Source organism: Kitasatospora sp. NPDC059648, from assembly GCF_042734825.1.
In the GTDB taxonomy this organism is placed as follows: Bacteria; Actinomycetota; Actinomycetes; order Streptomycetales; family Streptomycetaceae; genus Kitasatospora.
Map to the genome: position 1 here is coordinate 1 of NZ_JBHWDU010000064.1, position 47,696 is coordinate 47,696.

Consider the following 47,696-nt stretch of genomic DNA (forward strand, 5'->3'; position numbering starts at 1 on the left):
CCACGCCTTCTTTTTGGGGGGGGGGTTTTTCTGCGGTTGGTTCTCTGACGGGGGCCCCCCCCCCACCGGGGCGGGCCGCCGTCGTTCCCGTCGGCGTCCGCGCGGATCAGAGGCCGAGGATCCGTACGGCCAGCTCCCGCATCTCGACCTTGCGGATCTTGCCGGTGACCGTCATCGGGAACTCCTCGACCACGTGCACGTAGCGCGGCACCTTGAAGCGGGCGAGCCGGCCCTCGCAGTAGGCGCGCACGGCGTCGGCGGTGAGCGGCTCGGCGCCCTCGCGCATCCGGACCCAGGCCATCAGCTCCTCGCCGTACTTCGGGTCGGGAACGCCGATCACCTGGACGTCGAGGACGTCCGGGTGGGTGTACAGGAACTCCTCGATCTCGCGCGGGTAGAGGTTCTCGCCGCCGCGGATCACCATGTCCTTGATCCGGCCGGTGATGGCGAGGTAGCCGTCCCCGTCCATCACCGCGAGGTCCCCGGTGTGCATCCAGCGGGCCGCGTCGACGACCTCGGCCGTGCGCTCGGGCTCGTCCCAGTAGCCGAGCATGACGGAGTAGCCGCGGGTGCACAGCTCGCCGGGCTCGCCGCGCGGGACGGTGCGGCCGGTGGCCGGGTCGACGACCTTGACCTCCAGGTGCGGGCCGACCCGGCCGACGGTGGAGACCCGGCGCTCGACCGGGTCGTCGGTGCGGGTCTGGGTGGAGACCGGCGAGGTCTCGGTCATGCCGTAGCAGATCGACACCTCCGCCATGCCCATCCGCTCGATGACCTCCTTCATCACCTCGGTCGGGCAGGGCGAGCCGGCCATGATGCCGGTGCGCAGGCTGCCGAGGTCGTGGCGGGCGAAGTCCGGGTCGGCGAGCTCGGCGATGAACATGGTCGGCACGCCGTACAGCGAGGTGCAGCGCTCGGCGGCGACGGCGGCCAGGGTGGCGCCGGGTTCGAAGGAGGGGGCCGGGATGACCATGCAGGCGCCGTGCGAGGTGGCGGCGAGGTTGCCCATCACCATGCCGAAGCAGTGGTAGAAGGGCACCGGGATGCAGATCCGGTCCTCCTCGGAGTAGTTCAGCAACTCCCCGACGAAGTAACCGTTGTTGAGGATGTTGTGGTGCGAGAGGGTGGCGCCCTTGGGGAAGCCGGTGGTGCCCGAGGTGTACTGGATGTTGATCGGGTCGTCCGGCGCCAACTCGCCCTGGCGTTGGGCGTAGTGGGCGAGCAGGGTGGGATCGGCCCTGCGGCCGGCCGTCAGCAGGGCGTCCCAGGCGGGGCCGCCGAGCAGCACCACGCGCTCCAACCCGGCGCAGCGCGGCCGGACTTCCTCGATCATCCCGGCGTAGTCCGAGGTCTTGAAGCTCTCCGCGGCGACCAGCAGCCGGATCCCGGCCTGGTTCAGCACGTACTCCAACTCGTGCGCCCGGTAGGCCGGGTTGACGGTGACCAGGATCGCGCCGAGCTTGGCGGTGGCGTACTGGGTGAGCGTCCACTCGGCACAGTTGGGGGCCCAGATGCCGACCCGGTCGCCCTTGGCGATGCCGAGTTCCAGCAGGCCGAGGGCCAGCGCGTCGACGTCGGCGGCGAGTTGGCCGTACGTCCAGCGGCGGGCGGTGGCGCGGTCGACCAGAGCGTCGCGGTCGGGGAAGACGCGCACCGCGCGGTCCAGGTTCTCCCCGATGGTGTCGCCGAGCAGCGGGACGTCCGAGGTGCCGGAGGCGTAGCTGCGCGGGGTCGGCGTGGTCGGCACGGGCTGGCTCCTGGGTGCGGAGGTGCGGGACGGGGACCATGGTCGCCGTCCCGGGCCCGCGGCGCCACCCCCGAACGGGGGTGCGGACACGGCGCCGGGGCCGCCCGTCGGGTTCGACGGACGGCCCCGGCGCTGCTGTCACCCGTTGATGCAGACGTTGCCCACCGTCGGGTTGAGGAACCCGGGCAGGCTGAACGTGTTGCCGCAGAAATTGGCCTCGAAGTTGATCGGGATCTGGATCTGGTTGCCGGAGAACACACCGGGCGAGTTGGCGGCGACACCGTTGGCGGTCGCGTCGCCCGCGGCGGCGGTGCCGGCACCGGCCAGGACGGCCACCGCGGCGAGCGCGGCAGCGGCGAAGGTGGTGCGAATACGCATTGCGTGACTCCTTGTGAGGGTGGCAAACGTCCGTGTGGCGATCACACTCGCACCGATCGAACGCGACAGCAGGCCGAGAGCGTCCGAATTGGTCATTCAGAGGGCGTGTCGCGCTTCGACGCCATCGGCACGGACCCCGACGCCGACCCCGCAGACCCGGACACGCTCAGTGATTCCAGCAGCTCCCGGGCCGGTTCCAGCTCCGGTTCCGCCGCCACCGCGCGGTGCAGCAGGCCGAGCGCCAACGCCCCGTCACCCGCTGCCAGCGCCTCCAGCGCGCGGTTGTAGTCGATCCGAGCGGAGTAACGCAGCCGGAACAGCACACTGAGGTCCTCCCGGCAGGACGGGCAGCCCAGCGACTCCCGGTCCGCCGGCACCCTGCAGAGCGGACACAGCACTTCCACAGACGTCGCGGCACTCATCGCGGACCGGCCTCCTCCGGACGGACCGGACCGAGCGACTCGGCGGCCGGCTCGCTGCCGAGTTCCCGCTGCGCCTGCGCGTACAGGGCCAGCAGGTTCGACATGTGGGTGTTGACCGCCTCCATGTTCGGCGCCTCCACCGCGTCGTCCAGGCCGCGCAGCTCCGCCATGATCCGCTGTGCCAGGGCCGGCGAGATCATGTTCTGGCTCACGTAGACGTTGCACATGGTGAGCATCCGGAAGGTGTGCCCGAGCGAGTCGCACAGCTCGTCCGCCTTCTGGGCCGCGCGCATGGCGCCCTCCCAGTCGGCCGCCTCCCGGCGCAGCCGCAGCTCGGCGGCCACCGAGCGCAGCCGGTCGAGGTCGCTCGGGTCCAGGTGCTTCTCGCAGTAGTGGATGAACAGGCTCAGGTACGCCTCCGAGCCGCGCACCCAGCGCTGGGCCTTGAGCTGGCGCTGCGCCCGCTCCAGCGCCTCGTCCACCGACTGGCCGCGGGTCTGCCCGGCGGCCAGGTCGTCCAGGGCGTCCATCAGCCGCTGGGCCTCGCGCATCTCGGCCTCGGTGAGCTCCCCGCCCCAGCGGTCGGTGAAGGTCTCGATCTGCCGCTGCTGCTCCTCGACCTGCACCTTCAGCTCCGGGTCGAGGGTGACCCGCTCCAGCTTGACGGTCTTCTCGGCACCGCCCTGGATCCGCACCGACAGGGTGATGGTGCGGTCGCGGTCGAGGCCGAAGGAGACCTCGACCGGGGTGCGGCCTCCGAGGCCCTCCGGCAGGCGCAGGGTGAGGTGCCCGATCAGCTCGTTCTGCTGGGCGATCTCGTGCTCGCCCTCGTACACCGCGATCTCCAGCCGCTGCCGGCCGCTGCCGGAGACCACGAACTCCCGGCTGACCGGCGAGCCGGTCGGGTAGCTGGTGTTCTTGGGGATGATGACGGCCAGCCGGCCGTCGTTGAGCTCGATGCCGAGGTTCTTCGGGGTGATGTCGAAGGGATTCGTGACCTGCATCAACTCACCGCAACCCGAACAGACCTCGCTTCCTGGCGGGTTGACCCTGGAGCAGGAGGCGCAGCGCAGACCGACGTCCTCGGCGGCGCTGGAGGCCACCTTGGTGTGCCCGGGGGCGGCCGAGTTGAGCGCCTCGCCGCACAGTTCGCAGGCGGTGACGCCGGGGGCGGCCGGGGTGCCGCAGCGCGGGCAGTTGTCGCCGCGCACCACGGTGGTGGCCTGGGACTGCTTCGGGATGACCGTCCCTGCTCCGGCCTCGGCCGAACCGGCCATGTCCTGGCCGCACTTGGGGCAGTCGGCGGCCTCGGCGTCCACCGGGACGTGGCAGGTCGGGCAGGAGACCCGGTCGCCGCCGAGCAGGGAGGTGGCGCAGTTGGCGCAGTTGGAGGCCGAGAGGTCCCCGGGGGCGCGGCACTCGGGGCACTCGACCTCGCCGACCAGGGCGGACTGCACGGCCGCGCCGAGGGCCACGCACTGCATCGGGTTGACGCCGCGCTTGATCCGGCGGGTGCCGAACACCTCGCCGAGCCGCCGCTCGACCAGCGGGATCGAGGTCGATCCGCCGACCAGCACCACCTCGTCGATGTCCCCGACGGTCAGGTTGGCCTGCATGATGGCCTTGTGGGTGAGCTCGATGGTCCGCTCGATCTGGGCCTCGATCAGCTCCTCGAAGCGGGCCCGCTCGAACTCCGTCTCCAGCACCAGCTGTCCGGCGCCCAGGCCGGGCAGGATCACCTCGGAGGACTGCTGGTTGGAGAGCTCGATCTTGACCGTCTCGGCGGTGGAGGCGATCTTCGGGCGGTCGCGCAGGTCGGGCTGGTAGTCGGAGCCGTACTCCTCGCGGATGTCCTCCAGCAGCGCGGTGGTGATCGCGCGGTCGAAGTCGTCGCCGCCCAGCAGGTTGTCGCCCTCGATGCCGAGCACCGAGACCGAACCGGGCACCAGCAGCAGGATGGAGATGTCGAAGGTGCCGCCGCCGAGGTCGTACACCAGGACGGTGCGGCCCTCGTCGCCGGCCTCGCTGGCCAGCCCGTACGCGAGGGCGGCGGCGGTCGGCTCGTTGATGATCCGCAGCACGTGCAGGCCGGCCATCCGGCCCGCCTCCTGGGTGGCGGCGACCTGCCGCTCGCCGAAGTAGGCGGGGACGGTGATGACGGCCCGGTGGAAGGGCTCGCCGAGGCGCTGTTCGGCGTCCTGCTTGAGCCGGTGCAGAATGATCGCGGAGATCTCGATCGGGGTGTAGGAGCGGCCGTTGAACCAGACGTTGACGTCGCCGTCGGTGCCCGCGGTGACCTTGTAGTCGACCTCCTTGAGGGCCGCCTGCACCTGCGGGTCCTTGAACTTGCGGCCCATGAAGCGCTTGACCGAGCGGATCACGTTGGCGCCGTCGATGGCGATCCGGCTGCGCGCGGTCGAGCCCACCAGCAGCTCGCCCTTGCGGCCGCTGCCGACCACGGAGGGCGTTGCCTCCTGGTTCTGCCGGTTGAAGATGATCTCCGGCTCGCCCCGGCGCAGGTGGGCCACCACCGAGTTGGTGGTGCCCAGGTCGATGCCGAGTGTGCGGTACATGTCGTTCCCCTCTTGCCCCTCGTGGTCCTGCTACGTCCTGGCTACTTCTTGCGCTTGGCCCGCTTGGCCGGCCGGCCCGGCGCCTTGGCCTGGCGGCGCGCCCTGGGCGGGACCGGCCTGGCCGGGGCCTCGACGGGCTCGGGATCGGGTTCGGGTTCGGTTGCGGACTCCGCTGCCGACTCGGTTGCGGGTTCGGTTGCGGGTACGGTCTCGGGCTGCGCCGCGGACTCGGCTGCGGCGGCTTCCGGTTCCTCGGGCTTCCCGGTCTCCTCGGCCTGCTCCGGTCCGATCAGCCGGCCCCTCGGGTCCTCGACCGGCGGCAGGGCCGACTCCGGTGCGGCGACGACCACCTGGGCCCGGCGCAACACCTCCTGCTCCCAGAAGAACCCGGTCACCACCGTCTGCACCACCGTCTCCGGCGCCACCCCCGGCCGCACCTCGGTGCCGACGATCTCGGTCAGCGCCGGATCCGCCGCCAGTCCCTCCAGCCGCATCGGCTTCACCCCCGCCTTGGCCAGCCGGCCGAGCAGCCGCCGACGGGTGGCCTCCAGCCCGGCGCCGCGACCGTGCGCGACCAGTTCGCGGTCCAGCCCGAGCGCGGCGAGCGCGTCGTCGACCTCGACGAGCACGCCCAGCAGTTCGCGCTGCGCGGCCCGTGCCTGCTGCTTCTGCTCGGTCAGTTTGTTCCCCAACAACGATGCGCGGAAGAGCAGTTGGGTGAACTTCGCCTCCAGGTCGACGGACTCGACCCCCGGCGGGACCTCCAGCGGCCGGTGGCCGTCGAGTACGGATGCGGTCGGCGCGTCGGTCATTCCGGAACCTCGATCTGTGGCAGCACGGACAGGTCGGCCGCGTAGCGGGCGGGCACGGGGGGTTCGGGGTCGGCACCGCCGGGGGCGGGCTCTGCGAAGTCGGCGGCCGCCTCGGCCCGGTGCAGGGCGAGCAGCGCCGGGGCCGGGGGCAGCCCGGGGCGCTCGATCACCAGCAGCGGCTCGGCGAGCGCGGGGGCCAGCAGGTCGGCGGCCTGGTCGACCGGTTCGGGCGGCAGCGGCTGCTGGAGGTCCACCTCCAGGCGCCGGTCCGGGTTGCGCAGCAGCGCGGCCGCGTCCTGGATCTGCTGGCGGCTGTACCGGCCCGCCTTCAGCGCCTTCCCGACGGAGAGGTTGATCTCGCGCACCCCGGCCGTGAGCGGGATGCCCAGGACCTCGTACGGCGAAGGTTCGTGCAGTGGCATGGCGGGCGGTCTCTCTCCTCACGGCTCGGGATTCGGGTGCGCGCTTCGTTCTGCCGGGTGCGACGGCACCGATCGTCGCGCGGTTGCGTTCAGTTGAGCTTCGCGATGCGCTGCTGCAGGGCGCGCAGTTCGCGGTCGCGCGGGTTGTGCGAGACAGCCCTTTCGATCGCCGCCTGAGCCAGGTGGTAGTCGCGGGCGTTGGCCTGGGCGACGGCCCAGGAGCTGTAGACCACGGCGAGTTCGCCGTGCAGCTTGGTGTTGTCCGCCGGGCTGGCGGCCAGGGCGAGCGCCTCCTCCAGCAGGCCGGCCGCGGCGGCGTAGCGGCGGGCCTCGAAGTGGGTGATCGCCTCGCCGCGCCAGACGCTGACCATCAGCCGGCGGATGTCGGTCGAGTCGTCGTAGGACATGGCCTTCTTGAGCATGTCGGCCTGGGCGGCGAACGGTTCGTCCCGCATCTCGTCGATGACGTGGTTGGCGAGCATCACCGAGATCCGCCGGTCGGCCTCCCTTCCGGCGTCGCCCTCCCACTCCGGGTCCCAGAGCAGTGCCTGGACCATCTTGCCGGTCGCGCGGGCCCGGTCGTCGGCGAAGGCGGCGGAGCGGGCGAGCTGGCGCAGCACGAAGGCCATGCCGTGCCGGTGCTCCGGGTCGTCGCTGAGGTCGATCAGCTGCTTCCACAGCCCGACGGCTTCGGTCAGTTCCTCGTCGGTGGCGTCGACGCGGCTGAGCTGGCCGGCCCGGTTGCCGAGGGCGGCCTGCAGGAAGTGCTTGGCGGTCGGGTCGCCGGGGGCGAGTTCGAGGCTCTTGGCGAGCAGTTCGAGGGCGCGCGGGTAGTCCTTCTCCTCGTTGTTGATCTTGCGGGCCCACTGGGCGTAGGTCGCACCGAGGTCGCCGCGCACCTCGGGGTCGTCCGGTGCCAGCGCGTAGGCCTTCTCCAGCAGTTCGGCGGCGCCCGCCTGGTCGTCCACGGTGCTCTTCAGCAGGGCGCGGGCCGCCCGTACGCCGGACTCGGCCGCGATCCGGGCCGTGTCGGCCGGCATCACGACGCCCGGTACGGTCCGGGCGCGGGTGAGGCAATCCAGCGCCTCGCGCCAGTCCTGGTTGCGGTGGTGCTCACGGGCCTGGCTGACCAGCGCGGCGCGGAGCAGCGCCTCCCAGGCCGCGTCGCGCTCGCCCTCGGCCACCGTGTCCAGCGCGGCCACGGCGGCGGCCTGGCGGCCCTGGAGGTGCAGGTACTGCTGCGGGCCGAGCGCGCCGAACAGGGCCAGGGCGCGGGTGAGCGCGGACGCGTCGGGGCCCGCGGGGCGCCGCCAGGCCCGTACCGCCTGTTCGAAGGCCTCGGCCCAGGCGGCGGTTCCGGACTCGCCGCGCAGCAGCCCGTCCAGCACGGGACCGACGACCAGTCGGCGCGGCGGGCGGCCGGGAAGGGTGATCCGGACGTCCCCCTGGGCGAAGGCGTCCGCGGCGTGGGCCTCCATGCCCAGGCGCAGCGTCCAGGCGGCGACCTCGTCGCCGCTGCGGCCCGCGGCCCGGTCGAGGGCGCGCAGGTCCTCGCGGAGGCGGTCGGAGAGCGCCGCACGGGCGGCGGCCATCCGCTGCGGTTCGGCCGGGCGGCCGGTGATCCGGGCGGTCTCCGCCCACAGCTCCTCGCGGTGCAGGGCGGCGACCAGGCAGCCGACCGTCCAGGCCCAGACCTGCTCGTCCGGCGCTTCGGCGGCCGCCGCGTACCGGTAGCCGGCCAGGCCGAGCGCGTGCAGCAGCCGGGGGTGGGCCGGGTCCCTGAGCAGCAGCTCGCGGTAGGCCCGGTACGCCTCGCCGTGGCGGCCCTCGGCGGCGTGCTGGTGGGCCTCGTGCTCACCCAGCAGCACCAGCGTCCCGGCGGCCTGCGGGTGGCCGGGCGCGAGGGTGAGCGCCCGGCGCAGGTCACCGGCCGCGCGGCCGGGCTGTCCGGCGGCGAGGGCGGCGCCGGCCCGGCGGACCAGGACGGCGGCCCGGGCGGCAGCGGCGTCGGCCGGCAGTCCGTCCAGGGCCTCGTCGAGGCGGCCGAGTTCGGCGCGCAGCAGCGCGAGGTCGAGCCGTACGGGCGCGGCGGCGGCACTGTCGCCGAGCGCCTCGGCCCAGGCCGCCAGGACGGGTTCGGCCTGCTCGGGGGTGCCGGCCCGGCGTGCGCAGTCCAGGACGGCGCGCAGGGCGGGGCCGGCGCAGCGTATGCAGCGCGGTGAGGCGGCCCCGGCCGGGGCGTGGAGGTGGTCGGCGCAGGCCTCGCGGCCGCAGCCGCCGCAGGCGCCGGTGGCGGGGCGGGTGCAGGCCGAGCAGACACCGGCGGGAGCGACGGCGGGAGCGGTGGCCGCGGGCGCGAGCACCGGCCCGGGCTGTGCGGGGATCCGGCCGACCACCTGGGTCGGCACGTCACCGGCGGGGTGTGCGGCGGCGGGCTGTACCGGGCCCGTCCCGATGGGCCGGCCGGGTTGCGCACCGGCAACCGGCGCGGCGGCCGTGCCGGCGGGCCCGGCGCCGCTCGCGCCGACGGCGCCCGCACCGTGGACGCCCGCACCGCCCGCCGCCGTACCGGCGTTCAGGAAGTACCGGTACCAGTCCAGCGCCGCGCCCCAGTTGCCCGCCCGCTCGGCGAGCAGGGCGCGCAGCCGGGCGAGCGCCGGGTCGCCGGCCGGGTCGGGGTCGAGCGGACCGAGCAGGGCGATGGTCTGGACCGGACGGCCCGCCAGCAGGGCGGCGGCGGCCAGGTGGTAGCGGTCGCGGAGTCCGCCGGCGGCGTCGAGCAGGGTGGTGACCTGGTCGGTGGAGCCCCCGGCCAGGGCGAGGGCAGCGCGCAGCCGGGCCTGCCGGTGGGTGAGCGCGCCGGGCAGGGTGTCGGCCAGGGCGAGCGCGGCGGCGGCCGCTTCGCGGGCCTCGGCGCGGTCGCGGCCGGTGATCAGCAGGTGGGCGGCCTCGCGCAGGGCGGCCTCGCGCAGGGCGAGGCGGTAGCCGGGGGCGGCGGGGTGTTCGGTGGCGGCCCGCTGCCAGAGTTCGCGGGCGGCGGCCGGGTCGGTGGTCAGCAGGGTGCGGGCGAGCCGGTCGCGGGCGAGGGCCTGACGGCCGTGCAGTTCGGGGTCGTCCAGCGGTTCCCAGCGGGCCAGGGCGCCGGCCGGGTCGTCGGTGCGGGCGAGGGCGAGACCGTGGTGGTAGGCGGCGATCCTGCTCCAGCGGGAGTCCGGCTGGTCGTCGGCCTCTGCGCGCAGGATCGGTTCGGCCTCGGCGGCCTGCCCGGCGGCGGTCAGGGCGGCACCGAGGCGGACCCTGGCGGGGCGCCAGTCGGGGGCCTGGCCCAGGCCGGCACGGTAGTCGGCGGCGGCCTCGGTGTGCCGTTGGGCCCGCTCGTGGACCAGGGCGAGGCCGAACCGGGCCGGGGCGAAGGAGGGTTGGACGGTCAGGGCGGCGGTGAACTGCTCCCGGGCCCGGTCGTCGGCGCCGAGCAGCAGGGCGAGGCGGCCGAGGGCGTAGCGGGGGCGCGGGTCGCCCGGGCTCTCCCCGGCCGCCGCGGCGAGGTCGGCCCACGCCGCGTCGGTGTCGCCGAGCCGCTGCCGGGCGAGGCCGCGGAAGAGCAGGCTGTCGGTGCGCAGCGCCGGTCCGCGGCCCCACGGGGAGGGCTCGCCGGGGCCGCGCCGCAGGGCCTCGTCGAAGGCGGCGACGGCGGGTTCGTCCTGGTGCAGGGTGAACAGCTGGGCTCCCCAGCGGAACCAGAGTTCGCCGCTCCCGGCGGGCGCGGCGGCGGCGAGCAGCGGTTCGGCCTCGGCGGCCCGGTCGGTGGCGCGCAGCAGGGCGGCGCGGGCGAGCACCGGCCAGTCCTGGCCGGGGAGGGCGGCCAGGGCCCGGGCGGTGGCGTGGTCGCGCTGCTGGGGGCCGGCGTCGCGGCAAAGCCGCTGCAGCCACTGCCGGGCGCGGGCGGCGGCCTCGGCCTCCTCGCCGGGTTCGGCCCCGCCGGCGGTGGCCTGGAGGAGGGCGAGGACGGGTTCGAGGTCGCCGTCCGGGGCCTGTGTCCGTTCCTCGGCGAGGCGGCGCAGGCTCCAGCGGGGCAGTTGGCGGGCCGGGTCGGTGAGCAGCGGGAAGGCCTCGCGGTGCAGGGCGAGGGTGGCCTGCTGGTCGCCGGTGGGGATGGTGGCCTCGGCCTGGCCGAGCAGGGCGAGGCCGCGCTGGGTGCGCAGTTCCTCGGGCCCGGTGGCGAGTTGGCGGGCCAGCCGGGCGTACCGGCGGCGGGCCTGCGGGGCCTTGCCGGCCGCGAGTTTCTCGGCGGCCGCGCCGAGCGCCTTGGCGACTCCGGCCGCGTCCAGGGTGGTTCGCCGGCGGGCGAGCACCACTGCGGCGGCCACACCGGCCAGTGCCACCACGATGATCAGCAGCACCGCGAGCTGCGCCATGCACCGTCCCCCTGCGCTTCGAGAGCGTCCCACTTCATGATCAACTTTCCCCGTACGATCATGAGTTGACGTTGTTTCGTGATGTTGCTCGGGCGCCCATCAGAATAGGCCCTCCCCCGGGCGGACGAACAGAAATGAGCACTATCCTGGGCGGGCGCAGGCTGCTGGACTGCTGCGCGTCCACAGCGGTGAGAAGCGTCGGGGGTCGTGTGTCCGAGTCTCGTTGGGTTCCCGGGCTCCGCTTCGGGCCGGAGTTCGACCCCGAACAGTACGAGCTGCTGGAGTTCCACCACCGGGGCGGCGAGGCCGAGGTGTGGCGGGCCGTGCGCACCGGGCACAACGGGATCAAGGAGCTCGTCGCCGCGAAGATCATGCTGGAGCGGGACCCGTCCGAGGTCCGGCGCTGGCTCGGCCGCTGGGACGACGTCTCGCACAACGCCCACCGGCTCGGCGTCACCGACCTGGTGGTGCCCAGCTTCCTGCTCGGCCCCTCCCCGCACCGGCCCGGCACGGCACCCTCCGGCGGGCTGCTCGGCTACCAGATCTCGCCGTGGGTCGAGGGCGTCCCGCTGCACACCTGGGCCCGTACCCAGCGCGGCGGGCCGGCAGCGGTGGCCGAAGTACTGGCCCGGCTCTGCCGGATCGTCGACGAGCTGCACCGCAAGCGCTGGGTGCACCGCGACATCTCCCCCGCCAACGTCCTGGTCGACGCCCAGGGCCTGGTCAAGCTGATCGACCTGACCTTCCTCGCGCCGCTCGACCACACCCTCACCGTCGCGGTGTTCACCCCCGGCCACGTCCCGCCAGAAGCCGAACAGGTCGGCGGCTTCCCGACCGCCGCCAAGGACCTGTTCGCGGTCGGCACCCTCGCCCGCACCCTGCTGCTGCCCGACCACGGCCGGCTCGACCACCGGCTCGCCGCCGAACAGGCCCGCGCCGAACTGCTGGCCGCCGGGTACGGCGAGGAACTCGCCCGCTGGGCCTGCGAACCGCTCGCCCGCGAACCCGAGCGCCGTCCCTTCCCGCTCGGCCCCTGGGCCGCCCGGGGCCGCGAACTCCTGCGCGCCCACCGCCCGGTGGCGCGCACCGCGGGCCTGGCCGTCCTGCCCGACCGGGCCGGACGGCCGCTGGTGGTCACCGGCGGCGCCGACGGCACCGCCCTCGCCGGGCCCGGACGCACCGACCACCGCCTGCCCGCCGGCCGGGGCCTCGGCGCCGTACGGGAGTTGGCGGCGGGCTGGGCCGGACGCCAGGGCGAACTGGTGGTCTGCGCCGAGGACCGCTCCGGCACCCTCTGGGTCGGCACCGCGGCCGGCTGGTGGGAGGCGGCCCGCGGGGTCAGCGGCCTGGCCGGGGCCGTCGGCGCGGCCGGAGAACTCACCGTGTGGACCGCCGCGGCGGGCGCCCTGCGCTCCTACCGCTGGGCCCCCGGCCTCACCCTCACCGGCCAGGAACACCCCGGCTGCCCCGCCGACCGGGTGCTCGCCGCGGAGGAGGAACGTCCCGGCGCCTGGCTGCTCCTGGTCGAGCACCGCGAACGGGTACTCAGCTGGCGGCCCGGCTCCGGCGAACCACCCGTTCCCCTCGGCCCGCCCGGCACCCTGCGCGCCGGGGCACTCGCCCGCGCCTCCGCCGGACCCCAGGCCGCCACCCTGCGCGCGGACGGCTCCGTCCAGCTCCACACCCTCGGCGCCCCCGGCACCGCCACGGAGATCGGCGACGGCGAACCCGCCCTCGGCATCGCCATGGTCGGCCACCGCGGCGGGCCCACCGTCGCCCTGGCCGGCGCGGGCGGTGTACGGCTGCGGCTCCCCGCCGGCGGCGCCTCCCGGCGCCCGCGCTGGTGGCGGCCCACCCTGCGTCCCGCCACCCGGGTCGCGCTCACCATGGGCGACGACTGGCGGCTGTGCCTGGCGGCGGTCGTGGAGGGCGAGCTGCAGGTGTGGCAGGAGGATGCGGCCTACCGCTGGCAGGCGGTGGACCTGCCGGAGGAGGCGTAGGCCCCCGGGCGGGCCGCGAAAACCTCTCGCCTCCGTACGTCCCGCCCGGTACGGTCGCTCGCGGCCGCACCCCCGACCGAGAGCAGGTTCCGTCCCATGGCATGTCGCATCAGCGAACTCGTCCTCGGCTGCCGCGAACCCGAGGTGCTGGCGCGGTTCTGGTGCGAGGTCCTGGACTTCGTGGTGCTCGGCCGCGAGGACGACGGCAGCATCGAGATCGGGCCGCGCGAGGGCTTCGGCGGCGCCCAGCCGACGCTCTTCCTCAGCCGCCGGGAAGCACCGGAGCCGGGCAAGCCCCGCCTGCACATCGACGTCAACGCCACCGACCGGGGCCAGGAGGCCGAACTCGAACGCCTGCTGGCCCTCGGCGCGCGCCCGGCCGACATCGGCCAGACCGGCGAGGAGTCCTGGCACGTGCTCGCCGACCCCGAGGGCAACGAGTTCTGCCTGCTCAAGGCCCGTCTCAACCCGCTCTGACGGAGTCCACAGCCATCGGGGCACCAGGCCCGTCAGCTGATGCACTCTGCCGCACCCTCGTCCGCCCTGTTCGGACGGACGGCCCGGGCACCAGGAGGAGGACGCGGGGGCTCCTGTCGGCCCCGGGGCGGGCGGGTACGACGCCGCGACCGGTAGCCGACGGGCCCCGCCGCCGTCACGCCAACGGTGCGGCCCGCTCAGGACTCCGGCAGCAGGTGCACCGGGCCGGTCGCGCTCACGTAGGTCTCGCTGCCGACCGGCCAGGGGCGGTCCGAGGAGGCGATCAGGACGTCGGGCAGTCCGGGGGCTTCCGGGCGGAGTTCGACGCGGTGGTCGTGGCCGCGGAAGTCGCTGCCGATGACCTTGGCCGGGGCCGCGCCGTCCACCGGGTCGGCGGTGAGGCGGAGTTGGCCGGGGCGGAGCAGGGCGAGCGCGGCCGTAGGAGTCGCGCCGGGGGTGACGAGTGGGAGTGGGCCGAAGGCGGTCAGGGCCTCAACTCCCTTGGCGTCGGCGGGAATCAGGTTGGCCTCGCCGAGGACGGTGGCGACGGCGGCGTCCGTCGGGCGGTGGTAGAGCTCGTGCGGGGTGCCGGCTTGGGCGATCCGGCCGTCCCGCAGGACGGCGATGGTGTCGGCGAAGGAGAGGGCCTCGTCCTGGTCGTGGGTGACGAGGACCGCCGTGGTGCCGGACTGCCGCAGCGTGGCGGCGACTTCGCGGCGCAGTTCGGCGCGGAGGGTGGCGTCCAGGGCGGCGAAGGGTTCGTCGAGCAGCAGGAGCCGGGGCCGGGGTGCCAAGGCCCGGGCGAGGGCGACGCGTTGCTGCTGGCCGCCGGAGAGCTGGTGCGGGCGGCGTTCGCCGAGGCCGGGCAGGCCGACGAGGTCGAGCAGTTCGCCGACGCGGGCGCGGCGCCGGGAGCGCGGCAGGCCGAAGCCGATGTTGGCGGCGACGCTCAGGTGGGGGAAGAGCGCGCCGTCCTGGGGGACGAGGCCGATGCCCCGGTGTTCGGGGGCGAGCCGGCTGCGCCCGTCGTCCAGGACGCGGCCGTGCAGCAGGACCTGTCCGGCGGCGGCCGGGTGGAAGCCGGCCAGTACCCGCAGCAGGGTGGACTTCCCGCAGCCGGACGGCCCGAGGACGCAGGCGAGGGCGCCGTCGGGCACGGTCAGGTCGATGCCGTGCAGGACCGGGCTGCGCCCGTGGGCGGCATGGAGGTCGACGACGGACAGTCCGGTCACTGGTTCTCCCCAGGACGGCCGAGGTTTCGGCGGGTCAGCAGCAGGACGGAGGGCACGGACAGCGCGACCATCAGCGCGGCGTAGGGCGCGGCCGCCCCGTAGGCGAGGCCACTGGTGTAGACCCAGAACTGGGTGGCCAGGGTCTGGGTGCCGGTGGGGCGCAGCAGCAGGGTGGCGGTGAGTTCGGTGGAGGCGGTGAGGCCCACCATGGCGACGGCCGCGCCCAGGCCGGGCAGCACCAGTGGGAGGGTGATCCGGCCGAGGACGGCGAGCGGGCGGGTGCCGAGCGAGCGGGCGGCCTCCTCGACGCCGGGCGGCACCTGGGCGAGGGCGGCGCGGACGGCGGTCAGCGCCAGCGGGAAGAACAGCAGGACGTACCCGAGGATGAGCATCGGCGGCTGCTGGTAGAGGGGTTGGGCCCAGCGGACGGCGAAGAAGACCACCGACAGGGCGACCGCGATGCCGGGCAGTGCCCGGGTGAGGTAGGCGACCCGTTCGGCGGCGCGGGCCGGCCGGGTGCCGTGCCGCCAGCCGTACAGGGCGACCGGGACGGCCGCGGCGGTGGCGACCAGCGCCGCGCCGAGCGCGTACCCGAGGGTGGCCAGGGTGGCGCCGAGGACGGAGGCGGAGGGCAGGGTGGTGGAGCTGCCCTTGATCAGCCAGTACGTGAGCGCGTACAGCGGCACCCCGAGCGAGACGACGACCAGCGAGGCGAGGGCGAGGAGTGCGGGCGCCGTCCAGCCGCCGAGCCGGGCGGGCGGTGCCGGGCGGGCGAGGGCGCCGTGCCGGGTGACGCGCGCCCGGCGGCCGGCCCAGGCCTCCAGGGCGACCAGCAGCAGGGCGAGCGCGACCAGCACCAGGGTGAGCAGGGAGGCGGAGGCCGCGTCGAAGCCGAGCTTGTACTGGGTGAACACGGCGGTGGCGAAGGTGGTGTAGCGCAGCATCGCGAAGGCGCCGTACTCGCCGAGGAGGTAGAGCGAGACGAGCAGCACGCCGCCGGCGAGTGCGGGCCGGGTGAGCGGGAGGGTGACCCGCCACAGGGTGGCCAGCCGGCCGCGGCCCAGGGAGCGGGAGACCTCCTCGGCGGCGGCGTCGCCGTGCCGCAGGGCGGCCGCGACCGGGAGGAACACGAGGGGGTAGAGCGAGCAGGTCATCACCAGCACCGCGCCCCAGTAGCCGTGGACGGAGCGGAACAGCGAGACCCAGGAGTAGCCGCGCACGAACTCCGGTACGGCCAGCGGCAGAGCGAGCGCGACGGTCCAGGCGCGGCGGCCTGGCAGGGTGGTGCGTTCGACCAGGTAGGCGGCGCCGAAGCCGAGGACGGCGGTGGCGAGGGTGACGGCGGCGGCCAGGCTCAGGGTGTGCCAGAGCAGGGTGGCGATCAGCGGGCGGCCGAGCAGCCGCCGCGTCTGGTCCCAACCGGCCTGCGCGGCCTGGGCGATGACGAAGCCGAGCGGTGAGGCGACCACCGCGACGACGGCGACGGCGACGGGGGCGAGCAGGCCGGTGGCCCGCCACCGGCGCCGCAGCCTCGGCCCGACGACCGGGGTCGTCCCCACGGAAGTCGTCTGCGCGGGGGTCGTCACTGGAGCAGGCCGGCGTCCTGGAGCAGGCCCAGGGCCTGCTTGCCGTCGCCCAGCTGTGCCGGGTCGGCGACGGTGCCGATGGTGTCCAGGGCGGGCAGTTCGGGCTTGCCCTGCACGCCGCTGACCAGCGGGTACTCGTAGCTGGCCGAGCCGGCGATGACGGTCTGGGCGGGGGCGGAGGCGAGGTAGCCGAGGAAGGCCTGGGCGGCGGCCTGGTGCTTGCCGTGCTTGAGGACGGCGGCGCCGGAGACGTCGACCAGCGAGCCCGGGTCGCCCTTGGGGAAGTAGTGCAGGGTCGCGTGGGTCTCGGCGGCGCCCTTCTCGTCGCGCATCCGGTAGAAGTAGTAGTGGTCGATGACGCCGCCCTCGACCTCGCCGCTGTTGACGGCGGCGGAGAGGGTCTCGTTGCTGTCGTAGATCTTGGCGTTGTCCTTGAGGCCCTTGAGCCACTGCTTGGTGGCGTCCTCGCCCTTGGCCTTGAGCACCTGGGTGACGACCGGGGCGAAGTCGGTCTCGCTGGGGGCGATGCCCAGGCGGCCCTTCCACTCGGGCTTGGCGAGGTCGAGCACGGAGGCGGGCGGCGCGGTGTCGGCGGCCTTACCGGTGGCCGCGAGGAAGGCGGAGGTCCGGGCGGAGACCCCGACCCAGTCACCGCGACCCGAACTGTCGTTGGCCGGTACGGACTTGAGGGTGTCGGGGGCGGCCTTGGCGAGCAGGCCCTTGTCGCCGAGGACGGTGAGCGCGGGCGGGTTCTCGGCGTAGAAGACGTCGGCCGGGGAGGCGTCGCCCTCCTGGAGGATCTGGTTGGCCAGTTCGGCCTCGTCCCCGGAGCGCAGCTCGACCTTGATGCCGGTGCGCTTGGTGAAGTCCTCGGTCAGCGCCTTGACGGTCTGTTCGTGCTGGCCGCTGTAGACGGTGATGGTCTGGCCGGCGAGCGCCGTACCGGAGGCCGCGGGGGCCGCGCTGTCCGTGCTGCCGCCCGAGCTGCCGCAGGCGGTGAGGGCGAGCGCGCAGGCGGCGAGGAGGGACAGGGCGGCGAGGGGCCGGGCGGTTCCGGGCATGCTGAGGGTCCTCCGAGGGTGGCGGGGGTCGGCCGTACGGGCCTGCCGGATGATCAGGGCACCGGCCCGACGGCACGAAAACCTAAGGCAGGGAAGCCTTGCCTAACAAGTTTCGGAGCGTCACATCTCGGTCCGGTCGCGAGAGGGTAGGACTTCGGTGAGTGCTACCCCAAGCACAGGCAAAGACGCCCGATTACGGGCGCAAGGGGAGGAAACAGCATGTTTCGGTCTAACTACGGCCGCTACTGTGCGTGACACTCACAGATTGAGCCGGGCGCACCGAGGCCCCGGAACCGGGCGGCGGTTCCGGGGCCTCGGGGCCGTCGGCAGCGAACGGTGGCGGTGGCGGCGGCGGTGGGCCGCTCAGCGGAAGCGGCGCAGCCGCAGGCTGTTACCGACCACGAAGACCGAGGAGAAGGCCATGGCCGCCCCCGCGATCATCGGGCTGAGCATCCCGGCCGCCGCCAGCGGCAGGGCGGCGACGTTGTAGCCGAACGCCCAGAACAGGTTGCTCTTGATGGTGCCGAGGGTGCGGCGGGAGAGCCGGATGGCGTCCGCCGCGGCCAGCAGGTCGCCGCGGACCAGGGTCAGGTCACCCGCCTCGATCGCGGCGTCGGTGCCGGTGCCCATCGCCAGGCCCAGGTCGGACTGGGCGAGCGCGGCCGCGTCGTTGACGCCGTCGCCGACCATCGCCACGACCTTGCCCTCGGCCTGCAACCGCTTGACGGTGTCGACCTTGTCCTGCGGCATGACCTCGGCGATCACGTGCTCCGGCTCGATGCCGACCTCGGCCGCGACCGCCTCGGCGACCAGCCTGTTGTCACCGGTGAGCAGCACCGGGGTCAGGCCCAGGGCGCGCAGCGCGGCGATGGCCTCGGCGCTGGTCGGTTTGACCGCGTCGGCGACCTCCAGGACGGCCCGCGCCTCGCCGTCCCAGCCGACCGCGATCGCGGTGCGGCCGGCCGACTCGGCCCTGCGCTTGGCCCCGGCCAGGGACTCCGGCAGGTACTGCGACCACTCGTTGAGCAGCGCCTCCCGCCCGGCCACCACCGCGTGGCCGTCGACCACGCCCTGGACGCCCAGGCCCGGGACGTTCTCGAAGCCCTCGACGGCGGGAAGTTCGCCGGCCTTGGCGGCGGCGGTGGCGATCGCCCGGGCGATCGGGTGCTCGGAGGCGTGCTCCAGGGCGCCGGCGAGCCGGAGCGCCTCGGCTTCGGTGACGCCCTCGACGGTGTGCACGCCGAGCAGGGTCATCTGTCCGGTGGTGACGGTGCCGGTCTTGTCCAGGACGATGGTGTCGACCTTGCGGGTGGACTCCAGCACCTCGGGGCCCTTGATCAGCACGCCCAGCTGGGCGCCGCGGCCGGTGCCGACCAGCAGGGCGGTCGGGGTGGCCAGGCCGAGGGCGCACGGGCAGGCGATGATCAGTACGGCGACGGCTGCCGTGAAGGCGGCGGTCCAGCCCTCGCCGGTGCCCAGCCAGTAGCCGAGGGTGGCGACGGCGAGGGTGATGACGATCGGCACGAAGACGGCGGAGATCCGGTCGGCGAGGCGCTGGGCGGCGGCCTTGCCGTTCTGCGCGTCCTCGACCAGCTTGGCCATCCGGGACAGCTGGGTGTCCGCGCCGACCCGGGTCGCCTCGACGACCAGCCGGCCGCCCGCGTTGACGGTGGCGCCGGTGACGCTGTCGCCGACCCCCACCTCGACCGGCACCGACTCGCCGGTCAGCATCGAGGCGTCGACGGCCGAGGCACCCTCGACCACGGTGCCGTCGGTGGCGATCTTCTCGCCCGGCCGCACCACGAAGCTGTCGCCCACGGCGAGTTCGGCGATCGGGATCCGCACCTCGGCTCCGCCGCGCAGCACCGTCACGTCCTTGGCGCCCAGTTCCAGCAGCGCCTTGAGAGCGGCTCCGGCGGTGCGCTTGGAGCGGGCCTCGAAGTAGCGCCCCGCCAGGATGAAGGCGGTGACGCCGGCCGCCGCCTCCAGGTAGATGTTGGAGGCGCCGTCGCTGCGGCCGATGGTGAACTCGAAACCGTGCCGCATGCCGGGCATCCCGGCGTCGCCGAAGAACAGCGCCCACAGGGACCACAGGAACGCGGCGCCCGTACCGAGCGAGACCAGGGTGTCCATCGTCGCGGCGCCGTGCCGGGCGTTGGTGAACGCGGCTCGGTGGAACGGCCAGGCGGCGTAGGTGACGACGGGGGCGGCGAGGGTCAGCGAGAGCCACTGCCAGTTGTCGAACTGCAGGGCCGGCACCATCGCCATCGCGATCACCGGGACGGCCAGGGCCAGCGCGGTGAACAGCCGCTGGCGCAGCGGGGCCAGCTCGTCGGCGGGCTCGCCCTGCCCGGCGTCCGGGACGCCGGCGGTGGCCGGGGGCTCGGGCGGGGCGGCGGTGTAACCGGTGGCCTCGACGGTGGCGATCAGGTCGGCGACCTCCACCTCGCCCTCGAAGGTGACCTTCGCCTTCTCGGTGGCGTAGTTGACGCTGGCCGAGACGCCGTCCATCCGGTTGAGCTTCTTCTCGATGCGGGCCGCGCACGAGGCGCACGTCATTCCGCCGATCGAGAGTTCCACCTCCGTGGAGGCGGGTGCCTGCGTGGTCATCGTTGCTCCTCGTGACAGTCGGTACTTCGAGGTCGTGCGAAGGTGCGTCCGCGGCCGGGCCCACTATACCCACTAGGGGTATATGAGCCATCGGATTCCTTTATACCCCCCGGGGGTACTGTCCGCAAGCTCCGCCCGCTACCGCTCCGTCCACACCGCCGCCTTCACCGTCACCGCCGACGGCGCCACTGCTCCAGCGACCGAGGACCAGCACTGATCACGCCCGTACGGAAGGTGCCGGGCGATCCCCAGCGGATCGCCCGGCACCTCGCTGCGCCCACCCGTCCGGTCAGCGGAACGCGGCGACGTTGCGCACGGCCCAGTCGGCGAACGGACGCGGAGCCCGGCCGAGGACCCGCTCGACGTCCGGGCTGGCGCGCAGCTCGGCCGGGCTCGGGGAACCGAGGATGTCCAGGGTGTCGTCCGCGAGTTCCACCGGCATGCTCCGGCTCATGGCGGCCCTGGCCTCGTCGCGGGCGAGTTCGTGGAAGCGCACCGGCGAGCCCAGCGCGGCGGCGAGGGCCTCCGTCTGCTGCCGCGGAGTGATCACCTCCGGACCGGTCAGCTCGTACGCGGCACCGGCGTACCGGTCGTCCAGCAGGCAGGCCGCCGCGACCTCGGCGATGTCCGCCGGGTCGATGACCGGCACGCCGACGTCCCCGAAGGGCGCGGCCACGAGCCGCTGGGCACGGACGGACTCGGCCCACCACAGGGCGTTGGAGGCGAAGCCGCCCGGCCGCAGGATCGCCCACTCCAGGCCGGAGTCCCGCAGCACGTCCTCCAGCCCGCGCATCGCGATCCGCGTCGCGCCGAAGGGCCTGGTCACCACCCCCTGGGTGGAGAGCAGCACCACCCGGCGGACCCCGGCCGCCACGGCTTCCCCGATGAGGTCGGCGGGGCGGGCCGCCTGAGCGTGCAGGTTCCCGGACAGCAGCAGGAACAGCGCCTCCGCGCCGGGCAGGACGGCCGCGAGTTCGCCCGGCCGGGCCAGATCGGCCACCACATGGCGCACGCCGTCCGGCACCGCCGCCGGATGCCGCGACACCGCCTCCACCTCCCGACCCGCCTCGGCCAGCGCCCGCGTCAACGGCCGGCCGATGTTCCCGGTCGCCCCGGTCACCACGATCATGATCAGCTCCTTGTCGGATGTCGTCCGTGGTCCCGACGCTAGGACTCGGGCTAACTTTTCGTAAGGACGTACCTTTACGTAAGCTCATGGCATGAAGGAAGGCATGCAGCACACGCAGGTCGAGCCGGGGCGCCGGTATGACGTGTTTCACACCGACTGCCCCGCCCGCGACATGGTCGACCACGTGACCAGCAGGTGGGGCATCTGGGTGCTGATCTCCCTGCGCGGCGGCGACCTCCGGTTCTACGAACTGCGCGAGAGCATCCAGGGCGTCAGCGAGAAGATGCTCTCCCAGACCCTGCGGACCCTCGTCCGGGACGGCCTGGTCCGGCGCGAGGTCGAGCCGACGACGCCACCCCAGGTCACCTACGGGCTCACCGAGTTCGGCCGGGACGTCGCCGAACCGCTGACGGACCTGTTCGACCGCATCACCCGGCGGCTCCCGCCACGCACGGCGGCAGCCACCGGGTGAGGCCGACGGTCACGGACGGAGAACCCGCGCCGCCGTGTCCCGGATGCTGTCGGCCAGGGCCCCGGGAGCGGTGATGTGGGCGGCGTGCCCCTGGCCGGCGAGCGTGACGACCCGCGCATCCGGCAGGACCGCCGCCAGATCGGCCAGGCGTTCGCGCAGATGGGCAGGACTGAGCTCGCCCTCGATCAGCGACGTCGGCGTCCCGAGCGTCGCGAAGCGGTCGATCCCGACGCCGAGCGCGTCGATCGCCTCGTCCTCCGCGATCTGCGCCGCCGCGTACGGGGACAGCGCCGCCCGCATCTGCGGGGCGGCGAACATGGCGTCGACCAGGCCCCCGGGCACGCGGACGATGTCCCGCATGTGGATCCGCATCGCCTCCATCGGATCGCCCCCGTCGAGCGCGGCACGGGCCCGGACGCCTGCCGCCCCCGCGATCAGCTCCCGGGTGGGCAGCGGAGGTTCGTAGAGCCACTCCTGGCGGACGCGACCGCGATGGAGGGCCCCGAGCACCCACTGCTGGCCGTCGGCCTCGCGGACGAACCCGGGCGAACGTTCAGGGTCCCGGCGCGGTGGTTTCCGGATGTGTCCGCCAACCTCAGCATCGCCAACATGGACTTCGCGGAGTTCGCCGACGCTGCTGACCGATCGGGCACCTTCCGTGGCTTCGACGGGGACTGACGCCTGGCTGAGGAGGGTCCGCAGCCTGCCGGGAAGCCCCGGTTTCCGAATCCGGTTGCCGCTCCGCGGCCGACTGCGCATCCTGCTGGGATGCGCTTCTCCGTCAACATCCCGAACTTCGGTGACTTCGCCGACCCCCGTAACGTCGCGACCGTTGCGGCTGCCGCCGAACAGGCGGGCTGGGACGGGCTTTTCGTCTGGGACCACGTACTGCACCGGCAGCACCAGGGGCGCCCGTTCGGAGACCCCTGGATGCTGCTGACCGCGGCCGCGCTGGCGACCTCCCGGATCCGACTGGGCACACTACTGACGCCGGTCCCCCGCTACCGTCCACAGCAACTGGCCCGCCAGGTGACCACTCTGGACCACCTCAGCGGCGGCCGGGTGATCTTCGCCGCCGGCCTGGGCGGTCCGGTCGAGGACGAATACCGCAGCTTCGGCGACGCCGCCGAACCACGACTTCTCGCCGAGCGGCTGGACGAGGGACTGGAGCTGTTGCGGCACTTCTGGTCCGGCGAGCCGGTGAACCACCACGGCGGGCACTACGAGGTCCGGGACGTGACGTTGCTGCCCGCCACCGTGCAACGACCCGGTCCGCCGGTGTGGATCGGGGGGTTCTGGCCGCGCCGTGCGCCGATGCGGCGGGCAGCGCGGTGGGACGGCGCGGTGCCGCTCTTCGAGACGGCCCGGCACGGGCACGTGCCGGACGTGGCGGAAGTACGCGAACTGGTCGGCTATGTGCGTAAGCACCGTACGGCCGACGCCGAGCGCCCCTTCGAGTTCGTGCTCGGCGGTGCCACACCCCCGGACGCGGCGAAGGCCAGGGACGTGATCGGTCCCCTGCACGACGCCGGCGCGACCTGGTGGGACGAGCGACAGATCCAGACCGGCCCCGACCTGGACCGCCTCCTCCCGGTACTGCGCCGCATCGAGGCGGGGCCGCCGGTGGTCTGATCGGCCGTTCGAGGTCGTGCCGGGCGTGCACGTCGCCCCTTGAGGAGAGGCCGGGCGATCCGCGTCGGATCGCCCGGCGTCTTGGCTCATCCGGACGGGTGGCGGGCCGCTTGCCGGAGCACGGCGCGGAGGAGGGCCTCGGCGTTGCCCGGGGTGGCCACCCAGAACTGCATCTCGGTGTGGGCGGATCGGCGTCGTGGGCTCAGGGCGCGGACCGGGCGGGAGAACTGGGCACTGAGGCACCACCACATCTCGATGCGGGCCCAGGTGAGACGCCCGCTCACTCGGGGTCCGTCACGCGCAGGTGGATCGGGTGGGCGGACTCGACGCCGATGTAGGCGATCGCGCGCACCGCACCGAACTCGACCAGCTGGTGGGCGATCCGGGTGGCGGAGGCGTCGCTGAACAAGTCGGCGAGGTAGGCGGCCTGGTCGGCATCCAGCGGGAGCCGGGCGAGGCTGGTGCGGACGGCGTCGAGGGCGTCGGTGAGCCTGGTGAAGGTGGCGGGCTCGGTGATGCCCTTGATCTCTACGTGGACGGGGAAAGGAAGTTCGGCGTTCACTGTGCGCTCCCGTCGATCAGCGCCCACACCGTCTTGCCGATGCCCCCGGTGCGCGGACAGCACCCCCAGCTCGCGGCCAGCTGGGAGACGAGCCAGAGGCCACGGCCGCACTCGGCGTCCTCGGGTGCGGGGTGCACGGCCGGCAGGCGCGGATCGGCGTCGTGCACCTCGATGCGAAGCGAGTCGGGGCGCAGCGAGAGCCGGATGAAGACGAGCCGCCCCGGCGGGGTCTTGGCGTGGAGGACGGAGTTGGCGACGAGTTCGCCGAGCACCAACTCCCCGGTGTCGCAGAACCGTTCGCCTCCCAATCGGGTGGCGAGGAAGGTTCGCAGCAGCCGCCGGGCGAAACCGGCGGACTTGTGGTGGCTGGGCAGCCACCACGAGAAGTCATGCGGAGGGACGGGCGGCTTCTCCAACATTCCGGGCATGGCAGGGCCTCCGGGGGGTGCGGTGGGAGAGGTGGCGATCCAGAGGGCGGCGAGAGGCATGGGAATGCCCGCGCGAAGATCCGCCGGGATCACGCTGTGTGGTGACCTTAACCACATTCCGTAGTGTGGCCCGGTACCATCACGTCTCGCAACATGAAGTCTGCAATTTGCATCTCGACGCCTCCGTGCTCGACGCTCCGTCACAATGCATGCTGTACAGGCGCAGAGAGGATCGAGCATGAGCGACGGACCAAGGCCGACAGTGCGCGGCCGTCGACTGGGCTCGGAGCTTCGACGGCTCCGAGAGTTCGCGGACAAGTCCACGGAGGAGGCCGCGGCGGCCCTCAAGTGCTCCCGAGCGAAGATCAGCCGGATAGAGACCGGCTCTGTGGGCATCCGGCGCTTGGATCTCGGGATTCTGATCGATCTCTACGGCATCACCGATCCGTCGGAGAGGGAAGCTCTCGAAACGCTCGCCCGGGAGAGCAAGAAGCGCGGCTGGTGGCACGACTACGGCGACACGATCCCAGCCCAGTATGCGGACTTCCTCTCCCTGGAAGGCGATGCCAGGTATATCCAAACCTGGCAACCTCTGGTTCTGCCTGGCCTCTTGCAGACCGAGGACTACGCCCGCGCCTTGCTCGCGGCGAATCCTGCCGCCGTCCGCCCCGAACGCATCGAGCAACTGGTCAAGGTGCGGATGGAACGCAAGGACGTCCTGGCCAAGTCAGATCCCGCACGCTTCTGGGCAATCATCTGGGAACCTGCTCTTCGGTGCCCGGTAGGCGGGCTCGACGTACAGCGCGAGCAGCTGAACTACCTGGTCGAGGCCGCGCAGCGCCCAAACGTCACATTGCAGGTTGTGCCGCTCAGCGTCGGCGCTCTCGCCGGAGCGTGCGGCGCGTTCGTGATGTTCGGATTCACAGATTCGCCGACCCCGGGGACAGTGTTCCTTGAGACCCTGACCAGCAGCCACTACCTGGAGCAGGAAGCGGAGCTCGACGGCTACGGACTCGTCTTCGACTACCTGCGATCATCGGCCCTGAATCCGGCCCAGTCGATCGATATGATCACCGCCATCGCATCGGAACCGTGAGTTCGAGATCAGACAAGAGGGTGAGCAGATGACCACGCCGGAGATCTCCGCTCGTGAGTGGTACAAGAGCAGCTACAGCGCCCAGGCAAACGACTGCATAGAGACCAGGCTCGTCGTCAGCAACGGGCATCTGGCCGTCCGGGACTCGAAGGACCCCCAGGGCCCCACTCTGGCCTTTGCGGCCAAGGCATGGACCGCCTTCGTCGCCGCCATCAAGACCGGCGAACTCCCGAACACCTGAACATGCCTGCGCGAGAAGTCGACCCGGCCGACTTCTCGCGCAACTACTCCCCGGGCAGCGAACGGCAGGTAGCGCTCGATGTACACGACTGATCCCACCGAAGCCCGCATCCACGATGCGGGCAACATCCTGGTTGCGCCTCCGATCCCGCCGCTCAGGGACTTCTTCGGGTCCGTGATCACGCCGGAGGACCTTGCCTCCTCCTCGCCCGACCTCACGCAGAAGACCGTCTACCTGTGCGGCGACATATCCCGGATCAACGCCCGCCAACTACACGCAGCCGACCGCGTGTTCGTCATCCGCGATCTGTCCCACAACCACGCCGGCGTCCCCTGGCCCCTCGTCGACCTCGGTCGAGTCCCCATCCGCGTCGCCGGCGCCGGCGTCTACTACCGCCGCTTCTTCGAACCCGACGCCGATCACTTCCACCGGATCCGCGCTGAGCACGCCTTCCAGTCCCTCACCGAGTCCACCAAACCCGGCTCGGCCCATCGCAGCGGGATCTACCTCACCCCCGTCACCCGCACCGGTGACGACGAACTGCACTTCCGCCTGCTGCGCTGCTCCACGAACCTCTCGGGCCCGACCGAGAACTTCGGCCCGACCGACACCCACATCGTCGACGCCCTGAACCGCGAGGCCGCCACCGTCTTCCGCGACCACGCACCCCTGAACCACGTCCTCGCCCAGACCTACCACAACACCCGTGCCACGCCTGAGCGCAAGCAGTCCAAGGCCAAGATCTCCTCCCACGCCGACAAGACCAAGGACATGCCCGCCAACGGCATCATGGCCTTCTGCACCTTCTACGACCGCCTCGATCACCTCCAGCCCCTGGACGAAGACGCCTTCGACTACGGGACGAAGAACTCCAGCGCGCTGACGAGGCTCCACTTCCGCCTCAAGGACTCGGCCGCGGAACTCCACGGGGACACGCTCCCCTCCCACTTCTCCCTGACCCTCTATCCCGGGTCCGTGTTCTTCGTGCCGCTGTCCACCAACCGCCTCTACACCCACGAGATCCGGCCCTCGGCCCTGGACGCCGAGCTGCTCCCGACCCGCCTCGGCTACGTCGTGCGCTGCTCGAACACCGAAGCCGTCCACAAGGACGGCCGGACGTTCCTCGAATCGGCCGGGGACCTCGTCGAGCTGGAGCCCCCCACCCAGGCCGGCATGGACGCGCTGCGCGGGCTGTACGCCGAGGAGAACCGAAGCCCGTCCTTCGTCGACTACGGCAACCGGTTCCTCTTCAGCATGAACACGGGAGACTACCTTGCCCCCCGTGCCTAGCTTCCCGGCCGAGATCCGCTCCTACGCCCTGCCCGCCGAGGAGAACCTCTTCCCGGAGCTGTCCACGTCAGCCCACTTCGAGGACCTGGGAAAGGGCCGCCGAGGCGCCACCCTCACCAGGGTCGACGGGACGGGCGGCGTGCCCCTCGTCCGCACCACCACCCGGTACGCCACCGCGACCCAACGCTTCCGTGCGGTGCACGAACGGCTGGCGGACCGGATCCAGCAGCACGCGGCGCTGCCCCTGAGCTTCAACAACGCCCTCATCGAGAGCTACACGAACGCGTACGCGACCATGGGAGGCCATTCCGACCAGGCGCTCGATCTGGCCGGCGACTCGTTCATCGCCGTCTTCTCCTGCTACCAGCACCCGGAAGCGACCCCGCCCAGGAAGCTGATCGTCGAACCGAAGCAGCCCGGCGGCGAGAAGTTCGAGATTCCCCTCACCCACCACAGCTTCATCGCGTTCTCCGTCGACGCGAACCGGCTGCTCCGCCACAGGATCGTCCTCGACAAGCCCGTCCCGACGACCGAGAACACCTGGCTGGGGCTGACCTTCCGCACCTCGAAGACCGTGATCCGCTTCCGCGACGGACACCCGCACCTCCCGCAGGGCAGCCGCCTCACCCCGGCCGACGACGACCAGCGGCGCGAGTTCTACCGACTCCGGCGCCGTGAGAACCAGGAAACGGACTTCACCTATCCCCCGCTGACGTACACCGTCAGCGAGAGCGATCTGCTGCCGCCCACCTGACCCCTCCCGAGCAACGGTGCGTGAGAAGTCGGTCGGCCTGGCCGACTTCTCACGTGGTCAGAGCGGGTGGAAGGGTTCTCAGCTGGACGGAAACGTCCCTGGACAGTTCCGGCCAGGACCGGCCGGGGCGGACAGCAGCCGCTCGTGGAACGGCGTGACGAGTGGTACGGCGGCCTTCGCCGTCCATCGGGTCCGAGCTCGGCTCAACGGTGGCCCTGGTGGCCCTCGTGCCCGTGGCCCTGGTGCTCGTGGCCCGCGGGTTCGCCCGTGTCCGGGGCGCCGCCCATCATGCGCAGCATCGCGGCGCCGCCGGTGCGGAAGAAGCGGACGAGCAGCGCGGCCGCCAGGAGCAGGAAGGCGATGTTGAGCCAGGTGGTGTAGTTCCACTCGACGCCCGCCATCGGGATCTCGGCCTCCCGCTGGTCCGGCACCAGCCCCAGCCCGCCGAACACGAACTCGACCACGTAACCGGCCACCACCATCGCCACGTAGAACGTGCCCAGCAGGAAGAGTGCCATCCGCGCCCCGTAGTACTTCCGGTAGATGTTGAGGATCGGCAGGATCAGCAGGTCCGCGAAGATGAACGCGACCACCCCGCCGAAGCTGATCCCGCCCTTCCACAGCACCACCGCCAGCGGCACGTTGCCGATCGAGCAGACGAACGACGCGATCGCGACCAGCGGCCCGACCAGCGGACCCCAGAGCTTGCCCGCCAGCGGGTGGTCGGCGAAGAAGAACGCCTGCCAGAACGAGTCCGGGACCCACGCCGCGATCGCGCCCGCGATCAGCAGGCCGATCACCAGGTCCTTGAGGATCGCCGCCCACTCCATCACGAAGACGTGCGACACCGAGGTGGCGCCCCGGCGGGAGAGCAGGCGGCGCGCGAAGGAGCCGGACCCCGCCACCGACATGTCCATCGCCGCGTGCCCCTCCATCGACCCGGCCCGCCCGAACTCCGCCTGCTCGCGGGCCTCCTGGAGCAGCCGCTCCCTCAGCAGCACGCGGAAGAGCAGGGCCAGCAGGAGGATCATCACCGGCCCGCCGACGAACTCTGCCGCCGTGAACTGCCAGCCCAGCAGGAGGGCCAGGATGACGCCGAGTTCGACCACCAGGTTCGTGGAGGCGATCTCGAAGGCCATCGCGGCCGTGAAGTTCGCGCCCTTGCGGAACAGCGAGCGCGCCAGCGCGACGGCCGCGTAGGAGCAGGACGAGGAAGCCGCACCCAGCGCCGAGGCGACGGCCAGGGTGCGCGGCCGGTCGTCGCCGAGCAGCCGCACCACCGTGGACTTGCGCACCACCGCCTGCACGACCGCCGAGAGCAGGAAGCCGAGGATCAGTGCCCAGGTGATCTCCCAGGTCATCGATCCGGCGATGGACAGCGCGTGCAGGATCGCGTGCATGTGGTCGTCCGCCTTCCTCGGGCCGCAGGGCACCGCCCGACCATATACCCAGAGGGGGTATTCAGGAACCGCGGCGCGCCGAGCAGGCAGAGCAGGGTCGCGGCCGACACGGCGTGGCGGGCTCCGGTCGCGGCCTCAGAACCCTCAGCCGCCTGCTGTCCGGGGTGGTGCAGGAACTCGGCGCCTCCAGCTGCTTCGAGGGCCGGCGTGCGGGCGGCGAAGCCCGGCCGGCTGGACCGAACCCGCGACCGCGGTCCCTCGGGCAGCGTCTATGCTCGTCGATCGCGCTCGTTCGATCACGGCGAGCGAGGGGACTGCAGGGGGATCGATCGATGGGGGACAATCCGACCGGGTACACGGTCAAGCCCGACGCGCTGGACGGCGTGACGACGGCACTCGGCAACGTCGCCACCGACCTCACGAATGCCAACCAGGCCTACACCGCGCAAAAGCCCTCCCAGTCCGCCGACTTCGGCGAGTTCGGGGTGGACCAGGCGTGGTCGGGGTTCGACACCAACTGGGGGCAGGAACTGCACGTCACCCAGCGAGCGGTGGGTGAACTGGTCCAGAAGATGTCGGCCACCAGCGCCAACTACCGCGCCGCGGAGTCCAAGGTCACCGCCTCGCTCTCCCCGGAGCAGGCCCGATGAGCAAGGTCGCGGACCTGCAGAAGGCGCAGTAGGCCATCACCCGCCCCAGCGTCGGCCCCTTCGCCGGGGTGGAACTGCTCGGAGCTGCCGAAATGACCAACGTCCTCCCGGACGCCGATCTGGTGCACGGCTACGACGTGGAGGCCGCCATCACCCGCGGCCTGCTGATCGACGACGTCCCGCGCCAGGTGCTCTTCGGCGAGGCCGCGATCGCCGCCTCCTACCAGGCCGAGGCCCTGCGCATCGGCCCCTACCCGCTGGGCTTCCTCGCCCAGTACGTCCGCACCGGCGGCTTCAGCACCGCGCTCGACCTGCCCGAGCCGGTCATCGGCCGGGAGGCGAGCGAACTCGTCCGCGGCTGGCTGCGCCTCGGAGTTCGACCGGACCTTCACCGCCCCGGCACCCGGAACCACCACCCTGACCTGGGTGTTCGGCAACGAGGTCGACTGCGCCCCCGATGCACCGAACCGTGTGGAGTTGAGGTGCGGCGTCACCAAGTCCATCCAGGCACCGTCCGCTGAGGCCCGGCGCTGTCCGCTACCCCGCCGGGGTGCGGTGGACGGCGGAGCGTGCGGTCGTCGAACTCCCCTGCCGCCACTGTGGCCACGCGTCCGGCGGCCGGCGAGGCAGCTGGGGCGGCGGCTGCTGCGACCGGCTCCCCGGCTGCGGTTCGCGGTGCGGCTGGTCACGCCGGCGCTGATCGCGCTGGGGTCGCCGGCGCCGTACCGGCTCACCTGCGGACCGGCTCCGCGCTGAACGCCGAAGCGCTGGGCCATGGTTCGCCGCGGCTTTCCAGTTACCCTAGGGGGGTAGGGTATATTCGAGCGAAGCAGCCGCCCGGGGCCGTTCCGGAAGGCGCCGCACGCACCGACGACAGGAGCATCACCATGAGCGAGACCACCGTCACCGTCGAGTCGTCCTCCACCGAGGGCTCCTGCTGCGGCTCGTGCGGGACCGGCGCCCCCGAGGCCCCCGCCACGGCCGCCGCCGAGCGCGCCGTCTTCCAGGTCAAGGGCATGACCTGCGGCCACTGCGTCAACTCGGTGACCACCGAGCTGAAGAAGGTCGCCGGCGTCACCGAGGTCGCGGTCGACCTCGCCACCGGTCGGGTCACCGTCGACAGCACCGCGCCGCTGGCCGACACCGACGTCGCCGCCGCCGTCGACGAGGCCGGTTACGACCTGGTCGGCCGGCTCGGCGCCTGACCCCCCGTCGGCCCGGACGGTACCCCCGGACGTCCGGGCCGACTCCCCTCCCATCACGCCCCGGTAGAGTGAGGGAACTCCTCACCGCACAGGAACCGGAGACGGCCATGGCCAGCTACAGCCCCCACAAGGACGACTTCCTCAAGCGGCTCCGCCGCGTCGAGGGCCAGATCCGCGGCCTGCAGCGCATGGTCGAGCAGGACACCTACTGCATCGACGTCCTCACCCAGGTCTCCGCCGCCAGCCGCGCCCTGCAGTCCTTCGCGCTGCAACTGCTGGACGAGCACATCGAATGCTGCGTCCGCGACGCCATCGCCGAGGGCGGCCAGGAGGCCAACGCCAAGATCCGCGAGGCCAACCAGGCCATCGCCCGGCTGGTCCGCTCCTGAGCCACGGCCGCACCGCACGCACGAAGAGGCCCTCCGGTCACGGCCGGGGAGCCTCTTCCACGTACGGGACGGGGGTATCGAACCGCAGGCGTCACTGCAGGTCCGGCCGGACGGGTACGTCTCGCCCACCGGGGCCACCGCCGACCGGGCCGTGATCGCCGAGCACCCGCGGGCCTACGGGCTCTGACCGCCGCAGGCGCGCCGCCGGACACGAGCGGACGGCCACGGCCCCTCAGGCCCGGGCCGCCCGCTCGCCCGTCCGCCCCACCCTCCCGCCCGAGCGCCCCTGCGCCCGCTCGTCCGCGTCGGCGAGCCAGAAGTACACCGGCGGGAGCCCGAGTTCGATCCCCATCAGCACCAGCTGGAACCAGTGCGGCCGCCCGTCCACCGCGATCGCCAGCACCCGGCCGAGACCGCCCAGCAGGAACACCGCCGTCAGCCACCGCACCGCCCACGCGGGCACCGGCCGCTGCCGGACGGCCCAGATCCAGGCCGCGCCGTACCCGGCGAAGATCGCGCCCATGAAGCGGGCGAAGCTGTCGACCGTCGGACCGGGGTCCGCGATCCCGGGGAACGCGGCGCTCCCGCCGAGCAGGTGGAAGAGGCCGATCGCCACGCAGGCGACCCCCATCGTCCACGCGAGTACCCGCAGTGCCTTCGCCATGACCGACCACCCCGATCCGCCGTCCGACCACCCGTCAGGTGGTCTGAGGGCAGTTTTAGTTGACACACGTCTACCAAGCTGCCCCCACTGGTGGACACGTGTCAAGTAATCTCTCCGGCATGCCAGTCCACGAACGCCGCCGACGCCTCTCCACCGACGAGCGCCGCGCCCAGTTGCTCGCCGTCGGCGCCCGGGCCTTCGCCGCCCGGCCGTACGAGGAGGTGCTGATGGAGGAGGTCGCCGAGCAGGCCGGGGTCTCCCGCGCGCTGCTCTACCGGCACTTCGCCAGCAAGCACGAGCTGTTCGCGGCGGTCCACCGGCAGGCCTCGGACGACCTGCTGCGCAGGACCAGGTTCGACCCGGCGGACAGCCTCGTCGAGCAACTGGTCGAGGGCATGGACGCCCACCTCGACTACTTCCTCGCCAACCGGCACACCGTGCTGGCGGCCAACCGGGTCCTCGCCGGGGATCCGGTGATCCAGACCATCATCACCGAGGAACTGGACGCCCTGCGCGGCCGGCTGCTCACCGTGCTCCCGCTCGCCGACGAGGACGCCAGGGTCGCCGTGTCCCAAGTGCTTCGCAGCTGGCTGGTGTTCGTCCGGGTGCTGGTCGTGGACTGGCTGACCGAGCCGAGTTGCGGCCGCACCGAGCTGCGCGACGCCTGCATCGGCGCCGTACTGGGCGCGCTGCGGCCGCTGCTACCGGTCGACCCGGCGCCCGAGTGGGGGCGTTGAGGCCGCAGGGAGCGTTCGGGGGCGTACCATCGGGCCGAAACGGAAAACCGCCTGAAAGAGTCCAATTCCCTCAGAAAATATGACAGTTGGATGCCCGTGCCCCGCAGAGCCGCCGACCCCGAAGGGTTCCATGTCCTCCGCCGCACCCGACACCGACGCCGACACCCCGCTCCCCCCGCTCACGCCGCTCCACCGACTCCCCGTCACCCCCGCCCAGCCGCCCCACCCGACCACCCTCCCGGACGGCACCCCGGCCTGGCTCGTCACCCGCTACCACGACGTCCGTCAGGTCCTCGGCGACCCCCGCCTCACCCGGACCGACCTGCACGAGGTCGGCACCGCCGGCAGCACCGCCGACGTCGCCGCCAACCCGGCCTCGCTGTTCAACCAGGACGGCCCCGCCCACCGCCGGCTGCGCGGCACCGTCCAGAAGGCCTTCACCCCGCGGGCGATCGCCGGCTGGCGGCCCTGGGTCGCGGCCGCCGTCCAGCAGGCCGTGGACGCGCTGGTCACCGCAGGACCACCCGCCGACCTGGTCACCGCCTTCACCCGCCCGGTGCCGTTCGCCGTCACCACCCGGCTGATGGGGCTCGACGGCGAGGGCCCCGACCACCTGGACGAGCGGCGGCTGCGGCGCTGGACCCTCGCCCTGCTCGCCCAGGGCGGCGAGCCGGCCGCGGACCACACCGACGCGCTCGCCGAATTCTCCGCCTTCACCGAGCAGTTGATCGAGCGCCGGCGGCGAGCGCCCGGCCCCGACCTGGTCAGCCGACTGGTCCGGGCCGCCGACCAGGACGGCGGCATCCCCCCGGACGCCCTCGCCTTCCTCGTCCTCGGACTCACCGCCAGCGGCAACGAGAGCGTCACCGGCGCCCTGGGCAACGCGCTGGCCTACCTGCTCGGCGAACGCCCCGAGCACTGGCCCCGCCTCGCCGACCCCGGCGTCACCGAGCACACCGCCGAGCGCCTGCTGCACTTCATCCCGCTCGGCGACGACGAGGCCACCGTCCGCCGCGCCACCGCCGCGGTCGAGGTCGGCGGCGTCACCATCCCGGCCGGCGCCGTCGTCGCCGCCAGCCTCGGCAGCGCCAACCGCGACCCCGCCGTCCACCCCGAAGGACTCGACGCCGACCTCGCCCGCCCGCTCGACGCCCCGACCCTCGCCTTCAGCGCCGGACCGCACTACTGCATCGGCGCCTGGCGGGTCCGCCTCGAAATGCGCGAGGCCCTGCACCGCCTGGCCACCGCCCTGCCCGGGCTGTGCCTGACCGTCCCGATCGACCGGCTCGACTGGCAGTTGGGCACCACCACCCGCAGTCCGGCCGCGCTCCCGGTCAGCTGGTGAGCCCCCGCCCTTCACGCCCGGAGCGGCCGCGCCCCCACCAGCGCGGCCGCGTCACGCCCACAGCCCCTCGCCGAGCACGCCGCCCTCCCGCGCCCCCGGCATCACGTACGCCACCGCCGAGGCCGTGTGCACCAGGAACGGGTTGAGCGCGTCCTTGGCCGCCAGCCGGTTCTGCACCCGGGTGAACTGCTCCGGGTCCCGTACGAAGGCGCAGAACAGCAGGCCCCGGTCGTCGGGGCCGTCGTCGTAGCTGTAGCCCCGCCGCAGCATCCGCGCCCCGGAGTCGAGGCGGGGGCTGGAGAGGCGGACGTGGGCGCTGTTGGGGATGACGTACGAGCCGTCCGGGTTCTTGGCGTAGATGTCCGGGTCGTCGTGCTCGGCCGTGCCGGTCAGCGGGGCGCCGTCGGCGAGCCGGCGCCCCATGGCCAGGTCGCGGCGGTCCTCCGGCAGGGCGGCGAAGGCCGCGGTGTCCATCCGGATCCGGCGGTAGACGAGCACGGTGCCGTGCTCGTGCGGTCCGGGCGGGCCCCAGACCCACTGCTTCGCCTCCGTGGCGTCCGGGTTGGCGGTGCCGTCCTTGTAGCCGAAGAGGTTGCGCGGAGTGGTGCCCGCCGGGGTGCGCGGCAGGAAGCCGGGCTGGGTCCACCGCACCGTCGCGCCCGCCGATCGGGCGGCCGTGGCGAGGAGTTCGGCGACCACCGTCAGCGGCCAGCGGTCGGCGGCGCACAGCTGCACCACCAGGTCCCCGCCGCCGCGCGCCGGATCGAGCCGGTCGCCCGGGAAGGCCGGGAGGTCCGCCAGGGCCGGCGGAACGTTCAGCCCGAGCCGGGCCGCGAGACCCGGCCCGACCCCGACCAGGCTGCTCAACTGGGCCGGCTCGCCGCCCTGGAGGCGCGGATCGGCGGAGGCCCCGCCCACCGCCTCGGCGAGCACACGGGTCAACTCCCCCAGCAGGGAACGCAGGGCGGCCCGACCGTCCGAGGTGGCGGCGGGCGCCAGGTCGAGGGCCAGCAGCAGCGTGGCCGGCTGCTGGGGGGCCGTCACCCCGGCCTGCCGCGCACCGTGGAACGCCAGCGCGGGCACGGACGGTGGCGGCGGCGACGAGGCCGCGGGCCGCCCGCGCCCCAACACCACGACCCCCGCGCCGACCCCGGCGGCCAGCACCGCACCGCCGCCCGCGATCAGTGCCCTCCGGTCCACACCGTTCCTGACGGCCCCCGGCTGTTCCTGTGCCTTTCCGGTTTCGGCATGCATGACCGACATTGGAGACGATAGAACACCCCGTATGCAACTTTTGACCGTCCGTCAACTCGAACGCGAAGCACCGGCCCGCCGCCGCGGGAGCGCGGCCCGCGGCCTCCCCGCCCTGCTGACCGCCGCCGCCCTCGCCCTGACCGGCTGCTCCTCCGCCGCCGGCCCCTCCTCCGACGCCCACCACCCGGACGGCACGGTCGTCCGCGTCCCGCAGGACTTCCCGTCCGTCCAGAAGGCCGTGGACGTCGCCCGCGAGGGAGACACCGTGCTGGTCTCCCCCGGGACGTACCAGGAGAGCGTGCGGATCACCAAGCCCCGGATCGTGCTGCGCGGCACCGACCGCAACACCGTGGTCCTGGACGGCGGTGTCCGGCTGGTCAACGGCGTCACCGTGACCGGCCCCGGCTCGGTGGTGGAGAACCTCACCGTGCACGGCTACCTCGCCAACGGCGTGCTGTTCACCGGCGTCACCGACGAGAAGCTCCAGCAGCGCGGCGCCGGCGGCTCCGCCTACAACCCGCTGGACACCACCCGCTTCCCCGCCCTCCAGGGCTTCCGGGCGACCAGGGTCACCGCTTACGACAACGGGCTGTACGGCATCTACGCCTTCGACGCCCGGGCCGGGATCGTCGAGGACTCCTACGCCTCGGGCGGCGCCGACTCCGGCATCTACGTCGGCCAGTGCAAGCCCTGCGACACCCTGGTCCGCGGCAACACCGTCGAGCGCAACGCGGTCGGCATCGAGATCACCAACGCCTCGGACAACCTCTACTTCCTGGGCAACCGCGTGGTCGGCAACCGGGTCGGCGTCACGGTCAACTCCAACGACCTGGAGGCCCTCGCCCCCCAGCACGGCGCCGTGATCGCCGGGAACAGCGTCACCGACAACAACGCCTCCGACACCCCCGAACAGGCCGACGGCGGCTTCGGCATCGGCATCGGGATCGGCGGCGGCACCGCGAACCGGGTGGAGCGCAACCTGGTCAGGGGCAACCGCTCGGCCGGCGTCATCATCACCGACCCGCCCGGCCACCCGGCCGGTGGCAACCGGATCCAGGGCAACCGCACCGAGGGCAACGGCGCCGACCTGGTCCTCGCCTCGGCCGACCCCGGCAACTGCTTCGGCGGCAACCAGCCCGCCACCCAGAGCCCCGACGATCTGGAGGCCCTCGCCGCCTGCGACGCCCGGAGCCGCAGCCCGCTCGCCGCCGGCCGCGCGGCCCCGGTCCAGGCCCCGCCCGGGGTCCCCTTCAACCAGGTGCCGGCCCCGCCCGCCCAGCCGTCCCTGCCCGACCCCGGCGCCCCCGGCCGTCCGGCCACCGGCCTGCCCGGCCAGGTCGACCCGGACGCCTACCCGCTCCCCGCGACCGCCGACGCCGTACCCGCCGGGCACTGAGCCGGCGACCGCCGCGCCCCGAACGGGCGGGACGCAGCACGCCGAGCGCTGCGGGCCCGCCCGGCTCCCGGGGTCCGGCTTCGAACTCCGCCCCCGGCCCGACGGCCGCCGCTCAGCCCCGCCGGAGCAGCGCGGAGGGGTTCACCGCCTCCACGGCGGTGACCAGCGGAGCCAGTTCGGGGTTGCGGGCAGCCTCGGCGAGGGCCTCGCGCAGGGCGGCGTCGTTGGTCGGCCGGGCCTCCTCCAGGAGCCGCAGGCCGTCCTCGCTGACGTCGGTGTAGATGCCGCGGCGGTCGGTCGGGCACAGGTAGCGGGAGAGCAGGCCGCGGTCCTCCAGCCGGGAGACCAGCCGGGTGGTGGCGCTCTGGCTGAGCACGACCGCGTCGGCCACCTGCTTCATCTGGAGGTGCCCGCCCTCGCCGTCGTGCTGGCGGCTGAGCACGTCGAGCAGCGAGTACTCGCGCACGCTCAGTTCGTGCTTGGACTGCAGGGCTCGCTCGATGTGCGCCTCGATCCGGCCGTAGAGGACGTAGAGGGCGGCCCATCCGTTGGCGAGGGCGGTCAGCGCGGGATCCGTGGCGGTCATCGACCCGGGTCTCCTTCCAGATGCGAGCAGTACTCCAGGATAAGCCTTGACATGAAATATTTCCCCTAGCACATAAAACGCTCATGCAAGCGATGGGAGCGAAGGAGTGGCCGGTCGAATGCCGAGGGCGAATGCCCGCACTTGCAACTATCGCGCGTATGCAACTATTGTCGAGGCTCGTAAGGCGCACTAGCAATCGCACGGAGGTCGCGCCATGCCCCTCGCACTTCTCGCCCTGGCCATCGGGGCCTTCGGGATCGGGACCACCGAGTTCGTGATCATGGGTCTACTGCCCCAGATCGCGGGTGACTACGGCGTGTCCGTCCCCACCGCCGGACTGCTGGTCACCGGCTACGCGCTCGGCGTGGTCATCGGCGCTCCGCTGATGACCGTCCTGGGCACCCGGATCAGCCGCAAGACCATGCTCATGCTGCTGATGGCCCTGTTCACGGTCGGCAACCTGCTCTCCGCCGTCGCCCCGAGCTTCCCCCTGATGCTCGCCGGGCGGATCGTGACCTCGCTGGCCCACGGCGCGTTCTTCGGCATCGGCTCGGTCGTCGCCGCCGAACTCGTCGCCCCGCGGAAGAAGGCCGGCGCCATCGCCACCATGTTCACCGGGCTGACCGTCGCCAACGTCGTCGGCGTCCCGCTGGGCACCTTCGTCGGCCAGGCCGTCGGGTGGCGCACCACCTTCACCGCCGTCGCCGGCCTGGGCCTCCTCGGCCTGCTCGGCATCGCCAGGCTCGTCCCCGCGCTGCCCCGCCCCGCGGGCGCCCGCCTGCGCCGCGAGCTGACCGCCTTCCGCAATCCCCAGGTCCTGCTCGCCATGGCGATGACCGTCCTGGGCTTCGGCGGGGTGTTCGCCGCGATCACCTACATCGCCCCGATGATGACCCACGTGGCCGGCTACTCCGACGGCGCCGTCACCTGGCTGCTCGTCCTGTTCGGCGCCGGCATGTTCCTCGGCAACCTGCTCGGCGGCAGGTTCGCCGACCGCCACCTGATGCCGATGCTCTACGCCACCCTCGGGGGCCTGGCCCTCGTCCTGGCCCTGTTCACCCTCACCGCCCACGACAGGTTCGCCGCCGCCGCCACCATCCTGCTCGTCGGCGCCCTCGGCTTCGCCACCGTCCCCCCGCTGCAGAAACGCGTCCTCGACCAGGCCCACGGCGCCCCCACTCTCGCCTCGGCCGTCAACATCGGCGCCTTCAACCTCGGCAACGCCCTCGCGGCCTGGCTCGGCGGAACCGTCATCAGCGCCGGCCTCGGCTACACCGCCCCCAACTGGGTCGGCGCCCTCCTCGCCGCCGCCGCGCTCGTCCTCGCCTTCTGGTCCGCCGCCATGGAACGCCGCGACCGCACCCCCGCCACGGTCCTCGACGAGGCACCGCGGATCCCCGCCCACCACTGAACCCCCTTACCTCCCCCGGAGAAGCACCACCATGAGCACCACCGCCGTCACCCCCCTCACCACCACCGACGCCGAGACCCTGGTCGAGGCCGCCCGCGCCGCCGCCGAGTCGGCCGGGGTGACCGTCAGCGTCACCGTCCTGGACGCCGGCGGGAACCTGCTGGCCTTCCGCCGCGACGACCGCGCCGTCCTGATCTCCGGCGAGACCAGCACCCGCAAGGCCTACACCGCGCTCCAACTCGACGCGCCGACCGCCGACCTGGTCGACCTCGTCAAGCCGGACGGCCCGTTCCACTCCCTGCCGACCGCCCTGGACCGCCCGCTGCTGTTCATCGCCGGCGGCGTGCCGGTCCACCGCGACGGCCGGCTGATCGGCGCCCTCGGCATCGGCGGCGGCGCCCCGGAGCAGGACCACGGCTTCGCCACCGCCGCCCTGCGGACCCTCGCCGGCTGAACGTCCCGTACTCTGCCCGACCACAACTCGGCCGTGCGGCATGATCGGTACGGATCGCCCGCCGACCGAGGAGCCCGGATGAACCGCACCCCGCGCACAGCCGCCCTGGCCGCACTGGCCGCACTGGCCCTGCTCGCCACCGCCGGCTGCGCGGCCACCACCGCCCGGGCCAAGGACCACCCGACCGCCGGTTCCGCCACCGCCGCGCCCGTACCGGGCGGAGCGGCGGCCTGGACCGGCGGTTTCCGGGACTACGGCACTCCGCAGTGGCGCCGGGCCTGGGGCGTGGCCGACCAGGGCGCCTGGGGCGCGGCCGACTTCGGCACCGTCGCGAACCCGGCCGCCCCCGGCGGCGGCCCGGCGCTGCGGGTGACGTACGGCGCGGGCTCCTCCGCCAACTCCTGCACCGACTGCCCCAACCCGGGCGGCGGACAGTTCTACACCGACCTGAACGCCCTCGGCCTGTCCGCGCTCGCCCAGGGCCGCACCCTGGACCTCAAGTACTCCGTCCGGTTCCCCGCCGGCCGCGACTGGGGCAGGGCCGGCAAGCTGCCCGGCCTGTACGGCGGCAGGATCGGCGAGGAGTCCGGCGGCGACCACGGCGCCGGCTGGTCCACCCGCTACATGTGGCGGGCCGCCAAGGGCAGCCCCGACAACGGCGAGGTCTACCTCTACACTCCGAGCAACTCCGGCCCCACCGGCTACGGCGTGGACGAGGGCCTGGGCGACTGGCACTTCCAGGCCGACGACCGCTGGCACACCGTCGAACAGCTGGTGGACCGCGGCACCGGCGACATCACCGTCTGGTACGACGGCCGCCGGGTGCACGCCGCCAGGGGCACCGCCTCCGGCATCGGCTCGATCCCCTTCGGCGGGGTGCTGTTCTCCACCTTCTACGGCGGCCACGACACCAGTTGGGGCCCCGCGAGCACCCAGCAGGCGTACTTCGCCGACTTCTCGCTCTCCGCCGGCGTCCAGCACTGATGGACGGCTGGATCGGCGAACTGCTGCTGGGGCTGGTGGTGCTGCTCGGCGCCACCGTCCAGCGACTGGCCGGGATCGGCTTCGCCCTGGTCGCGGCGCCCGTCCTGGTGCTGCTGCTCGGTCCGAACAGCGGGGTGACGCTGGCGAACTTCGCCGCGCTGGCGATCAGCGCGGTCGGGCTGGCCGGGAGCTGGCGGCAGGTCCGGCCCGGGGCGATGCTGCCGCTGACGGCCGCGGCCGCCTGTACGGTGCCCGCCGGCGCCTGGGTGGCGGCGACGGTGCCCGCGCCGGAACTGCTGGCCGGCATCGGCGTGCTGGTCACCGCGGCCACCCTGCTGGTGATCCGCGGGGTGCGGGCGGCCGCACTGCGCGGGGTCGGCGGCGCGGTCGTGGCGGGGGCCACCAGCGGGCTGATGAACTCCGCGGCGGGGGTGGGCGGCCCGGCGGTCTCGCTCTACGCGGTGAACTCCGGCTGGACGGCCCGGGAGTTCGTGCCGAACGCCCAGCTGTACGGTGTGGTCGTGAACGCCCTCTCACTGGCGACCAAGGGCCTACCCCAACTGAGCTACCCCGCCTGGGGGTTGGTGACCGCGGCGCTGGCCGGCGGGGCGGTGGCCAGCCGGCTGCTGACCACCCGCGTGCCGGAGCGGCGCGCCCGGACGGTGGTTCTGGGGCTGGCTCTCGCAGGCGGACTGAGCACCCTCGTCAAGGGGGTTTCCGGACTCTGAGACTTCCGGCTGGGGATGCTCTGTGAAGGGGCGGCCAAATCTGTAGCGGTCATGCCATACTGCGTCGGTGACCTCAGCCAGCCCAGCGACACCCATGGACCGCACCAGGCCCCAACTGGGCCGGAAATTCGCCATGCTGTGGTCGGCTTCGTCGATCTCAGCGGTCGGCGACGGCATGCGGGACTCGTCGCTCCCGCTGCTCGCGCTGGCCATCTCGGACTCCCCGTCCTCGGTGTCCGTGGTCGCGGTGGCCGGATCGCTGCCCTGGCTGCTGACGGCCCTGGTCGGCGGGGTCGTCGCCGACCGCTTCGACCGCCGCCGGCTGATGTGGACGATCGACTTCGGACGCGCCGCCATCGTGCTGGGCTTCGCCGCCTGCGTCTTCTCCACCACCCCGCCGCTCGCCCTGCTCGCCGCCCTGGCCTTCGTCCTGGGCTGCGGCGAGACGGTGTTCGTCAACGCCGCCACCTCCGCCATCCCGGACGTGGTCAGCTCCGACCGGCTGGACGTCGCCAACGGCCGCCTCCAGGGCGGCCTGCTGGTCGGCCGGATGATCGGCCCGCTGGTCGGCACCACGCTGTTCGCCGTCGCCGCCGGCTACCCGTTCACCGTGGACGGCGCCTCCTTCGCGGTGGCCGCCGCCCTGGTCGCCGCGACCGGCCGTTCCGGCGCCCCCCGCGCGAAGTCCGACCGCCGGGTCATGGCCGAGGTCCGCGAGGGCGTCCGCTGGCTGTACCGGCACAAGCAGCTGCGCCTGGTCGCCTCGCTCTCCGCCCTGGCGGGCGGCGCGTCCGCACTCGGCATCACCATGATGGCGCTGCTGGTCACCCGGACCCTGGACGAACCCACCTGGGCGTACGGCGCCGTCCTCGCCAGCGGGGTGGGCGGCGGCACCGCGGCCAGCATGCTGGCCGGCCGGATCAGCCGGCGGATGGGCCGCCGGGCCCGCATCTCCCTCTCCTTCGTCCTGATGGGCTCGTCGCTGCTGCTGATGGGCCTGAGCCCCTCGGTGTTCGCGGTGGCGCCGCTGTTCGCCCTCGGCAACTTCGGGGTGGTGACCTGGAACGTCCAGGCGATCTCGCTGCGCCAGCAGACCGTGCCGAAGGAGCTGCTCGGCCGGGTCAACAGCTGCTACCTGATGCTGACCCGGATCGGGATGTTGATCGGCGCCGCCCTGAGCGGATGGATCGGGGCCACCGTCAGCGTCCGCGCCCCGATCGTCATCGCCGGCGCCCTGATCCTCGCCGCCCTGATCGCCATCCCGCGGCTGGGCGACCTCGAACCCGCCCCGGCGCCGGCCCCGGAGGAGCTGACGGTCTAGGTGTCCTGCCCGCGGCGCCGGCGCCGCGGGCGGTGGTCATGAGCGCACCTGCGCACGGGCCTACCATGGCGCAATGAGCTCCGGCGCCGATCTGGCAGATGCACACCGCTCGCAGCAGCGGGCCGAGGCGCGGCTGGACGTGGCCGCGTCCGTACTCGCCCTGCTGGCCGACCGCACCCGCCTGGCGCTGCTGGAGCGGCTCGGACGGGGCGAGGCGGACGTGACCACGCTGACCGAGGCGACCGGCGCCGCCCGGCCGTCGGTCAGCCAGCACCTGGCCAAGCTGCGCCTCGCCGGGCTGGTCGCCACCCGCAAGGACGGCCGACGGGTGGTCTACTCGCTGCGGCACGGGCACCTGCGCCGGCTCGTGGACGAGGCGCTGAACGTCGCCGACCACCAGATCGCCCACCTGCCGCCGCACGACTGACCCCGGCCGCCCTCCCCTTTGGAGCCGTTCGCCCCGCCCAATAGGTGCACACGTACGCACGCATTAACTATGATGAGTCCGTATCCCCTCATCGCCGCCCCGGGACGGGCCCATGCTGACCGTGCTGCGCAACCGCACCTACCGCCACCTGTTCACCGCCCAGGTCGTGGCCCTGGTCGGCACCGGCCTGGCCACCGTGGCGCTCTCGCTACTGGCGTACTCGATCGCCGGAAGCAACGCCTCGGCCGTGCTCGGCACCGCCCTGGCGATCAAGATGGTCGCCTACGTGACCATCGCGCCGATCGCCGGAGCCCTCGCCGGGCGGGTACCCCGGCGCACCCTGATGGTCGGCATGGACCTCACCCGGGCCGCCGTCGCCCTCGCGCTGCCCTTCGTCGACCAGGTGTGGCAGATCTACGTCCTGATCTTCCTGCTCCAGGCCGCCTCCGCCGCCTTCACCCCGACCTTCCAGGCCACCGTCCCGGACGTGCTGCCCGCGGAACGCGACTACACCCAGGCGCTGTCGATGTCCCGGCTGGCCTACGACTTCGAGTCGCTCTTCAGCCCGGCCCTGGCCGCACTGCTGCTCTCAGTGGTCTCCTACGACTGGCTGTTCGCCGGGACGACGGCCGGCTTCCTCGCCTCCGCCGCCCTGGTCGTCTCGGCGGTCCTCCCCAAGCCCAAGCCGGTCGAACGCGGCGGCGGCCTCTACCGCAAGGCCGCCTTCGGCACCCGGCTGTTCCGGGCCACCCCTCGACTGCGGGCCCTGCTCGCGCTGGACCTCGCCGTCGCCGCCGCGGGCGCGATCGTCTTCGTCGACACCGTCAACGTCGTCCGCGACCACTTCCACCGCCCGGCCGGAGCCGTCTCCCTGGCCCTCGGCGCGTACGGCGTCGGCTCGATGCTCGCCGCGGTGCTGCTGCCCCGGCTGCTGGCCCGGGTCGGCGACCGGTCCGTCATGCTGCCCGCCGCCTTCGCCCTGCCCTGCGTGCTCGCCGCCGTCGCCGCGATCACCGCCGCCCCGGCCGGCACCGGCAGCTGGTTCGCCCTGCTCGCCACCTGGGCCCTGGTCGGCGCCGCCGGCTCCGCCGTCCTCACCCCGGGCGGCCGGGTCATCCGCCGCTCCGCCGCCGACCCCGACCTGCCCGCCGCCTTCGCCGCCCAGTTCTCGCTGTCCCACGGCTGCTGGCTGCTCACCTACCCGCTGGCCGGCTGGCTCGCCGCCGGCGCCGGCCTCCCGGCCACCGCCGTCGTCCTGGGCGCGCTCGCCCTCGCCGCCACCGTCACCGCCACCACCCTCTGGCCCGCCCGGGATCCGGACGCCCTCAGCCACCTCCACACCGACCTGCCCGCCGGCCACCCCCACCTCGCCGACGCCCACCCCACCGGCGGCGGCGCCTGGCAGCACGGCCATCACTACGTCATCGACCAGCACCACCCCAGCTGGCCCCGCCACCGCCCGGCCCTCGGCTGACGCCGCCCGCGGCCGCGCCGCGCACGACGTCGCCGGCGGAGCCGCTACCCCCGGGTCACCGGAATCCGGTGCTCGGCCAGCGCCGCGACCAGCCGCTCCGGGTCGTCGGGGGTGATGACCGGCTTGACCCGCGCCCCGAGGTCGAGGACGAAGGCGACGCTCTTGTCCACCCGCCCGGGATCGAGGTTGAAGTAGTGCACGAAGTCCCCGGACCCCCAGATCCGCCAGCGCCCGCCGATCCTGCTCAGCGGCACCTGCTGCAGTCCGCGGATCCGCCCGTACGGGATCCGCTTGGCGGAGGCGAGCGGGAAGTAGTACCGGCGAATCACGAGCTCACGCGCGGTGCACGTCACCAGACCGTCGTTGTACATGCGGGCCAGGCTAACCTGGGGCCCTGCCCGACGCCCGGTCATCGGACGTCCGTCCGGACAGGTCCGCCCGTACGCCGCAACGGGGGGCCGCCGTGCGCCCCGTCCGCTCAGCCGCCGGCCCGCAGGTAGTGCCCCCAGTAGCCCTGCCAGGGTCCGTAGTGCTCGGCCAGCCGCCGGAACTCCGCCTCGTCGACCGGCCGCCGGTAGACCCGCTGGAGGGCCCGGCCCATCTCCTTGTCCAGCTCGATCCGCTCCATCCGCCCGAGCCCGCGGATCAGCAGGAAGGAGGCCGACCAGTCGCCGATCCCGGGCAGCGTCAGCAGTTGCTCGCGGACCTCCTGGTACGGCCCGGTGCGCAGGAAGTGCTCGTCCAGCCCGGCCCACAGCCGCACCGAGCGGTGGAGGTAGCCCGCCTTGCGCGGGTTGCCGATCAGGGCCAGCAGCTCGCCCTCGTCGAAGCGGGCCAGCTGTTCGACGTCCGGGAAGGCCCACAGCCGTTCGGTGCCCACGTCGATCCGGTTGCCGACCGCCTCGACCAGTGCCCGCTTCATCTGCCGGGCCACCGGCGTCGGCGTGCGCTGGCACAGGATCGCCCAGCAGAGCAGCTCGAACGGCGAGGGGAACCTGACCTGGTGGTAGCCGTGCAGCCGGTCCACCACCCGGGCGAAGGGCTCGTCCTGCCGGGCCAGCCGGTAGAACTCGGCCAGGTCGTCGGACAGCCCGAGGTAGCAGTCGAGCCGCTCGGTGACGGCCCGCAGCACCTCCTCGGTGACCGGCCGCTCCGCGGCCAGCCGGCCGACCAGCCCGGGCGCCCCCGCCGCTGCCGTGAGCCGTACGCCCACGGTCGCCCCGGCCTCCCGCACGGCCAGGGTGAGCGCGGCCTGCGCGGTGCCCTGCTGCCCGGCCATCGCCGGGAAGGAGCCGATGAACCCGAGCGAGGCCCGGAAGTCGAACGGCTCCCGGGCGGGCAGCCGGATGTCCGTCAGGTACAGGCGAGGCGCGTCCGCCGTCATGCGCCCATCCGCCCACGGTCACCGTCGGTGGCCCCGGGAGCGAGCGAGCCGGAGAGCGCGTTCAGCACGGCGAGCGCGTCGCCGCGCGGCACGGGCGCGAAGAACCGGGCATCGGCCTCCTCCACCGCGTACATCGCCCGCTCCCGCAGCGCCTCCCCGGCCTCCGTCACCCGCACCCGCTTGGCCCGGCTGTCCGCCGGATCCGGGACCCGCTCCACCAGCCCCTTCCCCTCCAGCGTGCGCAGCACCTGACTGGTCATCATCGGGTCCGTCCCGGAGTGCTCCGCCAGCCGCCGCTGCGTCGGCGGCCCCTCGTCCGCCCCGAGCCACCACGCCCCGGCCAGCAGCACGAACTGCACGTGCGTCAGGTCGTACGGCCTGAGCGCGGCCGCCAGCTCCCGCTGCCACGCCAACGTCACGCGCCACAGCAGGAACCCGGGGCTCTCCGTCGGCCTCCCCGCCCGCTCGAACCCGCCCTCGGCCACCGACTCCTCCACGGGCCACCCCCTCCTCCGATTTAGTATGCGCATTTACTATATCGGCCGAAGGCCCGGTCCGTCCCGGCCGCCGGGCCCGGCGGTGCTACGCGACGCGGGCGGCGCGCCCGGGCGTCCGGCGGCGGCCGGAGGAGTCCTGGTCGTCGCGGCCGGTGGCGGCCCGGGTGTCGCCGACGGCGTGGGCGGGGCGGCCGCGGCGGTCGCGGCTCGTGAACGGGCTGCGGCGCGGCCGCTCGACGACGGGGTCCGGGATCACGGTGGGGATGCCGCTGGGCACGCGGGCGCCGGTGATCCGGGCCAGGTCCTCGTCGCCGGCGCTGACCCTGGTGGTGACGGGGGTGATGCCGGCCGTCGTCATCATGCGGGCCGTTGCGCGGCGCTGGTTGGGCAGCACCAGCGTGACGACGGTGCCGGACTCGCCGGCCCTGGCGGTGCGACCGCCCCGGTGGAGGTAGTCCTTGTGGTCGCCCGGCGGGTCCACGTTGACCACCAGGTCGAGCCCGTCGACGTGGATGCCGCGGGCGGCGACGTTGGTCGCGATCAACGCGGTCACCGCGCCGGTGCGGAACTGCTCCAGGGTGCGGGTGCGCTGCGGCTGGGACTTGCCGCCGTGCAGGGCCGCGGCCTTCACGCCGTTCGCGAGCAGGTCCTCCACCAGGCGGTCCGCGTCGTGCTTGGTGTCGATGAACATGATCACCCTGCCGTCGCGGGACGCGATGTGGGCGATCGTGGCGTTCTTGTCGAAGTTCTGCACGTGCAGCACGTGGTGCTCCATGGTGCCGACCGCTCCCGCGGACGGGTCCACCGAGTGGGTGACCGGATCCTTGAGAAAGCGCCGCACCAGGCGGTCGACGTTGCGGTCCAGAGTGGCGGAGAACAGCATGGTCTGGCCGCCTTCGGCGACCTGGTCGAGGAGCTCGGTGACCTGCGGCAGGAAGCCCATGTCGGCCATCTGGTCCGCCTCGTCGAGCACCGTGACACCGACCCGCTCCAGCCGGCAGTCACCACGCTGGATCAGGTCCTTCAGCCGGCCCGGCGTGGCCACCACGACCTCCGCGCCGCGGTTCAGCAGCCAGGCCTGGCGACTCATCGACGTTCCGCCCACCACGGTCGCCATCCGCAGGCGCACGGCCCGGGCGTAGGGGGTGAGGGCCTCGGTGACCTGCTGCGCGAGCTCGCGGGTGGGGACCAGCACCACGGCCAGCGGACAGCGCGGCTCGGCCCGTTGCCCGGCGGTGCGGGCGAGCACGGCGAGGCCGAACGCGATGGTCTTGCCGGAGCCGGTCCGGCCCCGTCCCAGGAGGTCGCGGCCCGCCAGCGAGTTCGGCAGCGTCGCGGCCTGGATCGGGAACGGCTCGGTGACGCCCTGGCTGGTAAGCGCCGAGAGCAGCGCCTTCGGCATGTCCAGCTCGCCGAAGGACTCGACGGCCGGCAGGGCCGGCGTGGTGCTCACCGGCATCGCGAACTCCCCCTGCGCGGAGCCGCCTTGAGGGGCCCTCCGGCCGGAGGAGGGCCGGCCTCCGGCAGGCCGGTCGCCGTAGGAGGAGCCGCCACCGGAGCGGGAGCCGGCCGCGGAGCGGAAGTCGGCGTCGTGGTAGGAGGAGCGACTGGAGCGGGCCATGCGGAAGACCTTCCTCGGGGCGGCACGTCACGAGGAAGGCTCCGTGGCACGGGGCGCCGGACGGAGACCGCAAGGGAACGGGCCAGAAGTGTGACGGGCGGAGCGTGGACGGGCGGAACCGTTCGGCACGTCACCCGCGGTCGGCGCTCACCGCGGCGGGCGGGAGCGAAGAACCTGGAACCGTGAGCTGTCACGGCAGGGCGCCGATCCGGACGCGGCGCTGTGCGTCTCGCGTGGGGATGGCCGCGGTGGCGGAGCCAGGGGGGCCGGAACGGCCGGAGGGATGCGCCGTGGCGCGATGACCGAGGGGCCCGCACCGGGCACTTGTGCACCGTGGGGGCCCCTCGCTGCAAGGCACGTGCCACGGCAGAAGAAAAACAGCGGGCGAATGTTCTCGGCCATCGGGCCCATCTGGCCCTGCGTGAAGTCG

The 47,696-nt window shown here is 73.3% G+C and carries 47 protein-coding genes; 23 read left to right on the forward strand and 24 right to left on the reverse strand.

Annotated elements, in window-relative coordinates:
* Nucleotides 1–106 precede the first annotated feature (106 nt).
* The 7 genes from ACFV1W_RS29125 to ACFV1W_RS29155 all read right to left on the reverse strand — a co-directional run bounded on the left by ACFV1W_RS29125 (nucleotide 107) and on the right by ACFV1W_RS29155 (nucleotide 10,769).
* Nucleotides 107–1,747 (reverse strand): AMP-binding protein, encoded by a 1,641-nt coding sequence (locus tag ACFV1W_RS29125; RefSeq protein ID WP_380420227.1) that lies wholly within the window; start codon nucleotides 1,745–1,747, stop codon nucleotides 107–109.
* A gap of 138 nt (nucleotides 1,748–1,885) precedes the next feature.
* Nucleotides 1,886–2,125, reverse strand: a complete 240-nt coding sequence (locus ACFV1W_RS29130; protein WP_380420228.1) for a chaplin — start codon at nucleotides 2,123–2,125, stop codon at nucleotides 1,886–1,888.
* Between the two features lie 92 nt (nucleotides 2,126–2,217).
* Complete coding sequence (locus tag ACFV1W_RS29135) at nucleotides 2,218–2,547, reverse strand: hypothetical protein (protein WP_380420229.1); 330 nt, start codon at nucleotides 2,545–2,547, stop codon at nucleotides 2,218–2,220.
* Nucleotides 2,544–5,120 carry an Hsp70 family protein gene (locus ACFV1W_RS29140; protein WP_380420230.1) on the reverse strand — a complete coding sequence of 859 codons (2,577 nt, stop codon included), beginning with the start codon at nucleotides 5,118–5,120 and terminating at the stop codon, nucleotides 2,544–2,546. Before ACFV1W_RS29140 ends, ACFV1W_RS29135 begins: the two co-directional genes overlap by 4 nt.
* A gap of 41 nt (nucleotides 5,121–5,161) precedes the next feature.
* Entirely contained in the window at nucleotides 5,162–5,932 is a 771-nt protein-coding gene (locus tag ACFV1W_RS29145) for a nucleotide exchange factor GrpE (RefSeq protein WP_380420231.1), read from the reverse strand.
* Nucleotides 5,929–6,354 (reverse strand): hypothetical protein, encoded by a 426-nt coding sequence (locus ACFV1W_RS29150; RefSeq protein WP_380420232.1) that lies wholly within the window; start codon nucleotides 6,352–6,354, stop codon nucleotides 5,929–5,931. The genes ACFV1W_RS29145 and ACFV1W_RS29150 overlap by 4 nt, the downstream gene beginning before the upstream one ends.
* Nucleotides 6,355–6,443: 89 nt before the next feature.
* The gene (locus ACFV1W_RS29155) at nucleotides 6,444–10,769 is read right to left on the reverse strand and encodes a hypothetical protein (protein WP_380420233.1); all 4,326 of its coding nucleotides are present in this window, start codon (nucleotides 10,767–10,769) and stop codon (nucleotides 6,444–6,446) included.
* A gap of 209 nt (nucleotides 10,770–10,978) precedes the next feature.
* Between ACFV1W_RS29155 and ACFV1W_RS29160 the strand changes: the two genes are divergently transcribed.
* Both ACFV1W_RS29160 and ACFV1W_RS29165 read left to right on the forward strand, forming a co-directional pair.
* Nucleotides 10,979–12,769 (forward strand): hypothetical protein, encoded by a 1,791-nt coding sequence (locus ACFV1W_RS29160; protein ID WP_380420234.1) that lies wholly within the window; start codon nucleotides 10,979–10,981, stop codon nucleotides 12,767–12,769.
* A 96-nt stretch (nucleotides 12,770–12,865) separates the two neighbouring features.
* Nucleotides 12,866–13,246, forward strand: coding sequence for a VOC family protein (locus ACFV1W_RS29165; protein WP_380420235.1), 381 nt, complete (start codon nucleotides 12,866–12,868; stop codon nucleotides 13,244–13,246).
* A 197-nt stretch (nucleotides 13,247–13,443) separates the two neighbouring features.
* Here ACFV1W_RS29165 and ACFV1W_RS29170 read toward each other — a convergent pair whose 3' ends face one another.
* The 5 genes from ACFV1W_RS29170 to ACFV1W_RS29190 all read right to left on the reverse strand — a co-directional run bounded on the left by ACFV1W_RS29170 (nucleotide 13,444) and on the right by ACFV1W_RS29190 (nucleotide 20,864).
* On the reverse strand, nucleotides 13,444–14,478 hold the full coding sequence (locus ACFV1W_RS29170) for an ABC transporter ATP-binding protein (RefSeq protein ID WP_380420236.1): 1,035 nt from the start codon (nucleotides 14,476–14,478) through the stop codon (nucleotides 13,444–13,446).
* Entirely contained in the window at nucleotides 14,475–16,037 is a 1,563-nt protein-coding gene (locus ACFV1W_RS29175) for an ABC transporter permease (protein ID WP_380420237.1), read from the reverse strand. The genes ACFV1W_RS29170 and ACFV1W_RS29175 overlap by 4 nt, the downstream gene beginning before the upstream one ends.
* Nucleotides 16,038–16,060: 23 nt before the next feature.
* The gene (locus tag ACFV1W_RS29180; protein WP_380420238.1) at nucleotides 16,061–17,125 is read right to left on the reverse strand and encodes an iron ABC transporter substrate-binding protein; all 1,065 of its coding nucleotides are present in this window, start codon (nucleotides 17,123–17,125) and stop codon (nucleotides 16,061–16,063) included.
* Between the two features lie 363 nt (nucleotides 17,126–17,488).
* Nucleotides 17,489–19,735, reverse strand: coding sequence for a heavy metal translocating P-type ATPase (locus ACFV1W_RS29185; RefSeq protein ID WP_380420239.1), 2,247 nt, complete (start codon nucleotides 19,733–19,735; stop codon nucleotides 17,489–17,491).
* 289 nt (nucleotides 19,736–20,024) lie between these two features.
* Nucleotides 20,025–20,864: an NAD(P)H-binding protein gene (locus tag ACFV1W_RS29190; protein WP_380420240.1), complete on the reverse strand. Its 840-nt coding sequence runs from the start codon at nucleotides 20,862–20,864 to the stop codon at nucleotides 20,025–20,027.
* Nucleotides 20,865–20,955: 91 nt separating this feature from the next.
* Here ACFV1W_RS29190 and ACFV1W_RS29195 point away from each other — a divergent pair, with 91 nt between their 5' ends.
* Entirely contained in the window at nucleotides 20,956–21,336 is a 381-nt protein-coding gene (locus ACFV1W_RS29195; protein WP_380420241.1) for a winged helix-turn-helix transcriptional regulator, read from the forward strand.
* A gap of 9 nt (nucleotides 21,337–21,345) precedes the next feature.
* Here the strand turns inward: ACFV1W_RS29195 and ACFV1W_RS29200 are convergent, their stop codons facing one another.
* Nucleotides 21,346–21,846 (reverse strand): alpha/beta fold hydrolase, encoded by a 501-nt coding sequence (locus ACFV1W_RS29200; protein WP_380420273.1) that lies wholly within the window; start codon nucleotides 21,844–21,846, stop codon nucleotides 21,346–21,348.
* Between ACFV1W_RS29200 and ACFV1W_RS29205 the strand changes: the two genes are divergently transcribed.
* Together ACFV1W_RS29205 and ACFV1W_RS29210 are read left to right on the forward strand one after the other, a co-directional pair.
* Nucleotides 21,829–22,014 (forward strand): DUF6924 domain-containing protein, encoded by a 186-nt coding sequence (locus tag ACFV1W_RS29205; protein WP_380420242.1) that lies wholly within the window; start codon nucleotides 21,829–21,831, stop codon nucleotides 22,012–22,014. The two genes, ACFV1W_RS29200 and ACFV1W_RS29205, sit on opposite strands and share 18 nt — an antisense overlap.
* 90 nt (nucleotides 22,015–22,104) lie before the next feature.
* Nucleotides 22,105–22,968: an LLM class flavin-dependent oxidoreductase gene (locus tag ACFV1W_RS29210; RefSeq protein ID WP_380420243.1), complete on the forward strand. Its 864-nt coding sequence runs from the start codon at nucleotides 22,105–22,107 to the stop codon at nucleotides 22,966–22,968.
* A gap of 86 nt (nucleotides 22,969–23,054) precedes the next feature.
* On the opposite strand, the gene ACFV1W_RS29215 is transcribed toward ACFV1W_RS29210, so the two are convergent.
* From ACFV1W_RS29215 to ACFV1W_RS29225, 3 genes are read right to left on the reverse strand one after another with little or no spacing between them, the layout of a single operon-like run.
* Nucleotides 23,055–23,252, reverse strand: a complete 198-nt coding sequence (locus ACFV1W_RS29215; RefSeq protein WP_380420244.1) for a hypothetical protein — start codon at nucleotides 23,250–23,252, stop codon at nucleotides 23,055–23,057.
* Entirely contained in the window at nucleotides 23,249–23,530 is a 282-nt protein-coding gene (locus ACFV1W_RS29220) for a hypothetical protein (RefSeq protein WP_380420245.1), read from the reverse strand. Before ACFV1W_RS29220 ends, ACFV1W_RS29215 begins: the two co-directional genes overlap by 4 nt.
* On the reverse strand, nucleotides 23,527–23,958 hold the full coding sequence (locus ACFV1W_RS29225) for an ATP-binding protein (protein ID WP_380420246.1): 432 nt from the start codon (nucleotides 23,956–23,958) through the stop codon (nucleotides 23,527–23,529). The genes ACFV1W_RS29220 and ACFV1W_RS29225 overlap by 4 nt, the downstream gene beginning before the upstream one ends.
* A gap of 238 nt (nucleotides 23,959–24,196) precedes the next feature.
* Here ACFV1W_RS29225 and ACFV1W_RS29230 point away from each other — a divergent pair, with 238 nt between their 5' ends.
* From ACFV1W_RS29230 to ACFV1W_RS29245, 4 genes are all read left to right on the forward strand, one after another.
* Nucleotides 24,197–25,054: a helix-turn-helix domain-containing protein gene (locus ACFV1W_RS29230; protein WP_380420247.1), complete on the forward strand. Its 858-nt coding sequence runs from the start codon at nucleotides 24,197–24,199 to the stop codon at nucleotides 25,052–25,054.
* Between the two features lie 28 nt (nucleotides 25,055–25,082).
* Nucleotides 25,083–25,295 carry a DUF397 domain-containing protein gene (locus ACFV1W_RS29235; RefSeq protein WP_380420248.1) on the forward strand — a complete coding sequence of 71 codons (213 nt, stop codon included), beginning with the start codon at nucleotides 25,083–25,085 and terminating at the stop codon, nucleotides 25,293–25,295.
* Between the two features lie 78 nt (nucleotides 25,296–25,373).
* The gene (locus ACFV1W_RS29240; RefSeq protein WP_380420249.1) at nucleotides 25,374–26,585 is read left to right on the forward strand and encodes a hypothetical protein; all 1,212 of its coding nucleotides are present in this window, start codon (nucleotides 25,374–25,376) and stop codon (nucleotides 26,583–26,585) included.
* On the forward strand, nucleotides 26,569–27,339 hold the full coding sequence (locus tag ACFV1W_RS29245) for a hypothetical protein (protein WP_380420250.1): 771 nt from the start codon (nucleotides 26,569–26,571) through the stop codon (nucleotides 27,337–27,339). Before ACFV1W_RS29240 ends, ACFV1W_RS29245 begins: the two co-directional genes overlap by 17 nt.
* Nucleotides 27,340–27,542: 203 nt before the next feature.
* Here the strand turns inward: ACFV1W_RS29245 and ACFV1W_RS29250 are convergent, their stop codons facing one another.
* Entirely contained in the window at nucleotides 27,543–28,739 is a 1,197-nt protein-coding gene (locus tag ACFV1W_RS29250) for a permease (protein ID WP_380420251.1), read from the reverse strand.
* 332 nt (nucleotides 28,740–29,071) lie between these two features.
* Here ACFV1W_RS29250 and ACFV1W_RS29255 point away from each other — a divergent pair, with 332 nt between their 5' ends.
* From ACFV1W_RS29255 to ACFV1W_RS29270, 4 genes are all read left to right on the forward strand, one after another.
* The gene (locus ACFV1W_RS29255; protein WP_380420252.1) at nucleotides 29,072–29,389 is read left to right on the forward strand and encodes a hypothetical protein; all 318 of its coding nucleotides are present in this window, start codon (nucleotides 29,072–29,074) and stop codon (nucleotides 29,387–29,389) included.
* Nucleotides 29,390–29,481: 92 nt separating this feature from the next.
* Nucleotides 29,482–29,910 (forward strand): hypothetical protein, encoded by a 429-nt coding sequence (locus tag ACFV1W_RS29260; RefSeq protein WP_380420253.1) that lies wholly within the window; start codon nucleotides 29,482–29,484, stop codon nucleotides 29,908–29,910.
* A 366-nt stretch (nucleotides 29,911–30,276) separates the two neighbouring features.
* The gene (locus ACFV1W_RS29265) at nucleotides 30,277–30,594 is read left to right on the forward strand and encodes a heavy-metal-associated domain-containing protein (protein ID WP_380420254.1); all 318 of its coding nucleotides are present in this window, start codon (nucleotides 30,277–30,279) and stop codon (nucleotides 30,592–30,594) included.
* 107 nt (nucleotides 30,595–30,701) lie between these two features.
* The gene (locus tag ACFV1W_RS29270; protein ID WP_380420255.1) at nucleotides 30,702–30,983 is read left to right on the forward strand and encodes a metal-sensitive transcriptional regulator; all 282 of its coding nucleotides are present in this window, start codon (nucleotides 30,702–30,704) and stop codon (nucleotides 30,981–30,983) included.
* Between the two features lie 232 nt (nucleotides 30,984–31,215).
* On the opposite strand, the gene ACFV1W_RS29275 is transcribed toward ACFV1W_RS29270, so the two are convergent.
* Entirely contained in the window at nucleotides 31,216–31,647 is a 432-nt protein-coding gene (locus ACFV1W_RS29275; RefSeq protein WP_380420256.1) for a DUF4345 domain-containing protein, read from the reverse strand.
* A 119-nt stretch (nucleotides 31,648–31,766) separates the two neighbouring features.
* Between ACFV1W_RS29275 and ACFV1W_RS29280 the strand changes: the two genes are divergently transcribed.
* Together ACFV1W_RS29280 and ACFV1W_RS29285 are read left to right on the forward strand one after the other, a co-directional pair.
* Complete coding sequence (locus ACFV1W_RS29280) at nucleotides 31,767–32,384, forward strand: TetR/AcrR family transcriptional regulator (protein ID WP_380420257.1); 618 nt, start codon at nucleotides 31,767–31,769, stop codon at nucleotides 32,382–32,384.
* A 130-nt stretch (nucleotides 32,385–32,514) separates the two neighbouring features.
* A complete protein-coding gene (locus tag ACFV1W_RS29285) occupies nucleotides 32,515–33,729 on the forward strand; it encodes a cytochrome P450 (RefSeq protein ID WP_380420258.1) in 1,215 nt (404 codons plus the stop codon).
* 51 nt (nucleotides 33,730–33,780) lie between these two features.
* Here the strand turns inward: ACFV1W_RS29285 and ACFV1W_RS29290 are convergent, their stop codons facing one another.
* Nucleotides 33,781–34,983, reverse strand: coding sequence for a Dyp-type peroxidase (locus tag ACFV1W_RS29290; RefSeq protein WP_380420259.1), 1,203 nt, complete (start codon nucleotides 34,981–34,983; stop codon nucleotides 33,781–33,783).
* A 31-nt stretch (nucleotides 34,984–35,014) separates the two neighbouring features.
* Here ACFV1W_RS29290 and ACFV1W_RS29295 point away from each other — a divergent pair, with 31 nt between their 5' ends.
* A complete protein-coding gene (locus tag ACFV1W_RS29295; protein WP_380420260.1) occupies nucleotides 35,015–36,379 on the forward strand; it encodes a right-handed parallel beta-helix repeat-containing protein in 1,365 nt (454 codons plus the stop codon).
* A 112-nt stretch (nucleotides 36,380–36,491) separates the two neighbouring features.
* Here the strand turns inward: ACFV1W_RS29295 and ACFV1W_RS29300 are convergent, their stop codons facing one another.
* Complete coding sequence (locus ACFV1W_RS29300) at nucleotides 36,492–36,965, reverse strand: MarR family winged helix-turn-helix transcriptional regulator (protein WP_380420261.1); 474 nt, start codon at nucleotides 36,963–36,965, stop codon at nucleotides 36,492–36,494.
* 214 nt (nucleotides 36,966–37,179) lie between these two features.
* Between ACFV1W_RS29300 and ACFV1W_RS29305 the strand changes: the two genes are divergently transcribed.
* From ACFV1W_RS29305 to ACFV1W_RS29335, 7 genes are all read left to right on the forward strand, one after another.
* Nucleotides 37,180–38,376, forward strand: coding sequence for an MFS transporter (locus ACFV1W_RS29305; RefSeq protein ID WP_380420262.1), 1,197 nt, complete (start codon nucleotides 37,180–37,182; stop codon nucleotides 38,374–38,376).
* A gap of 31 nt (nucleotides 38,377–38,407) precedes the next feature.
* On the forward strand, nucleotides 38,408–38,830 hold the full coding sequence (locus ACFV1W_RS29310; RefSeq protein WP_380420263.1) for a heme-binding protein: 423 nt from the start codon (nucleotides 38,408–38,410) through the stop codon (nucleotides 38,828–38,830).
* Nucleotides 38,831–38,908: 78 nt separating this feature from the next.
* Nucleotides 38,909–39,814, forward strand: a complete 906-nt coding sequence (locus ACFV1W_RS29315; protein ID WP_380420264.1) for a polysaccharide lyase — start codon at nucleotides 38,909–38,911, stop codon at nucleotides 39,812–39,814.
* On the forward strand, nucleotides 39,814–40,542 hold the full coding sequence (locus ACFV1W_RS29320) for a TSUP family transporter (protein ID WP_380420265.1): 729 nt from the start codon (nucleotides 39,814–39,816) through the stop codon (nucleotides 40,540–40,542). Before ACFV1W_RS29315 ends, ACFV1W_RS29320 begins: the two co-directional genes overlap by 1 nt.
* Nucleotides 40,543–40,609: 67 nt before the next feature.
* Complete coding sequence (locus ACFV1W_RS29325; RefSeq protein ID WP_380420266.1) at nucleotides 40,610–41,863, forward strand: MFS transporter; 1,254 nt, start codon at nucleotides 40,610–40,612, stop codon at nucleotides 41,861–41,863.
* Nucleotides 41,864–41,936: 73 nt separating this feature from the next.
* On the forward strand, nucleotides 41,937–42,290 hold the full coding sequence (locus tag ACFV1W_RS29330) for an ArsR/SmtB family transcription factor (RefSeq protein ID WP_380420267.1): 354 nt from the start codon (nucleotides 41,937–41,939) through the stop codon (nucleotides 42,288–42,290).
* A gap of 112 nt (nucleotides 42,291–42,402) precedes the next feature.
* A complete protein-coding gene (locus ACFV1W_RS29335) occupies nucleotides 42,403–43,764 on the forward strand; it encodes an MFS transporter (protein ID WP_380420268.1) in 1,362 nt (453 codons plus the stop codon).
* 44 nt (nucleotides 43,765–43,808) lie between these two features.
* Here the strand turns inward: ACFV1W_RS29335 and ACFV1W_RS29340 are convergent, their stop codons facing one another.
* The 4 genes from ACFV1W_RS29340 to ACFV1W_RS29355 form a co-directional block, all read right to left on the reverse strand.
* A complete protein-coding gene (locus ACFV1W_RS29340; protein ID WP_380420269.1) occupies nucleotides 43,809–44,135 on the reverse strand; it encodes a hypothetical protein in 327 nt (108 codons plus the stop codon).
* 107 nt (nucleotides 44,136–44,242) lie between these two features.
* Nucleotides 44,243–45,148 (reverse strand): DNA-3-methyladenine glycosylase family protein, encoded by a 906-nt coding sequence (locus ACFV1W_RS29345; RefSeq protein WP_380420270.1) that lies wholly within the window; start codon nucleotides 45,146–45,148, stop codon nucleotides 44,243–44,245.
* A complete protein-coding gene (locus ACFV1W_RS29350; RefSeq protein ID WP_380420271.1) occupies nucleotides 45,145–45,645 on the reverse strand; it encodes a MarR family winged helix-turn-helix transcriptional regulator in 501 nt (166 codons plus the stop codon). Before ACFV1W_RS29350 ends, ACFV1W_RS29345 begins: the two co-directional genes overlap by 4 nt.
* 85 nt (nucleotides 45,646–45,730) lie before the next feature.
* The gene (locus ACFV1W_RS29355; RefSeq protein ID WP_380420272.1) at nucleotides 45,731–47,266 is read right to left on the reverse strand and encodes a DEAD/DEAH box helicase; all 1,536 of its coding nucleotides are present in this window, start codon (nucleotides 47,264–47,266) and stop codon (nucleotides 45,731–45,733) included.
* Nucleotides 47,267–47,696 lie beyond the last annotated feature (430 nt).

Coding starts and splice junctions, on each gene's coding strand:
- ACFV1W_RS29130 (WP_380420228.1), bottom strand. CDS start 2,125: ATGCGTATTCGCACCACCTTCGCCGCTGCCGCGCTCGCCGCGGTGGCC.
- ACFV1W_RS29135 (WP_380420229.1), bottom strand. CDS start 2,547: ATGAGTGCCGCGACGTCTGTGGAAGTGCTGTGTCCGCTCTGCAGGGTG.
- ACFV1W_RS29140 (WP_380420230.1), bottom strand. CDS start 5,120: ATGTACCGCACACTCGGCATCGACCTGGGCACCACCAACTCGGTGGTG.
- ACFV1W_RS29145 (WP_380420231.1), bottom strand. CDS start 5,932: ATGACCGACGCGCCGACCGCATCCGTACTCGACGGCCACCGGCCGCTG.
- ACFV1W_RS29150 (WP_380420232.1), bottom strand. CDS start 6,354: ATGCCACTGCACGAACCTTCGCCGTACGAGGTCCTGGGCATCCCGCTC.
- ACFV1W_RS29155 (WP_380420233.1), bottom strand. CDS start 10,769: ATGGCGCAGCTCGCGGTGCTGCTGATCATCGTGGTGGCACTGGCCGGT.
- ACFV1W_RS29165 (WP_380420235.1), top strand. CDS start 12,866: ATGGCATGTCGCATCAGCGAACTCGTCCTCGGCTGCCGCGAACCCGAG.
- ACFV1W_RS29180 (WP_380420238.1), bottom strand. CDS start 17,125: ATGCCCGGAACCGCCCGGCCCCTCGCCGCCCTGTCCCTCCTCGCCGCC.
- ACFV1W_RS29185 (WP_380420239.1), bottom strand. CDS start 19,735: ATGACCACGCAGGCACCCGCCTCCACGGAGGTGGAACTCTCGATCGGC.
- ACFV1W_RS29190 (WP_380420240.1), bottom strand. CDS start 20,864: ATGATCGTGGTGACCGGGGCGACCGGGAACATCGGCCGGCCGTTGACG.
- ACFV1W_RS29195 (WP_380420241.1), top strand. CDS start 20,956: ATGAAGGAAGGCATGCAGCACACGCAGGTCGAGCCGGGGCGCCGGTAT.
- ACFV1W_RS29205 (WP_380420242.1), top strand. CDS start 21,829: ATGGAGGGCCCCGAGCACCCACTGCTGGCCGTCGGCCTCGCGGACGAA.
- ACFV1W_RS29210 (WP_380420243.1), top strand. CDS start 22,105: ATGCGCTTCTCCGTCAACATCCCGAACTTCGGTGACTTCGCCGACCCC.
- ACFV1W_RS29225 (WP_380420246.1), bottom strand. CDS start 23,958: ATGCCCGGAATGTTGGAGAAGCCGCCCGTCCCTCCGCATGACTTCTCG.
- ACFV1W_RS29230 (WP_380420247.1), top strand. CDS start 24,197: ATGAGCGACGGACCAAGGCCGACAGTGCGCGGCCGTCGACTGGGCTCG.
- ACFV1W_RS29235 (WP_380420248.1), top strand. CDS start 25,083: ATGACCACGCCGGAGATCTCCGCTCGTGAGTGGTACAAGAGCAGCTAC.
- ACFV1W_RS29240 (WP_380420249.1), top strand. CDS start 25,374: ATGTACACGACTGATCCCACCGAAGCCCGCATCCACGATGCGGGCAAC.
- ACFV1W_RS29250 (WP_380420251.1), bottom strand. CDS start 28,739: ATGCACGCGATCCTGCACGCGCTGTCCATCGCCGGATCGATGACCTGG.
- ACFV1W_RS29255 (WP_380420252.1), top strand. CDS start 29,072: ATGGGGGACAATCCGACCGGGTACACGGTCAAGCCCGACGCGCTGGAC.
- ACFV1W_RS29260 (WP_380420253.1), top strand. CDS start 29,482: ATGACCAACGTCCTCCCGGACGCCGATCTGGTGCACGGCTACGACGTG.
- ACFV1W_RS29265 (WP_380420254.1), top strand. CDS start 30,277: ATGAGCGAGACCACCGTCACCGTCGAGTCGTCCTCCACCGAGGGCTCC.
- ACFV1W_RS29270 (WP_380420255.1), top strand. CDS start 30,702: ATGGCCAGCTACAGCCCCCACAAGGACGACTTCCTCAAGCGGCTCCGC.
- ACFV1W_RS29275 (WP_380420256.1), bottom strand. CDS start 31,647: ATGGCGAAGGCACTGCGGGTACTCGCGTGGACGATGGGGGTCGCCTGC.
- ACFV1W_RS29280 (WP_380420257.1), top strand. CDS start 31,767: ATGCCAGTCCACGAACGCCGCCGACGCCTCTCCACCGACGAGCGCCGC.
- ACFV1W_RS29285 (WP_380420258.1), top strand. CDS start 32,515: ATGTCCTCCGCCGCACCCGACACCGACGCCGACACCCCGCTCCCCCCG.
- ACFV1W_RS29290 (WP_380420259.1), bottom strand. CDS start 34,983: ATGCATGCCGAAACCGGAAAGGCACAGGAACAGCCGGGGGCCGTCAGG.
- ACFV1W_RS29295 (WP_380420260.1), top strand. CDS start 35,015: ATGCAACTTTTGACCGTCCGTCAACTCGAACGCGAAGCACCGGCCCGC.
- ACFV1W_RS29300 (WP_380420261.1), bottom strand. CDS start 36,965: ATGACCGCCACGGATCCCGCGCTGACCGCCCTCGCCAACGGATGGGCC.
- ACFV1W_RS29305 (WP_380420262.1), top strand. CDS start 37,180: ATGCCCCTCGCACTTCTCGCCCTGGCCATCGGGGCCTTCGGGATCGGG.
- ACFV1W_RS29310 (WP_380420263.1), top strand. CDS start 38,408: ATGAGCACCACCGCCGTCACCCCCCTCACCACCACCGACGCCGAGACC.
- ACFV1W_RS29315 (WP_380420264.1), top strand. CDS start 38,909: ATGAACCGCACCCCGCGCACAGCCGCCCTGGCCGCACTGGCCGCACTG.
- ACFV1W_RS29320 (WP_380420265.1), top strand. CDS start 39,814: ATGGACGGCTGGATCGGCGAACTGCTGCTGGGGCTGGTGGTGCTGCTC.
- ACFV1W_RS29330 (WP_380420267.1), top strand. CDS start 41,937: ATGAGCTCCGGCGCCGATCTGGCAGATGCACACCGCTCGCAGCAGCGG.
- ACFV1W_RS29335 (WP_380420268.1), top strand. CDS start 42,403: ATGCTGACCGTGCTGCGCAACCGCACCTACCGCCACCTGTTCACCGCC.
- ACFV1W_RS29340 (WP_380420269.1), bottom strand. CDS start 44,135: ATGTACAACGACGGTCTGGTGACGTGCACCGCGCGTGAGCTCGTGATT.
- ACFV1W_RS29345 (WP_380420270.1), bottom strand. CDS start 45,148: ATGACGGCGGACGCGCCTCGCCTGTACCTGACGGACATCCGGCTGCCC.
- ACFV1W_RS29355 (WP_380420272.1), bottom strand. CDS start 47,266: ATGGCCCGCTCCAGTCGCTCCTCCTACCACGACGCCGACTTCCGCTCC.